At 70.7% G+C, this 51269-nt stretch carries 43 protein-coding genes (1 of these 43 cut by a window edge); 17 read left to right on the top strand and 26 right to left on the bottom strand.

What is annotated here, in order from left to right; all coding sequences use genetic code 11:
- Positions 1–392: 392 nt before the first annotated feature.
- The 3 genes from ABT078_RS04630 to thyX form a co-directional block, all read right to left on the bottom strand.
- On the bottom strand, positions 393–2078 hold the full coding sequence (locus tag ABT078_RS04630) for a ribonuclease J (protein WP_351223707.1): 1686 nt from the start codon (positions 2076–2078) through the stop codon (positions 393–395).
- A 127-nt stretch (positions 2079–2205) separates the two neighbouring features.
- A complete protein-coding gene (dapA, locus tag ABT078_RS04625) occupies positions 2206–3105 on the bottom strand; it encodes a 4-hydroxy-tetrahydrodipicolinate synthase (RefSeq protein ID WP_351223705.1) in 900 nt (299 codons plus the stop codon).
- A 189-nt stretch (positions 3106–3294) separates the two neighbouring features.
- Positions 3295–4032, bottom strand: coding sequence for an FAD-dependent thymidylate synthase (gene thyX / locus ABT078_RS04620; RefSeq protein WP_351223703.1), 738 nt, complete (start codon positions 4030–4032; stop codon positions 3295–3297).
- 247 nt (positions 4033–4279) lie between these two features.
- On the opposite strand from thyX, the gene ABT078_RS04615 reads away from it, so the two are divergent.
- Both ABT078_RS04615 and ABT078_RS04610 read left to right on the top strand, forming a co-directional pair.
- A complete protein-coding gene (locus ABT078_RS04615; RefSeq protein ID WP_351223701.1) occupies positions 4280–4549 on the top strand; it encodes a hypothetical protein in 270 nt (89 codons plus the stop codon).
- A gap of 126 nt (positions 4550–4675) precedes the next feature.
- Positions 4676–5233, top strand: a complete 558-nt coding sequence (locus tag ABT078_RS04610; RefSeq protein ID WP_351223699.1) for an SCO5741 family PH domain-containing membrane protein — start codon at positions 4676–4678, stop codon at positions 5231–5233.
- Here the strand turns inward: ABT078_RS04610 and ABT078_RS04605 are convergent.
- The 6 genes from ABT078_RS04605 to eccD form a co-directional block, all read right to left on the bottom strand.
- Positions 5223–5675 carry a tetratricopeptide repeat protein gene (locus ABT078_RS04605; protein ID WP_351223697.1) on the bottom strand — a complete coding sequence of 151 codons (453 nt, stop codon included), beginning with the start codon at positions 5673–5675 and terminating at the stop codon, positions 5223–5225. The genes ABT078_RS04610 and ABT078_RS04605 overlap by 11 nt on opposite strands.
- An 11-nt stretch (positions 5676–5686) precedes the next feature.
- Positions 5687–6445, bottom strand: a complete 759-nt coding sequence (gene dapB / locus ABT078_RS04600; protein WP_351223695.1) for a 4-hydroxy-tetrahydrodipicolinate reductase — start codon at positions 6443–6445, stop codon at positions 5687–5689.
- Between the two features lie 14 nt (positions 6446–6459).
- Complete coding sequence (locus ABT078_RS04595; RefSeq protein ID WP_351223693.1) at positions 6460–7839, bottom strand: M16 family metallopeptidase; 1380 nt, start codon at positions 7837–7839, stop codon at positions 6460–6462.
- The gene (locus ABT078_RS04590) at positions 7836–10055 is read right to left on the bottom strand and encodes a polyribonucleotide nucleotidyltransferase (RefSeq protein ID WP_351223691.1); all 2220 of its coding nucleotides are present in this window, start codon (positions 10053–10055) and stop codon (positions 7836–7838) included. Before ABT078_RS04590 ends, ABT078_RS04595 begins: the two co-directional genes overlap by 4 nt.
- A gap of 301 nt (positions 10056–10356) precedes the next feature.
- Positions 10357–10644 carry a 30S ribosomal protein S15 gene (rpsO, locus tag ABT078_RS04585; RefSeq protein ID WP_168437547.1) on the bottom strand — a complete coding sequence of 96 codons (288 nt, stop codon included), beginning with the start codon at positions 10642–10644 and terminating at the stop codon, positions 10357–10359.
- Between the two features lie 194 nt (positions 10645–10838).
- A complete protein-coding gene (eccD, locus tag ABT078_RS04580; RefSeq protein ID WP_351223688.1) occupies positions 10839–12308 on the bottom strand; it encodes a type VII secretion integral membrane protein EccD in 1470 nt (489 codons plus the stop codon).
- 217 nt (positions 12309–12525) lie between these two features.
- Between eccD and eccCa the strand changes: the two genes are divergently transcribed.
- From eccCa to ABT078_RS04560, 4 genes are all read left to right on the top strand, one after another.
- Positions 12526–16479 (top strand): type VII secretion protein EccCa, encoded by a 3954-nt coding sequence (eccCa, locus tag ABT078_RS04575; RefSeq protein WP_351223686.1) that lies wholly within the window; start codon positions 12526–12528, stop codon positions 16477–16479.
- A gap of 332 nt (positions 16480–16811) precedes the next feature.
- Entirely contained in the window at positions 16812–17249 is a 438-nt protein-coding gene (locus ABT078_RS04570; RefSeq protein WP_351223684.1) for a hypothetical protein, read from the top strand.
- A gap of 3 nt (positions 17250–17252) precedes the next feature.
- Entirely contained in the window at positions 17253–18566 is a 1314-nt protein-coding gene (locus ABT078_RS04565) for a YrhB domain-containing protein (RefSeq protein WP_351223683.1), read from the top strand.
- Positions 18567–18651: 85 nt separating this feature from the next.
- Positions 18652–18897 carry a DUF397 domain-containing protein gene (locus ABT078_RS04560; protein WP_351223682.1) on the top strand — a complete coding sequence of 82 codons (246 nt, stop codon included), beginning with the start codon at positions 18652–18654 and terminating at the stop codon, positions 18895–18897.
- Positions 18898–18963: 66 nt separating this feature from the next.
- On the opposite strand, the gene ABT078_RS04555 is transcribed toward ABT078_RS04560, so the two are convergent.
- The 4 genes from ABT078_RS04555 to eccB form a co-directional block, all read right to left on the bottom strand.
- Positions 18964–19257: a WXG100 family type VII secretion target gene (locus ABT078_RS04555; RefSeq protein WP_351223681.1), complete on the bottom strand. Its 294-nt coding sequence runs from the start codon at positions 19255–19257 to the stop codon at positions 18964–18966.
- Positions 19258–19300: 43 nt separating this feature from the next.
- A complete protein-coding gene (locus ABT078_RS04550; protein ID WP_351223679.1) occupies positions 19301–19636 on the bottom strand; it encodes a WXG100 family type VII secretion target in 336 nt (111 codons plus the stop codon).
- Positions 19637–19779: 143 nt separating this feature from the next.
- Positions 19780–20982 (bottom strand): type VII secretion-associated serine protease mycosin, encoded by a 1203-nt coding sequence (gene mycP / locus ABT078_RS04545; RefSeq protein WP_502981159.1) that lies wholly within the window; start codon positions 20980–20982, stop codon positions 19780–19782.
- A 59-nt stretch (positions 20983–21041) separates the two neighbouring features.
- Complete coding sequence (gene eccB, locus ABT078_RS04540) at positions 21042–22577, bottom strand: type VII secretion protein EccB (RefSeq protein WP_351223675.1); 1536 nt, start codon at positions 22575–22577, stop codon at positions 21042–21044.
- A gap of 190 nt (positions 22578–22767) precedes the next feature.
- Between eccB and eccE the strand changes: the two genes are divergently transcribed.
- The 8 genes from eccE (at position 22768) to ABT078_RS04500 (ending at position 34393) form a co-directional block, all read left to right on the top strand.
- Positions 22768–24123 (top strand): type VII secretion protein EccE, encoded by a 1356-nt coding sequence (gene eccE, locus ABT078_RS04535; protein ID WP_351223673.1) that lies wholly within the window; start codon positions 22768–22770, stop codon positions 24121–24123.
- Positions 24123–24986, top strand: coding sequence for a hypothetical protein (locus ABT078_RS04530; RefSeq protein WP_502981157.1), 864 nt, complete (start codon positions 24123–24125; stop codon positions 24984–24986). Before eccE ends, ABT078_RS04530 begins: the two co-directional genes overlap by 1 nt.
- A 280-nt stretch (positions 24987–25266) precedes the next feature.
- Positions 25267–28422 (top strand): SCO5717 family growth-regulating ATPase, encoded by a 3156-nt coding sequence (locus tag ABT078_RS04525; RefSeq protein ID WP_351223669.1) that lies wholly within the window; start codon positions 25267–25269, stop codon positions 28420–28422.
- Positions 28423–28630: 208 nt separating this feature from the next.
- On the top strand, positions 28631–30472 hold the full coding sequence (locus ABT078_RS04520) for an ABC transporter substrate-binding protein (protein WP_351223667.1): 1842 nt from the start codon (positions 28631–28633) through the stop codon (positions 30470–30472).
- A 3-nt stretch (positions 30473–30475) separates the two neighbouring features.
- Complete coding sequence (locus ABT078_RS04515; RefSeq protein ID WP_351223665.1) at positions 30476–31543, top strand: ABC transporter permease; 1068 nt, start codon at positions 30476–30478, stop codon at positions 31541–31543.
- Complete coding sequence (locus ABT078_RS04510) at positions 31540–32427, top strand: ABC transporter permease (RefSeq protein WP_351223663.1); 888 nt, start codon at positions 31540–31542, stop codon at positions 32425–32427. The genes ABT078_RS04515 and ABT078_RS04510 overlap by 4 nt, the downstream gene beginning before the upstream one ends.
- The gene (locus ABT078_RS04505) at positions 32424–33395 is read left to right on the top strand and encodes an ABC transporter ATP-binding protein (protein ID WP_351223661.1); all 972 of its coding nucleotides are present in this window, start codon (positions 32424–32426) and stop codon (positions 33393–33395) included. Before ABT078_RS04510 ends, ABT078_RS04505 begins: the two co-directional genes overlap by 4 nt.
- Positions 33396–33415: 20 nt before the next feature.
- Complete coding sequence (locus ABT078_RS04500; RefSeq protein WP_351223659.1) at positions 33416–34393, top strand: oligopeptide/dipeptide ABC transporter ATP-binding protein; 978 nt, start codon at positions 33416–33418, stop codon at positions 34391–34393.
- A gap of 435 nt (positions 34394–34828) precedes the next feature.
- Here the strand turns inward: ABT078_RS04500 and ABT078_RS04495 are convergent, their stop codons facing one another.
- The 8 genes from ABT078_RS04495 to rimP form a co-directional block, all read right to left on the bottom strand.
- Positions 34829–35779 (bottom strand): bifunctional riboflavin kinase/FAD synthetase, encoded by a 951-nt coding sequence (locus tag ABT078_RS04495; protein WP_351223657.1) that lies wholly within the window; start codon positions 35777–35779, stop codon positions 34829–34831.
- Positions 35780–36154: 375 nt separating this feature from the next.
- A complete protein-coding gene (gene truB, locus ABT078_RS04490) occupies positions 36155–37057 on the bottom strand; it encodes a tRNA pseudouridine(55) synthase TruB (protein WP_351223655.1) in 903 nt (300 codons plus the stop codon).
- On the bottom strand, positions 37054–37506 hold the full coding sequence (rbfA, locus tag ABT078_RS04485) for a 30S ribosome-binding factor RbfA (RefSeq protein ID WP_351223653.1): 453 nt from the start codon (positions 37504–37506) through the stop codon (positions 37054–37056). Before rbfA ends, truB begins: the two co-directional genes overlap by 4 nt.
- A gap of 58 nt (positions 37507–37564) precedes the next feature.
- Positions 37565–37858 (bottom strand): DUF503 domain-containing protein, encoded by a 294-nt coding sequence (locus ABT078_RS04480; protein ID WP_351223651.1) that lies wholly within the window; start codon positions 37856–37858, stop codon positions 37565–37567.
- A gap of 139 nt (positions 37859–37997) precedes the next feature.
- A complete protein-coding gene (gene infB / locus ABT078_RS04475; RefSeq protein ID WP_351223649.1) occupies positions 37998–41075 on the bottom strand; it encodes a translation initiation factor IF-2 in 3078 nt (1025 codons plus the stop codon).
- A 150-nt stretch (positions 41076–41225) separates the two neighbouring features.
- On the bottom strand, positions 41226–41504 hold the full coding sequence (locus tag ABT078_RS04470; RefSeq protein WP_351223770.1) for a YlxR family protein: 279 nt from the start codon (positions 41502–41504) through the stop codon (positions 41226–41228).
- Positions 41505–41728: 224 nt separating this feature from the next.
- Positions 41729–42736 carry a transcription termination factor NusA gene (gene nusA, locus ABT078_RS04465; RefSeq protein ID WP_351223647.1) on the bottom strand — a complete coding sequence of 336 codons (1008 nt, stop codon included), beginning with the start codon at positions 42734–42736 and terminating at the stop codon, positions 41729–41731.
- Between the two features lie 2 nt (positions 42737–42738).
- Positions 42739–43251, bottom strand: coding sequence for a ribosome maturation factor RimP (gene rimP, locus ABT078_RS04460; protein WP_351223645.1), 513 nt, complete (start codon positions 43249–43251; stop codon positions 42739–42741).
- A 164-nt stretch (positions 43252–43415) separates the two neighbouring features.
- Here rimP and ABT078_RS04455 point away from each other — a divergent pair, with 164 nt between their 5' ends.
- From ABT078_RS04455 to ABT078_RS04445, 3 genes are read left to right on the top strand one after another with little or no spacing between them, the layout of a single operon-like run.
- On the top strand, positions 43416–43976 hold the full coding sequence (locus ABT078_RS04455) for a hypothetical protein (RefSeq protein WP_351223644.1): 561 nt from the start codon (positions 43416–43418) through the stop codon (positions 43974–43976).
- Complete coding sequence (locus ABT078_RS04450; protein ID WP_351223642.1) at positions 43973–44398, top strand: DUF4439 domain-containing protein; 426 nt, start codon at positions 43973–43975, stop codon at positions 44396–44398. Before ABT078_RS04455 ends, ABT078_RS04450 begins: the two co-directional genes overlap by 4 nt.
- A 17-nt stretch (positions 44399–44415) precedes the next feature.
- Positions 44416–45288 carry an aminoglycoside phosphotransferase family protein gene (locus ABT078_RS04445; protein WP_351223640.1) on the top strand — a complete coding sequence of 291 codons (873 nt, stop codon included), beginning with the start codon at positions 44416–44418 and terminating at the stop codon, positions 45286–45288.
- A gap of 712 nt (positions 45289–46000) precedes the next feature.
- Here the strand turns inward: ABT078_RS04445 and ABT078_RS04440 are convergent.
- The 5 genes from ABT078_RS04440 to ABT078_RS04420 all read right to left on the bottom strand — a co-directional run.
- The gene (locus ABT078_RS04440; protein WP_351223638.1) at positions 46001–47701 is read right to left on the bottom strand and encodes a proline--tRNA ligase; all 1701 of its coding nucleotides are present in this window, start codon (positions 47699–47701) and stop codon (positions 46001–46003) included.
- A 104-nt stretch (positions 47702–47805) separates the two neighbouring features.
- Entirely contained in the window at positions 47806–48345 is a 540-nt protein-coding gene (locus ABT078_RS04435; protein WP_351223636.1) for a GNAT family N-acetyltransferase, read from the bottom strand.
- Between the two features lie 30 nt (positions 48346–48375).
- A complete protein-coding gene (locus ABT078_RS04430) occupies positions 48376–49221 on the bottom strand; it encodes a GNAT family N-acetyltransferase (protein ID WP_351223634.1) in 846 nt (281 codons plus the stop codon).
- A gap of 152 nt (positions 49222–49373) precedes the next feature.
- Positions 49374–50528 (bottom strand): flavodoxin-dependent (E)-4-hydroxy-3-methylbut-2-enyl-diphosphate synthase, encoded by a 1155-nt coding sequence (gene ispG, locus ABT078_RS04425; protein ID WP_351223632.1) that lies wholly within the window; start codon positions 50526–50528, stop codon positions 49374–49376.
- A gap of 164 nt (positions 50529–50692) precedes the next feature.
- On the bottom strand, positions 50693–51269 hold the 3' portion of the coding sequence (locus tag ABT078_RS04420; RefSeq protein ID WP_351223630.1) for a M50 family metallopeptidase. The gene runs 725 nt beyond the window's last position; only the last 577 of its 1302 coding nucleotides appear in the window; its start codon lies off the right edge, out of view; its stop codon occupies positions 50693–50695.

Here is a 51269-nt window from a genome sequence, read left to right as displayed (position 1 = left end):
GCTGTTGAGTTCTCAAGGAACGGACGCTTCCTTCGTACTCACCCGCAGAACATTCTCTGGGGCTTTCCTCCGGGCGCTTCCCTTCGGTGTTTCCAACCTTACCAGATTCATTTTCCGTTCCGTTCCCGGTTCGGATTCTGTTTCCAGTGGCCGTTGGAGGGCCTTTTGCCTTTCGACTGCCTTTCGGCTTTCCCGACTTTATCAGAGATTCTGAGTCGGAATTCCCGCCCCTCGAGTGGTCCATCCGAGCGCACAAGTGCGCCCCGGCCTTCCCCTCAGGCGGAGCCGTAAACGTACTGGAGCGGGGCGCCCGATGCAAATCGGGGCGCCCCGCTCCAAGATCACTCCACCGGGTGTCAGTTCCGGTGCCAGGTCCGGCTGCAGACCTGGTGTCAGACCTCGACCACGACCGGGAGGATCATCGGGCGCCGGCGGTAGCTGTCCGAGACCCACTTGCCGACCGACCGCCGGATGAGTTGCTGCAGCTGGTGCGGCTCGGAGACACCGTCCGCCGCCGACTTGTGGATGGCTTCCTCGATCTTCGGGATCACCGCGTCGAACGCGCCGTCCTCGATGCCGGAGCCCCGTGCGTGGATGTTGGGGCCGCCGACCACCTTGCCGGTCGTGGAGTCGACCACGACGAAGACCGAGATGATGCCCTCGTCGCCCAGAATCCGACGGTCCTTCAGCGAGGCCTCGGTGACGTCGCCGACCGAGAGGCCGTCGACGTACACGTATCCCGCCTGCACCTTGCCGGTGATCTTGGCCTTGCCGTCGACCAGGTCGACCACCACGCCGTCCTCGGCGATGACGATGCGGTCCTTGGGGACTCCCGTCAGCGCGCCGAGCTCGGCGTTGGCGCGGAGGTGGCGCCATTCGCCGTGGACCGGCATGAGGTTCTTCGGCTTGCAGATGTTGTAGAAGTACAGCAGCTCGCCGGCCGAGGCGTGGCCCGAGACGTGGACCTTGGCGTTGCCCTTGTGGACGACGTTCGCACCCCAACGGGTGAGTCCGTTGATCACCCGGTAGACGGCGTTCTCGTTACCCGGAATGAGTGACGAGGCCAGGATGACGGTGTCGCCCTGGACGATGCGGATCTGGTGGTCGCGGTTGGCCATGCGGGACAGGGCCGCCATCGGCTCGCCCTGGGAACCCGTGCAGACCAGCACGACCTCGTGGTCCGGGAGGTCGTCCAGCGACTTGACGTCCACGACCAGGCCGGCCGGGACCTTGAGGTACCCGAGATCACGGGCGATGCCCATGTTCCTGACCATCGAGCGGCCGACGAAGGCGACCCTGCGGCCGTACTCGTGTGCCGCGTCGAGGATCTGTTGGATGCGGTGCACGTGGCTGGCGAAGCTGGCCACGATGATGCGCTTCTGGGCGCCCGCGAAAACGCCGCGCAGCACGTTCGAGATGTCACGCTCGGCCGGGACGAAGCCGGGGACCTCGGCGTTGGTCGAGTCGACCAGCAGGAGGTCGATGCCCTCCTCGCTCAGACGCGCGAAGGCGTGCAGGTCCGTGAGGCGGCCGTCCATGGGGAGCTGGTCCATCTTGAAGTCGCCCGTGTGGACGGCCATGCCCGCGGGAGTGCGGATGGCGACGGCGAGGGCATCCGGGATGGAGTGGTTGACCGCGATGAACTCGCAGTCGAAGGGGCCGATGCGCTCGCGATTGCCCTCGCTGACCTCGAGGGTGTACGGGCGGATGCGGTGCTCCTGGAGCTTCGCCTCGATCAGGGCGAGGGTCAGCTTGGAGCCGATCAGCGGGATGTCCGGCTTCAGGCGGAGCAGGTACGGGACACCGCCGATGTGGTCCTCGTGGCCGTGCGTGAGGACGATGCCCTCGATGTCGTCGAGGCGGTCCTTGATCGTGGTGAAGTCCGGCAGGATCAGGTCGACGCCGGGCTGTTCCTCCTCGGGGAAGAGGACGCCGCAGTCGACGATCAGGAGCCGGCCGTCGTACTCGAAGACGGTCATGTTCCGGCCGATCTCGCCGAGACCGCCGAGCGGGGTGACTCGCAGGCCACTCTTGGGGAGCTTCGGCGGTGTGCCGAGTTCAGGATGCGGATGACTCAAAAGACTCTCCTCACCACACGCGCCACGTACCGCTTGGGCACGTGGCGCGCATGACATTCGTGCACTTGCTGTTGTCGTTGTTGTGGTGCGTATTCACTTGGGTCGTATTCAGTTGTGAAGTCTGTGGCTACAGCTGTACCCCGCCGGCGGCGAGATCGATCTTGAGCTGGGCAGTTTCGGCCTCGGTGAGCTCGACGAGCGGGAGGCGCAGCGGGCCTGCCGGCAGACCCTGGAGCGCGAGCGCGGCCTTGGTGGTGATCACGCCCTGGGTCCGGAACATGCCCGTGAACACCGGGAGCAGCTTCTGGTGGATCTCGGTGGCCTTCTGGACGTCGCCCGAGGTGTACGCGTCGACGAGGGCGCGCAGCTCCGGTGTGACGACGTGGCCGACCACGGAGACGAAGCCGATGGCGCCGACCGAGAGGAGCGGGAGGTTGAGCATGTCGTCGCCCGAGTACCAGGCGAGGCCGCTGCGGGCGATGGCCCAGCTGGCCCGGCCGAGGTCGCCCTTGGCGTCCTTGTTGGCCACGATCCGCGGATGGTCGGCGAGACGGACGATGGTCTCGGTGTCGATCGGAACGCCGCTGCGGCCCGGGATGTCGTACAGCATCACCGGGAGGCCCGTCGCGTCGGCGATGGCCGAGAAGTGGCGGTACAGGCCCTCCTGCGGGGGCTTGTTGTAGTACGGCGTCACGGCGAGCAGGCCGTGTGCGCCGGCGCGCTCGGCGGCGCGGGCGAGCTCGATGCTGTGGTGGGTGTCGTTGGTTCCGATTCCGGCGACGACATGGGCACGGTCGCCCACGGCGTCGAGGACGGCTCGTACCAGCTGGTCCTTCTCCGCGTCGCTGGTGGTCGGGGACTCGCCGGTGGTGCCGTTGATGATCAGGCCGTCGTTGCCTGCGTCCACCAGGTGGGTGGCGAGCCGCTGCGCGCCGTCGAGGTCGAGTGCGCCGTCCGCCGTGAACGGCGTGACCATGGCGGTGAGGACCCGCCCGAAGGGGGTCTGCGGAGTGGAGATCGGAGCCATGGGTAACACGCTACTCGCTGCTCAGCGCGTAGGGTCCCCTTGGGGGACGTGACGTATGCCGTGGTCAGTGGAGCCCGGCACTGCCTGCTCGGGGGTTCAAGCAGTGCCGGGTCCGTTTGATCAGCCTAGATGAACTTCTCGAAACGCCGCAATACGGACACCGAGTAAGGCTGACCGTACATCTGTGCTCTACGGGGCCACACGGCCGTTGGCATTGAAGGCCGCATAGGTGAGCGGCATGAGCTTGGCCCAGTGCTCCTCCATCTTCTCGCCCACCATCTCGATCTCCCGCTGCGGGAAGGACGGGACCTTCGCCTGCTCGTGCTGGGTGCGCAGGCCGAGGAAGTGCATCAGCGAGCGTGCGTTGCACGTCGCGTACATCGACGAGTAGAGGCCGACGGGGAGGACCGCGCGGGCGACCTCGCGCGCCACACCCGCTGCGAGCATCTCCTGGTACGACTCGTACGACTGGCGGTACGAGTCCGCCATCACGCGGCCGGTGAGCTCCTGCTGGGCCTGGGTGCCCTCGACGAAGACGTACTTTCCGGGGCGGCCCTCCTGCACGAGCCTGCGGGACTCGGCCGGGACGTAGAAGACGGGCTGCAGCTCCCGGTAGCGACCGGACTCCTCGTTGTACGACCAGCCGACGCGGTGGCGCATGAACTCACGGAAGACGAAGATCGGGGCGCTGATGAAGAACGTCATCGAGTTGTGCTCGAAGGGGCTGCCGTGGCGGTCCCGCATCAGATAGTTGATGAGCCCTTTCGAGCGCACCGGGTCCTTGGAGATCTCCTCCAGGGACTGCTCGCCCGCAGTGGAGACTCTGGCCGCCCACAGCACATCGGAATCGCCGGCGGTGTGCTTCACCAGCTCGACGGTGACATCGCTGCGGAAGCCGGGCTTGTAGTCGGCGGGGATCTCGGTCACCGGCGGGGGTCCTTCCAGTTGCGTCGCTCGGGCGGCGCCCACTCTACGGCTCACCACTGACAACGCCGGGAGGCGCAGGACCCGACTCCTCCGGTCGCCGGGCGCGACGGGACCGACGGGGCCTTCCTGTGATTCTTGGGTCAATTCACTGGAATCAGGCACCTCCCGGACGTTCTGCGCGTCTGTACCTGTGGCAGCGACCGGACACATGGCGCGCGCACGACTCACCAGGCTCCAGGAGGCCCTCATGTCCCTCACCCAGCAACCGCTGGGCGGTACCACCCCCAGGCGAGAGGCCGTTCCGTTCGCATTCGTCGCCGAGGCCGATCGCTTCCGCAGCAACGTCACTCCGCCACCCAGGGAGCGCCCGAGCTGGTCGCAGCTGGCCGGACGTGCGCTGATCGGCCTGACCGTCGTGGCCGGCCTGGTCGGATCGCTGCTTCTCGGAATGCCGGCGCTGGAGTCACCGAAGGCGCCTTCGCATGCTCAGCAGGCCGAGGCGTCCGACGGCCGCTGACTCCTCCCGAACTGCCCCGGCGGACAGGGCAGGCGCCTCCATGGGCCCCCTGGGGTGGTCCGTCCGTGGCCGCCTCGGTAGCCTCACCAGGCACAGCCCTTCGTGCTTGATGAGTGAGGTTCAGCCGTGCCCCTGCCCTTCCTGACGGCCGACCGCGCCTTCGACGCCCCGGCGGACGACGATGTCGCGCTGCCGTTCGACGACCATGACCAGTGGCGGCGGCCTTACCGCCCGGGTCCCTGGCGCGTGGCGGCCTCGGCGCTGGTACTGCTTCTGGCGTCGTTCGTGCTGATCGCCGCGGTGATCATCGCCTTCGCCGGTGCCTTGCAGGGCGCGGGGCTGTGCTTCGGGCTCGCCTCGCTGATGATCGCGGCGGCACTGCGGCTGCTGCGCATCGGCGCCTGGGTGAGCAGGCACGGTCTGCGGAGCGTGGGCTTCGTCTCGACCAGCACCGTGGCCTGGGAGGAGATCACGGGGCTGCGCACGGTGCAGCAGCCGGTGCGCTGGCTGGGACTGCCGCGGACCGTGCAGGGTCAAGCGCTCGTGCTCGTACGCGAAGAGCGTGATCCGCTGACGCTGCTCACGGACCACAACGCGGACTTCCTGGCGCGGGTCGAGGCGTTCGACCGTGCGGCTGACACCGTCGAGGCGTGGGGCGCGGAGTACGGCCCGGTCAGGCCCTGACCGGCTTTCCGTCGTGCAGCGCGATCGCGCGCTGCATCGCCCGGCGGGCGCGCGGGGTGTCGCGGGCGTCGTGGTAGGCCACGGCCAGCCGGAACCAGCAGCGCCAGTCGTCGGGTGAGTCCTCGGTCTCCGCGCGGCGCTTGGCGAACACGGCGTCGGCGGAGTCGCGGTCGATACGGCCGCCCGGGGTGCGGACCAGCTCGTCGACCGGCAGTCCGCCCTCCGCGTCCAGCTTCGCGGCCAGTGCGTTGGCCTTCTTGACGAACTGGGTGTTCTTCCAGAGGAACCAGACACCGATCACCGGCAGGATCAGCACCGCGGCACCGAACGCGACGGTGAGCGCGGTGCCCTGCTGGATCAGCATCACGCCCCTGCTGCCGACCAGGACGAAGTAGACGACCAGGACGGCAGCCGTGACGAAGTACGAGATTCTCGCGCGCATGGTAGCCGGTCTCAGCCGAGGTCGAGGAAGTGCTCGAGGCCGAAGGTGAGCCCGGGCGTGGTCACCACGCGGCGCACACCGAGCAGGATGCCCGGCATGAAGCTGCTGTGGTGCAGGGAGTCGTGGCGGATGGTGAGGGTCTCGCCCTCGCCCCCGAGCAGGACCTCCTGGTGGGCCAGCAGACCGCGCAGCCGCACGGCGTGCACCGGCACCCCGTCGACGTCAGCGCCGCGCGCACCGTCCAGGGCCGTGACGGTCGCGTCGGGCTGCGGGGCGCAGCCCGCCTCGGCGCGGGCGGCGGCGATCAGCTGGGCGGTGCGCGTGGCAGTGCCGGAGGGGGCGTCCGCCTTGTTCGGGTGGTGCAGCTCGACGACCTCGACCGACTCGAAGTAGCGCGCGGCCTGGGCCGCGAACTTCATCGTGAGCACGGCGCCGATGGAGAAGTTGGGCGCGATGAGCACGCCCGTCGAAGGGGTGGGGGAAGCATCGAGCGAGGTGCGCAGATGCGCGAGGCGCTCGTCCGTCCAGCCGGTGGTGCCCACGACGGCGTGGATGCCGTGACGCACGCAGAAGTCGAGGTTGCCCATCACCGAGGCGGGTGTGGTCAGTTCGACCGCGACCTGGGCGCCGTTCTCGGCGAGGGTCTCCAGCTTGTCGCCCCGGCCGAGCGCGGCGACGAGTTCCATGTCCTCGGCGGCCTCGACGGCTCGTACCGCCTCGGAGCCGATACGGCCCTGGGCGCCGAGGACGGCCACGCGCAGCTTGCTCATGTTGCGTTCGCTCTCTACGAGACGGATTCGTGCAGGCGGTCCGCCTGCTTGTCCTTCAGCGGGCCGATCACCGACAGCGATGGGCGCTGTCCCAGTACGTCACGGGCGACCGCCCGTACGTCGTCGGGGGTGACCGCGGCTATGCTCGCCAGCATGTCGTCGACCGACATCTGGGAGCCCCAGCACAGCTCGCTCTTGCCGATGCGGTTCATCAGCGCGCCGGTGTCCTCGAGGCCGAGGACGGTCGAGCCGGAGAGCTGGCCGACGGCCCGGTCGATCTCGTCGTCCGGCAGGCCCTCGTTCGCGACCCGGTCGAGCTCCCCACGGCAGATCTTCAGCACGTCGTGGACCTGGCTGGGCCGGCAGCCGGCGTAGACGCCGAAGAGCCCGCAGTCGGCGAAGCCCGACGTGTACGAGTACACGCTGTAGGCGAGCCCGCGCTTCTCCCGTACCTCCTGGAAGAGGCGGGAGGACATGCCGCCGCCGAGGGCCGTGTTCAGTACACCGAGGGCCCACCGACGGTCGTCGGTTCGGGCCAGGCCGGGCATGCCGAGGACCACATGGGCCTGCTCGGTCCTGCGGCCCAGCACCTCGACCCGTCCCGCGGTGCTGATGGTCCGCCGGCCGTCGCGCGGGGCGACCGGTGCGGCGTCCGTGCGGGACAGGGCGCCGGCCTTGTCGAAGGCCTTGCGCACCTGGCGTACGACGGTGGCGTGGTCGATGTTGCCCGCGGCCGCGACGACGAGGTGCGTCGGGTCGTAGTGCTTCTTGTAGAAGCGTGCGATCTGCGAGCGGTTCAGCGCGTTGATGGTGTCGACGGTGCCGAGGACCGGCCGGCCGAGCGGGGTGTCGCCGAACATGGTGCGCGCGAAGAGGTCGTGGACGACATCGCCCGGGTCGTCCTCGGTCATCGCGATCTCTTCGAGGATGACGCCGCGCTCGGCGTCGACGTCCCCGTCCAGGATCAGCGAGCCGGTGAGCATGTCGCAGACGACGTCGATCGCCAGCGGCAGATCGGTGTCGAGCACCCGTGCGTAGTAGCAGGTGTACTCCTTCGCCGTGAAGGCGTTCATCTCGCCGCCGACCGCGTCGATGGCGGAGGAGATGTCGAGGGCGGAGCGCTTGTGCGTGCCCTTGAAGAGGAGGTGCTCCAGGTAGTGCGTGGCGCCGTTGAGCGAGGGGGTCTCGTCGCGGGAGCCGACGTGCGCCCAGATGCCGAAGGTGGCGGAACGCACGGACGGCAGGGTCTCGGTGACGATGCGCAGCCCCCCGGGGAGGGTGGTCTTACGGACCGTGCCGATGCCGTGCTCGCCCTGGAGAAGCGTTTGGGTACGGGCGACGGCCCGCGCCTCCGAGGAGGTGCGGGCCGTCGTCCTGGAACTACGGGACGTCACTTGTCGGTGTCGTCCTTCGCCTCGTCGGCAGCGTCCTCGTCCGCGATCACGGGGATGAGGGACAGCTTGCCGCGCTGGTCGATCTCGGCGATCTCGACCTGCACCTTGGCCCCGACACCGAGCACATCCTCGACGTTCTCCACGCGCTTGCCGCCGGCGAGCTTGCGGATCTGCGAGATGTGCAGCAGGCCGTCCTTGCCGGGGAGCAGGGAGACGAACGCACCGAAGGTCGTCGTCTTCACGACGGTGCCCAGGTAGCGCTCGCCGACCTCCGGCATGGTCGGGTTGGCGATGCCGTTGATCGTGGCTCGGGCGGCCTCGGCGGCCGGGCCGTCGGCGGCACCGATGTAGATGGTGCCGTCGTCCTCGATCGTGATCTCGGCGCCGGTGTCCTCCTGGATCTGGTTGATCATCTTGCCCTTGGGGCCGATGACCTCGCCGATCTTGTCCACGGGGATCTTGACGGTGATGATCCGCGGGGCGTTCGGGGACATCTCGTCCGGGGTGTCGATCGCTTCCATCATCACGTCGAGGATGTGGAGGCGGGCGTCGCGGGCCTGCTTGAGGGCCGCGGCCAGGACGGAGGCCGGGATGCCGTCCAGCTTGGTGTCGAGCTGGAGGGCGGTGACGAACTCCTTCGTACCGGCGACCTTGAAGTCCATGTCACCGAAGGCGTCCTCCGCACCGAGGATGTCGGTGAGGGCGACGTAGTGCGTCTTGCCGTCGATCTCCTGGGAGATCAGACCCATGGCGATACCGGCGACGGGGGCCTTGAGCGGCACACCGGCGTTCAGCAGCGACATGGTGGAGGCGCAGACGGAGCCCATGGACGTCGAGCCGTTGGAGCCGAGGGCCTCGGACACCTGGCGGATCGCGTACGGGAATTCCTCGCGGGTCGGCAGGACCGGCACGATGGCACGCTCGGCGAGGGCGCCGTGGCCGATCTCGCGGCGCTTCGGGGAGCCGACGCGACCGGTCTCACCGACGGAGTACGGCGGGAAGTTGTAGTTGTGCATGTAGCGCTTGCGGGTCACCGGGGAGAGGGTGTCCAGCTGCTGCTCCATGCGGAGCATGTTGAGGGTGGTGACGCCCAGGATCTGGGTCTCGCCACGCTCGAACAGAGCGGATCCGTGCACGCGCGGGATCGCCTCGACCTCGGCGGCGAGCGTACGGATGTCCGTGACGCCACGACCGTCGATGCGCGTCTTCTCCTTGATGACGCGCTCACGGACCAGGGACTTGGTCAGCGAGCGGTACGCGGCGGAGATCTCCTTCTCGCGGCCCTCGAACTGCGGGAGCAGCTTCTCGGCGGCGAGACCCTTGACGCGGTCCAGCTCGGCCTCGCGGTCCTGCTTGCCGGCGATGGTCAGCGCCTGCGAGAGCTCGTCCTTGACCGCGGCGGTGAGCGCCTCCAGGACGTCGTCCTGGTACTCCAGGAAGACAGGGAACTCGCCGGTCGGCTTGGCGGCCTTGGCCGCGAGGTCCGACTGGGCCTTGCAGAGGACCTTGATGAAGGGCTTCGCGGCCTCGAGACCCGCGGCGACGACCTCCTCGGTCGGGGCCTCGGCACCTCCCTTGACGAGCTCGATGGTCTTCTCGGTGGCCTCGGCCTCCACCATCATGATCGCGACGTCGCCGTCCTCCAGGACGCGGCCCGCGACCACCATGTCGAAGACGGCGTCCTCGAGCTCGGTGTGGGTCGGGAAGGCCACCCACTGACCGTTGATCAGCGCGACACGGGTGCCGCCGATCGGGCCGGAGAAGGGCAGGCCGGCCAGCTGCGTGGAGCAGGAGGCGGCGTTGATCGCGACCACGTCGTACAGGTGGTCGGGGTTGAGCGCCATGATCGTCTCGACGATCTGGATCTCGTTGCGCAGGCCCTTCTTGAAGGACGGGCGCAGCGGGCGGTCGATCAGGCGACACGTGAGGACCGCGTCCTCGGACGGACGGCCCTCACGGCGGAAGAACGAACCGGGGATCTTGCCCGCGGCGTACATCCGCTCCTCGACGTCGACCGTCAGGGGGAAGAAGTCCAGCTGGTCCTTGGGGTTCTTGGACGCGGTGGTGGCCGACAGCACCATGGTGTCGTCGTCCAGGTACGCCACGGCGGAGCCGGCGGCCTGCTTGGCCAGGCGGCCCGTCTCGAAGCGGATGGTGCGGGTGCCGAAGGAGCCGTTGTCGATCACGGCTTCGGCGTAGTGGGTCTCGTTCTCCACCAGCGATATCTCCTCGTCTGCGTCCCCTCGCCCGTGTGGCGTGGGGGACGGTGGCGGAGAAGCGCGCCTTGCGTGCGGGCCGGTCTTCGATCGAAGCACCCGGATGTGTTCCGGGGGCCACTACCGAGGACCGGCGGCGGAGGGGCGCTCCTCCTCTTCGGTATTGCGTTTTCGGATGCTGCTTCGGTACTGCGTTTTTGCGTTGTGCTGTGAGACCAGATTACTGAGGTTTCCCTCAGGACCGCATGTACAGCAAAGGGAGCGGCCCCCTCAGAGTGGGAACCGCTCCCTTCACGGCGTCTTACTTCGCGCCCGCCGCACCGCGACGGATGCCGAGGCGGTCGACCAGCGCACGGAAGCGCTGGATGTCCTTCTTGGCCAGGTACTGCAGCAGACGGCGGCGCTGGCCCACCAGGATCAGCAGACCACGGCGGGAGTGGTGGTCGTGCTTGTGGGTCTTGAGGTGCTCGGTCAGGTCCGAGATGCGGCGGGAGAGCATGGCGACCTGGACCTCGGGGGAGCCGGTGTCGCCCTCCTTGGTGCCGAACTCGGCCATGATCTGCTTCTTCGTAGCGGCGTCGAGAGACACTCGGTACTCCTCTTCGGTGTTCGATGCGCCTGCGAGTGCCCCTGGTCTTGATCTCAGGGGAGCTTCCGTTACTCGGAGGCGAAGGCGCGATGGGCGCTGCTCCCAGATGGGTCCGGGGGCGCGTACACAAACGGCCGTCGATAAGCTTACACGCTGTGCTCACCGGCCCGAACCGGCAGCCCTGACCGGGTGTCCTAGCTGGTCAGCGACCTGGCCGCGTCGAAAACGTCCAGGACGGCCAGGCAGAGCGGGACGAGGGAGAGGAGCACCGCGCCCTCGGTGAGGTCGAGCAGCCGGCCCCAGAAGGGTGAGAGGCCCTTCTTCGGGATGACCAGCCCGATGGCGGTGAACAGCGCGGCTCCGGCGGCCACGGCCGCGGTGAGCCAGATCGTACGGATGTCGAGGCCGCCCCGGTCCCCGAAGATCAGCAGGTCCTTGACCAGGCCGGCCGGCGGGTTCAGGGAGAGGCCGAGGACGAGCAGGGCGATCGCGGCGATGCCCGCGACCAGCACGCAGGCGACCTGCGAGGTGTAGCGGAAGAGGCGGGCCCGCAGCAGCATGGCCAGACCCGCGGCCAGGGCCAGGAACTGGCCCCAGACGTTGCCGGCGAAACCGAGGACGGCCGCGGAGCCGACCACGACCGCGGCGCAGCCGCCGACGAGGCCGAGCAGCATCTCGTGGCCGCGGCGGGCCTGCAGTGCGATGCGCTCCGCATCGACGGGCCGGGCCTGCGGCGTCTCGTGCGGCTCGGCGTGGAAGTCGTCGTCGGTCGCGCTGCGTGGCGAGGCGTATCCGATGGGCAGCCGGGCGAAGCGGGCCGAGAGGCCGGGCAGGAAGGCGACCAGGGCGATCGCCGCGGGGGCGCACACCGCGGCGGTCGCGGTCGCCGACGCCTCGGCGAGGATCGCGGCGAAGGTGGCGAGGGTGCCGACGGTGGCCAGGAAGGTTGCGGCGACGAACGGCGCGTCGCCGCTCGGGGTGAGGACGACCAGGGCGACCGAGGCGACCAGCACCGTCACGCAGCCGAGCAGGAACTGCAGCCTCCCGGGTCCGTGGCCGGCCGCGGGGCCGACGATCCCCGAGCCGGCGATGAGCAGCAGCGGGAGCGCGCCGAGGCCGAGGGCGACGGCGCTCGCCCGGTCGGAGTAGACCCGGGCCCGTACGCCGGCGAAGGCGGTCAGCAGCACACCGGCGGCGCCCGCGACGACGCCGGGCAGGCTGTGCATGTCGTGACGGAGCGGGTCGGCGAACCAGAGCACGAAGCCCATCAGGACGAGCAGCAGCACTCCGCCGACGAGTCCGGCGCCCCGCAGCAGGTCGTCGCTCCACAGATGGCGGTCGCGGGTGACGGCCGCGGCGACGGCGTCGGAGACGTCGTCGAAGACCGCGGGTGGCAGCGACTGGGCGAACGGGCGGAGGCTGAGCACCTCCCCGTCGAGCACCTGCTGGGCGGCGAGGGTGCGCGCGCCGTCGAGGACGGTGCCGTCACGGCGGACCAGGTGGTACCCGGTGGGAGTTCCCGCGGACTGCGTCTGGCCGGTGAGCCGCAGGATCTCCGGGTAGACGTCGGCGACGGCGATGTCCTCCGGGAGGGCGACGTCGATCCGGCTGTCGGGCGCCACGACAGTGACGCGGCAGAAGCCGGTCGCTGCGGTCGTACTCACGTGTCTGGACCCCCTGAATGGCGTTGGCGCACGGGCTGATTCGCGGTTGCGCACGATGCGCGGACACCCTACCGGGACGTGCTGTCACCGCCTGCAAGTAGGATCACCGTCGCGCGGAGGGAAGTCCGCGAAGCAAAGGCAGTCACGGGGGCGCCGGTGCGGATTCCGGCATCGTCAGACCTCCGGCTTCCGTCCGTACCGAGGAATCGATGAACCGGTGAGCCAGATCGTCGTCAAACGCCCGCCGCGCTCCCTTCCACCCGAAGTACCCAGCGAGGAGCTGACGCTGGAGTCCCCGCCGGAGCTGCCGCGGGGTCAGCAGGAGTCCATGCTGATGCAGCTTCTGCCGATGCTCGGCATGGGCTCTTCGGTGGTGTTCTTCTTCATGCCGAACGCCCATCCGTTCATGCGGATCATGGGTGTGCTGATGCTGGTGTCGACGGTCGCGATGGCGATCGCCCAACTCGTCAGATTCCGCAAGGGTACGCAGGGGCAAATTGCCGATGTCCGCCGCGACTACCTCAAATACCTCTCGCAGACGCGGCGTACGGTCCGCAGGACCGCGCGGGCGCAGCGCGACGCGCAGTTGTATCTGCACCCCGCCCCCGAGCAGTTGTGGTCCGTGGTGGCCGAGGGCTCGCGGGTGTGGGAACGGCGGATCGGCGACAGGGACTTCGGGCAGGTACGCATCGGGCTCGGTGCGCAGCAGCTGTCGACGCCGCTCATCGCGCCCGACACGGCGCCGGTGGACGAGCTGGAGCCGCTGTGCGCGGGGGCCATGCAGCAGTTCCTGGCGGTGCACGGGTCGCTGGACGGACTGCCGATGGCCGTGTCGATGCGGGCGTTCTACCACGTGACGGTGTCCGGTGAGCCGGAGTCGGCGCAGTCGACGGCCCGTGCGCTGGTGTCGCAGCTGGTGACACTGCACTCCCCCGAGGACCTGATGGTCGCGGTGGTCGCGGCGCCCGGCGCGGTGGCGCGCTGGGACTGGACGAAGTGGCTGCCGCACACCCAGGTGCCGGGGCAGGTCGACGGGGCCGGTACGAAGCGGCTGTTCGGCGACGACCTGGGCGAGCTGGAGCAGTTGCTGCGCAGCAGGCTGGACGGGCGGCCGCGGTTCGGCCGGGACAGCCGGCCGGTCCTGGACCAGCCGCACATCGTCGTCGTGCTCGACGGCGGGATGGTGCCGCCGGACTCGCTGTTCGCGGCCGCCGAGGGAGTGCAGGGCGTCACGGTCGTCGAGGTCGTCCCGGGTGAGCTGGACGAGCCGCGGGGCGGGCTCTCGATCGTCGTACGGCCCGGCCGGCTGCGGCTGGAGTCGGGCGCCGGGTACACGTACGAGGGCGTGCCGGACGGGATCTCGCTGCCCGCCGCCGAGGCGCTGGCGCGGCAGCTGGCGCCGCTGCGGATGGGCGGGGGCGACGACGACGAACCGCTGCTCGCCAACCTGGACTTCACAGATCTCCTGAACCTGGGCGACGCGGCGTCGGTGGATGTCACGCGCACGTGGCGGCCGCGCTCGACGGCGGAGCGGCTGCGGGTGCCGATCGGTGTCGGCGAGGACGGCCGGCCGGTGATGCTCGACCTCAAGGAGGCCGCGCAGGAGGGCATGGGCCCGCACGGGCTGTGCGTGGGCGCGACCGGTTCCGGCAAGTCGGAGCTGCTGCGCACGCTGGTGCTCGGTCTTGCGGTGACGCACTCGTCCGAGACGCTGAACTTCGTGCTCGCGGACTTCAAGGGCGGTGCGACCTTCGCGGGCATGTCGCAGATGCCGCACGTGGCCGCGGTCATCACCAACCTCGCGGACGACCTGACGCTGGTCGACCGCATGGGCGACGCGATCCGCGGTGAGCTCCAGCGCCGTCAGGAACTGCTGCGCTCGGCGGGCAACTACGCCAACATCCACGACTACGAGAAGGCGCGCGCGGCCGGTGCCCCGCTGGAGCCGCTGGCCTCGCTGGTCCTGGTCATCGACGAGTTCAGCGAGCTGCTGACCGCCAAGCCGGACTTCATCGACATGTTCATCCAGATCGGCCGGATCGGCCGTTCGCTGGGTGTGCATCTGCTGCTCGCCTCACAGCGCCTGGAGGAGGGCAAGCTGCGCGGACTGGACACGTATCTCTCGTACCGGATCGGTCTGCGGACGTTCTCGGCGGCCGAGTCGCGCACGGCGATCGGTGTGCCCGACGCATACCACCTGCCGTCGGTGCCGGGCTCGGGCTATCTGAAGTTCGGCACGGACGAGATGACCCGCTTCAAGGCGGCGTACGTGTCCGGTACGTACCGCACGGGTGGGCCGCAGCTCTCGGCCGACCAGCTGCCGATCGAGCGGCGGCCCGCGGTCTTCACCGCGGCGCCGGTCCCGGTCGTGTACGCGGCTCCCGATCCGGCGTATCTCGCAGCCTCGCGCGACAGCGAGGACGACGCGCTCGCGGACACCGTGCTCGATGTGATCGTGCGCCGTCTGGAGGGGCAGGGCGTGCCCGCACACCAGGTGTGGCTGCCGCCGCTGGACCAGGCACCGCCGCTCGACCAGCTGCTGCCGGGTCTCGCGCAGACGGCGGACCGCGGGCTGACGGCGTCCGAGTACACGCGCCCCGGCGGTCTGGTCGTGCCCCTCGGTCTCATCGACAAGCCGTTCGAGCAGCGGCGCGAGGTGCTGTACCGGGACTTCTCGGGGGCGGCGGGCCACATGATGGTGGTCGGCGGTCCGCAGTCCGGCAAGTCGACGATGATGCGCACGCTGATCTCGTCGTTCGCGCTCACCCACACCCCGCACGAAGTGCAGTTCTATGCACTGGACTTCGGCGGTGGCGGTCTCGCCTCGCTCGCGGACCTGCCGCACGTGGGCGGGGTCTCGTCCCGGCTGGACCCGGAACGGGTGCGGCGTACGGTCGCGGAGGTCGCGGGCGTGCTGAACCGGCGCGAGGAGTTCTTCCGCTCGCACGGCATCGACTCCGTCGCCACGTACCGGCGCAAGCGGGCGGCGGGTGAACTGCCCGGCGAGGCCTGGGGAGATGTCTTCCTGGTCATCGACGGCTGGGGCGGCTTCAAGAACGACTACGACATGCTGGAGCCGGTCGTCGCGGACATCGCGGCGCGCGGTCTCGGCTACGGCATCCATGTCGTCGTCACCGCCGCGCGCTACATGGAGGTGCGCGCGGCGCTCAAGGACCAGATGCTCGGCCGACTCGAGCTGCGTCTCGGTGACGTCATGGACTCCGAGTTCGACCGCAAGGTGGCGGCGAACGTGCCGGCGGGCGTGCCGGGCCGTGGCCAGGTGCCGGAGAAGCTGCACTTCATGGGGGCGCTGCCGCGGATCGACGGTTCGAGCAGCTCGGTCGATCTCGCGGACGGCACGGCGGCGTTCGTGCAGGCCGTGAAGGGCAGCTGGTCGGGCGCGGCAGCCCCGGGCGTGCGGCTGCTGCCGCGCATGCTGCGCGCGGACCAGCTGCCGAAGGGCTTCGAGCACCCGCAGCACGGCATCGCGATCGGCATCGACGAGACGGACCTGGAGCCGGTGTTCGTCGACTTCGATTCCGACCCGTTCTTCATGGTCTTCGGCGAGAGCGAGTCCGGTAGGACGGGTCTGCTGCGGCTCATCGCCAAGCAGATCTCCGAGCGGTACACGCCGGAGCAGGCCCGGATCGTCGTGGGCGACTACCGGCGCACGATGCTGGAGGCGGTGCCGTCGTCGCATCTGCTGGAGTACGCGCCGACGGCGTCGGCCATGCAGATGCACATGGACGCGATCAACACCGTGATGACGAAGCGCGCCCCGAAGCCCGACATCACTCCCCAGCAGCTGCGCGACCGGAGCTGGTGGAGCGGCCCGCAGCTGTTCGTCCTCATCGACGACTACGAGCTCGTCGCGACCAACGCGGGCAACCCGATGCAGGCGCTCGTGGAGAACCTTCCGTTCGCGCGTGATGTCGGCATCCGCTTCATCGTTGCGCGGAGCGCGGCGGGCGCCTCCCGTGCGCTCTACGAACCCTTCATGCAGCGCATGAAGGAGCTGGGCGCCCAGGGCGTGATCCTCTCCGGCGACCCGGGCGAGGGCGACATCCTGGGCCACGTCCGCGCCCGCCCGATGCCTCCGGGCCGCGGCACCTTCGTTTCGCGCAAACGGGGGACGCCGCTGGTGCAGCTGGGCTGGCTGGCGGACCGCTAGGGGCACGGCGGGTGTCGTCGACGTCGCGCGCGGCCACCACGCCCTCGGCATCGACGACGTGCCGCCCCGGCCCTGTACTCGCGGTCCTTCACCATGATGCCTGCCGGCCTGCCGGCTGCCGGCGTTCGTCGGTGCGAAGGGCCGCGGCACGGCGCGGGCAGGGCTGCGGGTGGCGGCGGAGGAAGGGCTGCGCACGGCGGCGGAGGAAGAGCTGGAGCCGGGTGCCGGACGTTTCCGGGCGGGCGATCCACGCGGACTCGGTCCGGCCGGCCCGAACGGGCCCAGGAGTTCCATAAACGCCGTGGCCATCCGCCGCCCGTACGGCACCGGGCATGTCTTCCATGCGGGGAACACCCCTCACCGTGGGGTGTTCCCGGACGGCCGGACGGGCCGGCTCGCCACGCTGGAACACGGTACAACGCGCATTTCCCCCCTCCTCTACCGATAGATTCGGCGTCGGAATCAGCCATGCTCTCAAGAACGACGCCGTCGAAGCCGCTCGGGCTTTCCTCGCCGAGCCGTATACCGACGAGCCATGGACGATCGTCGTGCAGCCGGAGCCGAGCCAGGAGCACCCGATCGCCCGGCAGGTCCGGTTCGACTCGAAGGAGCATCTCGTCGCCGGGGAATTCGGCAAGGCCCCGTTCACGCGTGTGGTGGTGCTGATGCCGAAGGACGGATCGCCTGTGCACTTCCCGCCCTCGCACATACCGGTGGCCGACCGCCTCGATCTGCCCACGCGCGGCGAGTGGCCGCCCGACAAGACCTGAACCATGAACATCACCCCCCAGCACCTCGCACTCGACTGGCTCAACGCCACCTACCGCGGCCTCGTCGAGCTCGCCGTTCCCGACCCCGTCGCCGAGGACGCGGGCACCTGGCTGTTCGCCTGCCGGACGGTCGAGCAGCCCGGACATCCGCGTACGCCGATGCTGGCCGCTTCCCTCGTCGTGCCCAAGGACGGCGGGGTGCCCTTCCATCCGGCCGCCAACGATCCGCGGGGGGACACCGCCGCCTACGCGAAGGCGCCGTCACCGCGTGAGGCGGCCACGCAGGCCCGGCGGCTGAACTCCCGTGGGTGTGTGGTCTCCGTCGCCGCCGCGCTGGCCGGCGGGCCGTCCACACCGCTGCCCTGGCAGCCCGCACACGAGGCACCGGGCTGGTGGGAGCTGATGCTCAAACGGTACTTCCCGGAGGCCGAGCAGTTGCGTTGCGCGACGTGGGACCAGGTCATCGCGCAGGCGCGTGAGCCCGGTCCCGGGACACAGGGCGTCGTCTGGGTGCGCAGGGCCGTCGGAGGTGTCGAGGCGAGCGGGCATCTGCTGTACGCGCACAACAACAACGGGAACGTGGTGTTCCTCGACGGGATGACGGGCGGTCTCGCCCGGCTGGACACGGCCGGCGTGACGGAGCTGGTCTTCGCACGGCTGGCACCCGAGGCGCTCGCGGCACCCGCCGTGGCGCCGGATCCGTACCGGGGAGCGGCGGACGACTTCGGCGCGGCCGTCGAGAAGGCGCAGGACTGGCTGCGGCGCGCGTACCACGAGCCGGTGCGGCTGGTGAATCCGAGTCCCGCCGACGAGATGGAGCGTGGCTGGCTCTTCGCCTGCAACACGGAGGCGTTCCTCAACACCGGCGACTGGCGGCACGGCATGCTCGATGCCGCCCTGGTCGTACCGAAGGCGGCGCTACAGCCCTTCGGTCTGCCGAACGCGTCCCCGTGGGCCTGGCTCGAGGCCTGGAACCGTGGCGGGGAGCCCGGCAACGGCTCGCTCGTCCCGCCGCCAGAGCCCGGGTACGCGGCCTGGTTCGGGCCCACGCTGGGTGAGCTCGGACAGCCCGTCATCTCGGTCTCCGAGCACGGCGAATGGGGCTCGCTGCTCGACGAGCTGTCGGCCATGCCGGTGGGTGCGCGTGCGCTGATCTGGGCGCGGCGCACAGACCGGAGAAGACGGGAGTCCGTGGGGCTGCTGCTCACCGGCCTCCGGTCGGAGCAGGGCATCGGCGTGGTGGACAGTTCGGCGGCGCCGGTCACCGACCTCGGCGAGGTGGCGGCGGCGCGCTTTCACCTGATCCGGTACCGGTGATCACCGCTCACCCGCACGGCAGGGCCCAGTAGGGTGAACTGGTAGCTCGCTCGCACGACCGGATTGACCCGAAGGGGCCGCACCCATGACCGACGCAGCTGACAAGGAACGCCAGAAGGAAGAGCTGTACGCGCTCGACATCTCGGACGTCGAGTGGCACGGTGCGCCCGGGACGAGTCCGGACGAGGAGCGGGTGGAGATCGCCTATCTGCCCGGTGGGGCGGTGGCCATGCGATCGTCGCTCGACCCGGAGACGGTGCTGCGGTACACGGAGGCCGAGTGGCGTGCGTTCGTCCTGGGGGCGCGCGACGGGGAGTTCGATCTGACGTAGGTGTCGTCGTACGCGAAGGGGGGTGCCGGCCGGCATCCCCCTTCGCTTGCCAGCGAACGCGGCTCGTCAGTGCATCATGCGGAAGCGGGCGGCGTTGCCGCGGTCCGTGTCCTGGTAACCGATGACGGACTCGTCCAGCAGACGGGCGATGGTGGCCAGCTCCTGGTTCATGCCGGCGAGGTCGGTGGCGAGCTGCTTCTGGATGGCCCCGTAGGCCTCCTTGGTCTGACCGTCCCAGGTCTGCGCGACCTGGTTGACGTGCCGGAGGAGGGTCTCGAGCTGCTCGTTGAGGTACGTGGAGGTGGCGCGGACGTCGCTGGCCGCCTGGGTCACTGTGTCGTAATTGACGGCAGTGGTCATTGCTTTGCTCCTTGGTGACGAAGTTCAGGCGAGGCGCGAGGCGTCAGATGCTCAGGATGGCGCTCTGTCCACCGTTGCCGCCCTCGGCGGCGGTGAAGGAGCGGATACGGCGCTGCTCCTCCTCGTCGAACCCGTCGGCACTCATCTTGATGAGGTTCTCGAGGTTCTCCAGGTCCTGCTGCACACCCCGCAGACGCCGGTTCAGATTCGCCTGCGTCGCGTCGTACGCCTTCATGGCCGCGCCCTGCCAGCCCGCCTGGATGCGGTCGACCACGCCGTTGAGCGAGGTGATGCGGGCGTTGATCTCGCTCTGGAGCGTCTGGACCTTCCCCGCAAGGGAGACAAGCTCACTAGTGGTTACGTTCAGGTCTTTCGACACCTCGTGCCCCTTCTTCTCCGTGTGCAGCTGACGGGAAGCCCTTGATGCCGCCCCCGTGCCAGGTCACTCGCGTGATCCCGTTCGTTCACTCTAGTCACTCGATATGACAGTTCCAACTGCAAAGCCCCGTAGGGAGACTTGGCTCATCGGCCCCGCCTGCGGCGGCTGTCCCGCACCACCGTCGCGCTGCCCGCGACCACCGCGACCAGCACCCCGCCGATGCCGAGCGCGTACGTCGCGTACCGCTCGTCGCGCTCCTGCGGGGTCTCCGAGAGCGCGAGATGAGCCGGTTCGGGGGCCGGCGGCTTCGGCGGACCCGGGTCCGGGGCCGGGGCCTCCGGCGGGCCCGCGTCGCCGTCCAGTGCGCGTACGGGGTCGACGACGCCCCAGCCGATGAAGTTGTCACGGCCGTTGACGGCGCGCTCTGCCGTCTGCTCGATCTGGGCGACGACCTGGTGCGCCTTCCACTTCGGGTACTTGGCGCGCAGCAGGGCCGCGACCCCGGCGACGTACGGGGCGGAGAAGCTCGTGCCGTTGTCGACGCACTGGCCGCCGCCGGGGACGGTGGAGACGATGTCGACACCGGGCGCCGCGACCCCCACGAACTCACCGGCCTGCGAGAAGGCGGCACGTTCGTTGTTGCGGTCGGACGAGGCGACGGCGAGTACGCCGTCGAAGGCGGCCGGGTAGGTGTTCTTCAGCTTTCCGTCCATGCCGTCGTTCCCGGCGGAGGCGACGACGACGATGTCCTGCGCGATCGCGCGTGCGACCGCCAGGCCGAGGTCCGACTGCGGGCCCAGCGCCTGCGTCGTGTCCTGCGAGATGTTGATGACGTCGGCCTTCTCGGCGATGGCGTGGTCGATCGCGTCCGCCATCGTGTTGGACTTGCCGCTGTTCTTCTCGTCGTTCTGGCGGATCGGGATGATCGTGGCCTCGGGGGCGAGCCCGACGAAGCCGGTGCCCTTGCGGTGGCGGGCGGCGATGATTCCCGCGACCTTGGTGCCGTGGCCGACCTCGTCGACCGTGCCGTCGGTCTTTCCCCGGTTGCTGTCCCGGTCGTCCTTGCCGGGCTTGAGGAAGTCCCTGCCGGCCGAGGCGTCGACGGCCGGCCTGAGCTGTGGGTTGACGTCGTCGACTCCGGTGTCGATGACGGCGACACGGACGCCCTTGCCCTTGGTGTCCTGCCACAGTTCGTCGAGGAGCACCCGCTGGAGCGACCACGGAATGCTCGCGATCTGCTTCTTCATCGGGAACGTGCACTCGCCGCTGCCGTCGAGGCCGACGGCAGCGCCCGGGCCGGGTCGCGCGGGGGGTTCCGCCGCGTGCGCGGCCGGGGCCACGGCCATCAGGACGGTGAGGGCGGCGGCCGGCAGAGCGGCCGTACGGTACGTCACTGGCGCATCCCTCACGAACCCTGCGGCCGGCGCGCGCTGTTGGTGTCCAGGCGCGGGCCCTTGGACAGGAACTCCGACCAGGTGATCGGTACGAGCGTGGGGACGACCTGCTCGTAACCGAGGCGGATCTGTGCCTGGCTGGGCTCGGGCCGGCCGTCCTGCTGCTTCTTCCGGCCGCCGGTGCCGATGTCGGAGCGGGCGGCGTCACTGTCGCCGTTCGACTGGACCGCGTACCGCAGACCGGTGTCCGTCACGAGGAACAGCGAGCCGTCGGGGCTGGTCTGTCTGCCCTGGACCTGGGTGTAGAGCAGGCCGCTGCCCGGAGTGACGTACGTACTGGTGCCGCCCGCGGTGATGTCGGCCGGGTATTTGGTGCCGGCCCAGGTGGACAGGGTCGTGCGTCCCTTGTCGTCGACCTTGCGCAGGACGCTGCAGACCGTGTCCCGCGCGTCGGCCCCGCCCGCGGAGTTGACCTGCTCGGACCGCTTCGACGGCCAGCGCAGCTCCGCGCCGAAGGCCTCGGACTCGGGCTCGAACGAGGCCGCGTCCACGGTCGTCGCCTTGCCGTCCATGTCGAGGGAGGCGGTCTGCGGGGAGTTGATGAGCAGCCAGGCCGTGAAGTCCGAGACCGGCCGGACCTTCCCTGGCAGCACGACGTAGTGCTGCGGGCCGGAGCCCGTCTGCGCCTGGAGGACCATTCCGACGCGGTCCTCGGTCTCGGTGAGGCCGCCGCCGACACCCGCGCTCGTGCCGGCCGCTCCGGGGATCTCGGGGAACTCGACAGGGCTGCCGTCGTGGAGCGTGGCCAGCCAGTCGTCGGTGACCGCCTGGGGCTCCCGGCTGCCGACGAGGGCGCGAGTGAGGACGGCGGCGTCCGAATCCTCGCCGCGCACCAGGTACTTGGTGCCACCCGCGTCAACGAGATAGCGGTCGCCGTTCTGGCCCTTGACGTAGAGCACCTGCCCGCCGGTGAGCCGCTGCTCGCCGTCGGTCCTGGGCAGATCGCGCTCGGCGAGGACGAACGTCGCCTTCTGCACGCTGGCGCCCTTTCCGCCGCCCGGCTGTTCGCAGACGGCCCAGCGCTTGGGCTTGGCCGCCTCCGCGTCGTCGGGCAGGCGGTCGGGGGCGTACGGAATGCCGAGGATCGGCCCGCGCGGAGGGTTGCCGGCGTCGAGTACGTCATCGCTGACCTGGATGACCGCGAACTCCTGCGGGTTGAGCAGGAGACGGGCGGAGGCAAGGTTGAGCACGGGGTGCAGCAGCTTCTTCTTGCCGGTGGAGAGCACCACGTAACGGGTCGTGGACTCCTTGCCGACGATCACCTTGGCGCCCGGCTTGTCCCAGCCCTTGGGCGCCTTGGGCTTGAACATGCCGAAGGCACCGAAGCCGGCCACGATGAGTGCGCCGACGACGAGGCTCGGGACGACGGCGCGCAACGGGCGCGGCGCCCCCTCCTCCGTACCCGTGGGTGAGGGTTGGAGGAATGCGGCCACCGTGCGCTTCTTCGCAAAGGTGTACGCGTTGAGCTCATCCCGCCGTGATGCCATGAGTCCCCATTGGTCGAAAAGCCACGGTCCTCACCGCGGGCCGGGAGCGAGCGCTCCCCGGAACCCGGTTGCCGGACCGGCCCCCTACTATGCCTGTTGATCGAGGGGGCTTGCGGGGCGGGTAGGGTGATGCCGCCGCCAATGCCCTGGCAGGCCAGGGTGATCGGGACGAATTGGGGGTTTCTCCATCATGGCTTCCGCGACGCGCACGCGGGCGGCCGCGGCCGCGCCGTCCACCGTGTCCCCCTCCGCTCCGGCCCCCGGTACGCCCCGGCGATCACGGTCCGCCGCATCGTCGGCAGGGGATCGGGGCACGGCCGCGCCGCGCCTCAAGGCCCGTGCCGGGCAGTTCGGTTCGTTCCGATTGCAACAGCTCGTACTGATCGAGTGCGCGGCCGCGCTGCTCCTCGTCGCCTGGGTGACCGAGCCGCTGCTGCTCGTGCCGGCCGGCGTGGTGGCCGCGCTGCTGGTGCTGCTGGCCGTGCTCCGCAGGCACCGGCGCTCGCTGCCCGAGTGGCTCTCGACGGTGATGGCCCTGCGCGCACGGACGCGCAGAGCCGCCTCGCTGGTCCTGCCGCCGGACACCGAGCCCGGGCTCGCGCCCGTCGTCGAGTGCGACCCGGCGCTGCACACCTATTCGTACAGCGACCGCGACCGGCGCCCGGTCGGAATGATCGGTGACGGCACGTTCCTGACGGCTGTCCTGCAGGTCGAGTCGGACGCGACGGCACTGCGCCCGGACCGCGGCGCACAGCCGCTGCCCGTGCGTCTCGTACGGGACGTGCTCGACGTCGACGGGATACGGCTGGAGTCGGCGCAGGTCGTGCAGCACACCCAGCCCGCCCCGGCACCGCATCTGCCGCAGCAGTCGGTGGCCGCACGCAACTACGCGCCGCTGCAGGCGCAGACGGGTGCGCCTGCTCTCCGTATCACCTGGATCGCGCTCAAGCTCGACCCCGAGCTCTGCCCCGAGGCGGTCGAGGCGCGCGGCGGTGGACTCGCGGGTGCCCAGAAGTGCGTGGTGCGTGCGGCCGACCAGCTGGCGAGCCGGCTGGTCGGGGCCGGGTTCGGCGCGACCGTGCTGACCGAGCAGGAGCTCATCGGGGCCGTCGCGACCTCCACCTGCGCCAACCCGATGGCGACAGCGCAGGCGAGCCGGGCCGATGTGCCGGGGCGGCGCACCGAGGAGACGTCGCGGACCTGGCGCTGCGACGACCGCAGGCACACGACGTACTGGGTCGGGCGATGGCCGCAGCTGCGCGGAGGCGGCGCCCCGGGAGGCGCGTCGATGCCTCAGCTCGTCGCGCTGCTCACGTCGCTGCCCGCCCTCGCCACGACCTTCAGCCTGACGCTGGGGCGCGGCGACCGGCAGGAGGTGACGGTGACCGGGCATGTGCGGATCACCGGACGGAGCGACGAGGAGCTGGTGAGCGCCCGTCATGAACTGGAGCGTGCGGCGCGCGGGGTGAAGACCGGACTGGTCCGGCTGGACCGTGAGCAGCTGCCGGGACTGCTGGCCTCGCTGCCCCTGGGGGGTGCACGCTGATGTCCGTGCCGACTTCTGTACCGCCTGGCTCTGTGCCGCGGCCTTCCGGGACACCGGCTGCCGGGGTGGCGTTCCCCGCGGTGCAGCCGTCGTCCTCGGTGTCGCCTGCCGGGCCGTCCGTACGGAGCGGGCGCGGTGCCCAGCCCACCGGACGCGGCGGCAGGCCGAGGATCGGCTTCGGGCTCATCGGGCCGCGCCGCGACCGGCACGCCGTCGCTCTGGAGCAACTGGACGCGCTGGCCCTGCCGGTCGGCGACGACGGCGTGGTGATCGGTGTGGACGCCGAGGGCCGCCCCGCGGTGCTCGGCATCAACCGGCCGACGCCGTACGAGGTCACCCTGATCGGCGGGCTGTGGACGGCACAGGTCATGGCGCTGCGCGCGGCCGCGACGGGTGCACGGATCACCGTCGAGACGGGCCGGGCCCCGGCCTGGGCGAGCCTCGCCCAGGCGGCCGGCGGCGGACAGCCCTGCATCACCCTGCACGACGTGGGCCGGGTGCCGCCGCAGGGTCCGTCCGCGGGCAGCCCCGTCGTGGTCGTGCGCGACTGCGGAATGCGGCCGCCGCGCGGACGGGTGGTGTCGGGCCCCTGGCAGTCGGTGGTGACGCTGCTGCCGTATCTCAGCCCGGTGGCACCGAGGCTGATGGAGAAGTCGGCCCTGATCGGCATCCAGCGGGTGTCTCCGGACGAGGCCGCCCAGATCGGCCGCATCATGAGTCTGCCGCGGGGCGAGACGGAGGCGCTCTCCACTCTTGCCGATGGTGTGACGTTGTGGTGTACGGCGCGTGATCGTCAGTTCGTCATGACGCAGGCGACGGACGCCGAGACCGGGCTCCTGGGCGCCGCACGCCGGATGGACTGACCCGGGTCCGTGCGGATTTGACCGGTTCGACCTTCATGTTTAGCCGCATTGGGGTCACTACGCGGCCACTTGAGGGCAGGACGTGACGCACGGGACAGTCGGCGGCGATCGGTCCGCTCTGCCGTACTGACAGTGTTGACGATTAGGCTGGGAGTGGGCGCGACGAGGACCTGCGGGCAGGTGCGTCGCGTCACACGGGGGAGAGCCGGGCGGGTCGGACCGACGGTGACGGTCGCCCCCACCCACGACGGCACAAGGGTGCTCGACCACAGGAGGCAAAGTGAACGGCGATCGGGACGAGATCCGCGAGGGCTGGAACACGCCCGTCGACGATCAGTCCGACGCGGAGCCCGCAGAGATGACGGGTGAGTTCACCATCGACTACACGCCGCCGGCCTGGTACACGCAGAATGCGTCGGGGGACACCGGTGGCCAGGGAGCGACGCCTGCGCCGCCGTCCGGAGCACCGATAGCCGTGCCCGGGCTGCCCGCGGGAAGCGGCTTCGAGCCCAACTGGGCGTCTGCGCCTCCTGCTCCTGCGCCTGCCGCGCCGGTTCCCGTTGCTCCGGCTCCGGTACCTCCCGTCGCCCCGGCTGCTCCCGTCGCCCCGGTTGCTCCGGTCGTCGCGTCCGCGGACCCGGGGCCCTATGAGTCGCAGCCGTTCGGCGGCGGGGACCTGGAGAGCGGGGCAACAATGCGCTTCTCCCCCGCCGCGCTGAAGCGCGAGATCGCGGAGCGCGAAGCCGCTGCCGAGGCGCCCGCCGAGGCGGCGGGGGAGACACCGGGCGAGGCACCGGTCGAGGACGACGTCCCGGCCGCGGATGCCGACGCACCGTCTGCCGAGACCGGCGACGCCGGGGCCACGGACCCGGTGGACCCGGTGGATGCCGTGCACGGCGCGGACGTCACGGACGGCGGGCAGGACGTTGCGCCCGAGGACGCGATCGACACCCAGGACGGCGACGGAGACGGCGAGGCGGAGTCCTCCCCCGAGGACGCAGTACGGGACACGACTGAGGACGCCGCCGTCGAACCGGCCGACTCCGTCCCGACGGACGCGCCCGCCGATATGCCGTCGGACTCCGTTCCGCAGGACACCCCGCCCGCCCCGGCCGCGGCCCAGCCCTGGGCTCCCCCGCCGGTGGCGCAGGGCACCGGCCTGCCGCCGCTGCCCCCGGCGTTCCAGCCGGCCGCCCCGGCGGCCGCGCCGCAGTGGCCCGTACCGGCGACTGGGCCGGCGGACAGGCCGGCCCTGCCGGCTCCGGCGGCCGACGCCGGTCCTCAGCACGGCGCAACCCCCAACCTGCCCGCACAGCAACATGGGTACGGCTTCCCGCAACCCGGACAGCCCGGTCCCGCGGCCCAGGCAAGCCCCAACCTGCCCGCACAGCAAGGTGGGTACGGCTTCCCGCAACCCGGACAGCCGGGGCCGGCCCCCACCCCTCCCGCGCCCAACGCGGCACCGCAGCAAGGTGGGTACGGCTTCCCCCAGCCCGTCCAGCCCGGTCCCGCGGCCCCGGCAACCCCCAACCTGCCCGCACAGCAGGGCGGGTACGGCTTCCCGCAACCCGGACAGCCGGGGCCGGCCCCCACCCCTCCCGCGCCCAACGCGGCACCGCAGCAAGGTGGGTACGGCTTCCCCCAGCCCGTCCAGCCCGGTCCCGCGGCCCCGGCAACCCCCAACCTGCCCGCACAGCAGGGCGGGTACGGCTTCCCGCAACCCGGACAGCCGGGACAGCCCGCACCGACGGCGCCGCACCCGCCCGCACAGCACCATGGGTACGGCTTCCCCCAGCCCGGACAGCCCGGCCCCGGCGCCCCCGCAACCCCCAACCTGCCCGCACAGCAGGGCGGGTACGGCTTCCCGCAACCCGGACAGCCCGGGGCTCCCGCGCCGCTGCCGCCTGCCGCGCCCGCCCACGCGCCGCAGTTCCCGGTTCAGCATGGCCAGGGACAGGCCTCCGGACAGCCTCAGGCTCAGCCGCAGCCGCCCGCCGCTCCGGTCGACCCGCGCACCGGGGCCGCGTGGCCGACCCCGATGACGCACGACCAGCGCGAGCGTTCCGTACCGGGCGCCCCGCTCGGATACACCGCGGCCGTCGAGCTGTCCTCCGACCGTCTTCTGCGCAACAACAAGCAGAAGGCCAGGTCGAGCCGTAACCCCTCCGGTGCGGCCGCCCGCTTCAAGATCGGCGGAAAGAAGGAGGAGCAGGAGAGGCAGCGCAAGCTCGACCTCATCCGCACCCCGGTGCTTTCCTGCTACCGGATCGCGGTCATCAGCCTCAAGGGCGGTGTCGGCAAGACCACGACGACCACCGCGCTCGGCGCGACCCTCGCCACCGAGCGGCAGGACAAGATCCTGGCGATCGACGCCAACCCGGACGCCGGCACGCTCGGCCGCCGTGTGCGCCGGGAGACCGGGGCCACCATCCGCGACCTGGTCCAGGCGATCCCGTATCTGAACTCGTACATGGACATCCGTCGCTTCACGTCGCAGGCGCCCTCCGGTCTGGAGATCATCGCCAACGACGTGGACCCGGCCGTCTCCACGACGTTCAACGACGAGGACTACCGGCGTGCGATCGACGTGCTGGGCAAGCAGTACCCGATCATCCTCACCGACTCCGGCACCGGTCTGCTCTACAGCGCGATGCGCGGGGTGCTGGACCTCGCCGACCAGCTGATCATCATCTCCACCCCGTCCGTCGACGGCGCGAGCAGCGCGAGCACCACGCTCGACTGGCTCTCGGCGCACGGGTACGCGGAGCTGGTGCAGCGCTCGATCACCGTGATCTCGGGTGTCCGGGAGACCGGCAAGATGATCAAGGTCGAGGACATCGTGCAGCACTTCGAGACGCGCTGCCGCGGCGTCGTGGTCGTGCCGTTCGACGAGCATCTGTCCGCGGGCGCCGAGGTCGACCTGGACATGATGCGCCCGAAGACCCGCGAGGCGTACTTCAACCTGTCGGCGATGGTCGCCGAGGACTTCGTGAGGGCACAGCAGGCACAGGGCTTGTGGACGTCGGTGGGCCACGGCCACCAACCGCCGCACTTGGCACCGCCGATGCCGGGCCAGCCCATGCCCGGCCAGCCCATGCCCGGCCAGCCCATGCCGGGGCAGCCGTACGCCCCGAACCCCCAGCAGCCGCCCTACGGCGGACAGCCGCCCTACGGCGGACAGCAGCCGTACGGCGGCCAGCAGCCCTACCCGCCGCAGCCGGGCATGCAGCAGGCCTGGCAGCAGTCGCTGCCCTCCCATGCCCAGTCGGCGGCGAGCCCGGCCGGTCCTCCCCCGCCGCAGCCCGGCGATCCGGGTCAGCCGCAGCCCGGCCAGCCGGGGCAGCCCGGTCTGCAGGGTCCCGTCCCGCCCGCCGGACATCCCCACCAGCAGCCCCCGCAGCAGCCTCCACAGGCGCCGCCAGCCCCTCAGCAGTAGGGCAGCAAGGGTATAGACCAATGAGGGCCCGCCCCGTGATCCACGGTGCGGGCCCCTCCGCATTCCCGCAGCCCACAAGGGGTTTGACGCTTCGCCAAGGGCATCGTTGACACGTCTAGACCGCGCTGATAGACCTTCGCTTCACCAGTGGGCGCCCCAAGATCCACGTGCCTTCTCCGAGCGAGCAACGACGCGAGGTCAACGTCTCATGGTCACTAACGCTCCATCACGAAACGCACGGCAACACCCGTTCATCCGACTGCTCCTCGCCTCCGGGGTCGCCGCCTCCGTACTGGTGGTCGCCCCCCAGCAGGCGCAGGCGGACGACGACGCCAAGGACGGCGGCAAGAACGTCCTCACCGTCGCCGTCTCGCAGAGCGTGGACTCCCTGAGCCCGTTCCTCGCGCAGCGGCTTCTCTCCACCAGCCTTCACCGGCTGATGTACGACTACCTCACGAACTACGACGCCAAGGACGCGAGCACGGTCCCCGGCTTCGCCACCGAGTGGAAGTCGTCGCCGGACAAGCTGACGTGGACGTACACCATCCGCAAGGACTCCAAGTGGTCCGACGGCAAGCAGGCCACGGCCGAGGACGCCGCCTGGACGTTCAACAAGATGATGACCGACGAGAACGCCGCCACCGCCAACGGCAGCTTCACGGCCAACTTCAAGACGGTCACCGCCCCGGACCCCGAAACCCTGGTCATAGAGCTGAAGCAGCCGCAGGCCACGATGACGGCCCTCGACGTCCCGATCGTGCCGAAGCACGTCTGGGAGAAGGTCGACGACTTCTCGAAGTTCAACAACGACAAGCAGTTCCCCGTCGTCGGCAACGGGCCGTACATCCTCACCGACTTCAAGGTCGACCAGTACGTCAAGCTCAAGCCGAACAAGGACTTCTGGCGCGGGGCGCCGAAGTTCGACGAGCTGGTCTTCAAGTACTACAAGGACGGTGACGCGGCGGTCGCCGCGCTGCAGAAGGGCGAGGTGTCCTTCGTCTCCGGACTCACCCCGGCTCAGGCCGCCTCGCTCAAGTCGGCGAAGAACATCAAGGTCAATGACGCGCCAGGGCGCCGCTTCTTCGCCCTCGCCACCAACCCGGGCGCGCAGTCGAAGGACGGCAAGAAGTTCGGCACCGGACACCGGGCCCTCCTCGATCCGGCCGTCCGCAAGGCACTCTTCCACGCCGTCGACCGCAAGACGATCATCGACAAGGTCTTCCAGGGCCATGCCGTGGAGGGCGAGGGATACATCCCGCCGCGCTTCGGCTCGTACTTCTGGAAGCCGACCCCGGAGCAGAAGATCGGATACGACCCCGCGAAGGCCGCGGCACTGCTCGACCAGGCCGGATACAAGAAGAACGGCAGCGGAAAGCGTGCGGGCAAGGACGGCAAGCCGCTGGACTTCCGGATCCTCTGCCACGCCACCGACCCGAACGACAAGGCGATCGGCAAGTACCTCCAGGAGTGGTGGGGCGAGCTCGGCATCGGGCTGAAGGTCGACTGCCTCGACAACGTCTCCGACCCCTGGGTCGCGGGCGACTACGACCTGGCGTTCGACGGCTGGTCCGTCAACCCCGACCCGGACTTCGTCCTGTCCATCCACACCTGCGCCGCGCTGCCCGCCACGCCCAAGGACACCGGCGCCACGGACAACTTCATCTGCGACAAGACGTTCGACGAGCTGTATGCGAAGCAGGCCGTGGAGTACGACGCTGCCAAGCGCGCCGAACTGGTCAAGCAGATGGAATCCCGGCTGTACGACACCGGGTACATGAATGTCATGGCGTATCCGAACGCCGTGGAGGCGTACCGTACGGACCAGATCAAGTCCATCAAGACCATGCCGGAGGCCGCCGGCAACATCTACGGCCAGGACGGCTACTGGAGCTGGTGGTCCGCCGAGCCCGCCGGTGACAGCGGATCGTCCGACAGCGGCTCCTCCGCCGTCGCCGTGGGGATCGGTATCGGTGCGATCGTCGTTCTCGCCGCCGCGCTGGGCCTCTTCGTCAGCCGGCGTCGCCGGGCCAGCGCGGAAGACCGTGAATAGTCCATGAGCAGCACCGCAAGCACCACCACCACGACCGCCGCCGTGGCGCGGGCCCCCGGATCCCCCGAGGCCCGCGCCGCGCGCGGCGGCACCCGAATCGCCTATATGAGGTACGTGGCGGGCAAGCTGGGCGGCGCGGCCGTGTCGCTGGTGGCCGTCCTCGTCACCAGCTTCTTCCTCTTCAGGATCATCCCGGGCGACCCGGTCAAGGCCATGACCCACGGCATGCCGACCAGCGCCGAACAACTGGCGACCCTGCGCCGCCAGTTCGGTCTCGACCTGCCGCTGTGGCAGCAGTTCACGGACTACTGCGCGCATGCGCTGACCGGCGATCTCGGGACGTCGTACCAGTTCCGCGCCCCCGTCGGTGAGCTCATCGCGCAGAAGGTTCCCGCGACACTGCTGCTGACCGGTGTCGCCGTGGTGATCTACTCGGCGCTCGGCCTGTGGCTCGGTACGCGCTCCGCCTGGCGGCACGGCGGGCTCGGCGACAAGCTCAACACGGGCGTGGCGCTGACCCTGTGGTCGGTGCCGTCCTTCTGGCTCGGACTGCTGCTGATCATCGTGTTCTCGGTGGGCGTCGGCCCGGTGCCGGGGATGTTCCCGACCGGCGGTATGGAGTCCGGCAGCGAGACGGGCATCGCCTACGTGTTCGACGTGGCGCACCACATGGTGCTGCCGGTGCTCACTCTGGTCGCGGTGGGGTATGCGCAGACGCTGCTCGTGATGCGCTCCTCGCTGCTCGACGAGATGGGCAGCGACTATCTGACGACGGCACGGGCGAAGGGGCTTCGGGACGACGACGTACGCCGCCGGCATGCCGTGCCCAATGCCCTGCTCCCGACCGTGACCATGGTGTTCATCAACCTGGGGCATGTGGCGGCCGGTTCGATCCTCGTCGAGACGGTGTTCTCCTGGCCGGGCCTCGGCGGCCTGTTCTACCAGGCGCTGAGCGTCCCCGATCTGCCGCTCGTCCAGGGGCTGTTCGTGGTGTTCGCGGGAGCGATGATCGTGATGAATCTGCTCGCCGATCTGCTGTATCCCCTGCTCGACCCGAGGGTGGGCCGATGACCAGCGCACTCGTATGGGAGCGCCGCCGTGGTTCGGTGGCCCGCTTCTGGCGCCAGTACCGTACGCACCGGGCGGGTGTCGCCGGGCTCGCCGGGCTCGCGCTCCTCGCCCTGATCGCGCTGACCGCGCCGCTGCTGGTCGGCAGCGACGTCCAGAGCGTCACCGACGCCCCCGGCACGGCACTGGAGTCGCCGAGCTCCGCGTTCCCGCTCGGGACCGACCAGTTCGGGCGCTCGCTGCTCGGGCTGCTGGTCTGGGGGGCGCGGATCTCGCTCACCGTGGGACTGCTCGCCGCGGCCCTGTCGGTGGCCATCGGCACCCTGGTCGGCATCTTTGCGGGGCACTACGGCGGCTGGTTCTCGACGGTCGTCATGCGCATCACCGACTGGTTCCTGGTGATGCCGACGCTCGTGCTGGCGATCGTCCTGGCGACGGTGATGTCGCGCAGCGTGTGGACGGTGATCCTGGCGATCGGAGTCACGTCCTGGCCGACGACGGCACGGCTCGTCCGCGCGCAGACGATCGCGGTCGAGTCCCGCCCGTACATCGAACGCGCGAAGGCGCTCGGCGGCGGGCACGGGCACGTCATGGCCCGCCATGTGCTGCCGAACGTGATGCCGCTGGTGCTCGCCCAGACGACTCTCGGCATCTCCAGCGCGATCCTGACCGAGGCGACGCTCGCGTTCCTCGGGCTCGGCGACCCGACAGTCGTTTCGTGGGGCGGCATGCTCCAGGACGCGCGGGAGGCCGGGGCCGTGTCCTCGGGCCACTGGTGGTACCTGGCCCCGCCCGGAATCGCGGTCGCACTGGTCGCGCTGGCGTTCACGCTGTGCGGACGGGCCGTCGAATCCGTGCTCAACCCGAAGCTGGGGGTGGGGCGTTGAGTCTCCTCGAGATCAAGGACCTGAAGGTCACGTACGGGACGGGGGCGGCAGCCGTGCCCGCCGTACGAGGCGTCGACCTGGCCGTGGAGGCGGGGCAGAAGCTCGGCCTCGCCGGGGAGTCTGGGTGCGGGAAGTCCACGCTGGCGCTGGCGCTGCTGCGGCTGCTGCCCGCGTCGGCCCGGCTGACCGGGGAGATCCTGCTGGACGGCGAGGACGTCCTGGCCATGAAGTGGGGCCGGCTGCGGGCCGTGCGGTGGGCCGGCGCGTCGATCGTGTTCCAGGGCGCCATGCACTCGCTCAATGCTGTGCAGCGGATCGGCGATCAGATCGCCGAGCCCCTGCTCGTCCACCGGCAGGCGACTCCGGGCGCGGCACGAAGGCGCGTGGGCGAACTGCTGGAGCATGTCGGGCTGCCGGCCGCGCGCGCGGAGGCATATCCGCACGAGCTGTCCGGTGGCCAGCGACAGCGCGTGATGATCGCCATGGCGCTCGCCTGCGGCCCGCGGCTGATCGTCGCCGACGAGCCGACCACCGCGCTCGATGTGATGATCCAGGCGCAGATCCTGCGGCTCATCGAGCAGCTGGTGGCCTCGGAGGACATCAGCCTGCTGATGATCAGCCACGATCTGGCGGTGCTCGCGGACACGTGCGACCGGCTCGCGGTGATGTACGCGGGGCGGGTCGTGGAGGAGGGCCCGGCGCGGGAGGTGTACGACGCGGCGCAGCACCCGTACGGGCGGGCCCTGTCGGCGGCGTTCCCGCGGATCGGCGACCCGGCGTCGCGTCGGGCACCCCAGGGGCTGCCGGGTGACCCGCCGGACCCGGCGTCACTGCCGGGCGGCTGCGCGTTCCATCCCCGCTGCCCGGTGGCACTGGAGGTGTGTGCCGAGGACGACCAGCAGCTGCGCGAGGCGGGGGCTGGACGGCGGGCGGCGTGCGTGCACGTCGGGGCAGGGGTGCAGGCATGACGAACGTCGAGGAGTCCTCCATGACCACAGCCCCCCTGATGTCGGCGGCCGGCCTGCAGGTGGTGTTCCCCGGCCGCCGGGGCTCGGCGGCCGCGCGCGCCGTGGACGGGGTCGATCTGGACATCGGCGCCGGCGAGATCGTCGCGCTCGTCGGCGAGTCCGGCTGCGGCAAGACGTCGCTCGCGCGGACGCTGCTCGGGCTGGTCGAGCCGACGGCGGGCCGGGTGACGTTCGGCGGTGCGCCGCTGTCGTACGGGTCGCGCGCGCTGAAGGCCTACCGCAAGCGGGTCCAGCTCGTGCTGCAGGACCCCAGCGGCTCGCTCAACCCACGGCACACGGTGTACGACGCGGTGGCGGAGGGGCTGCGGATCCACGGGTACGACGGGGACGAGCGGGCGGCCGTCGCCGAGGCTCTCTCCCGCGCGGGACTCCGGCCGCCTGAGCGCTTCTTCCTGCGCTATCCGCACGAACTGTCCGGCGGCCAGCGACAGCGCGTCGTCATCGCGGGCGCGCTGGTCCTGGAGCCCGAACTGATCGTCGCCGACGAACCGGTGGCCTCGCTGGACGCGTCCGTACGGGGCGAGATCCTGGCCCTGCTGCTGAGGCTGCGGGACGAGCTGGGCCTCTCGGCGCTGGTGGTGACCCACGATCTGGGCCTGGCCTGGAACATCGCGGACCGGGTCGCCGTGATGTACCTGGGCCGGATCGTGGAGACGGGCACGGTGGAGTCGGTCCTGACGAACCCGCAGCACCCGTACACGCAGGCGCTGCTGTCGGTGCTCCCCGAGTCGGCCGAGCCGCCGGTGGTCCTCACCGGGGAACCCCCGGACCCCTCCCGCATCCCCTCCGGCTGCCGCTTCCACGCCCGCTGCCACGTCCTCGCCTCGGGCGAGGCGGACGCCGCGGGCGTGGCTCCCCGCTGCCGTACGGAGGACCTCCCGGTCCTTCCGGGCACGGGCACGAGCGCGGTGGCCTGTCACTGGGCGGCAGCACGCTGAGTCGCCCCGGGCCGCGTTCCGTCCGCAGCCCGGTGGGTGGTGTGTGCCGACCCCCCTCCATGGCCCTTCAGGCCTGGGAGGAAACGACCGCCCACAGGCCGCCGGCGGGACGGCCGCTCACCGGGCTCAGCCACCGGGGCCGGCCCCGAGGGGGACGCGTAGGAGTCGTGTTCTGGACGTCAAGGCGACCGCAGCTCGCGTGGAGCGCGGTGAGGACCGACAGTCCAGGACACGAGCCCCGGAGCGGACCTCGACGGCAACCGATCCGACACGGCGCGACCCCACACACCCAGGTCCGTCCGTGGGTCCCCACACCGCAGGGCGCAGGGGGAGCTCGAGGAGGGACACCCCGGACGCCGACCGGCCACCGGGCCGCCCCGTCCGGGGGCACCCCGCCCAGCCGCAGCGCCGAGCAGCCGCGGAGGTCCGGGGGCGCTACGCGTCGTACGCCGCCGTGAGTTCGCGCGCCCGCTTCACGTCCGCCGCAATCGCGTCCAGCAGCGCCTCGATGGACTGGAACTTCTCCATGCCGCGGACGTAGGCGAGGAAGTCCACGGCCACGTGGAGCCCGTACAGGTCGAGGCCGACGCGGTCGATCGCGTACGCCTCGACCGTGCGCTCAGTGCCGTCGAACTGCGGGTTCGTGCCGACCGAGATGGCCGCGGGCATGCGCTCGCCATCGGCCGTGAGCCAGCCGGCGTACACACCGTCCGCGGGGATCGCGGTGTGCGGGAGCGTCTCGACGTTCGCCGTCGGGTAGCCCAGCTCGCGGCCGCGCTGGGCGCCGCGGACGACGACGCCCTCGACGCGGTGGGGGCGGCCGAGGATCTCGGCGGCGCCTTCGACGTCGCCCTCGGCGACGAGTCGGCGGGTCAGCGTCGACGAGAAGGGCTCGCCGCCGCCCGCTTCGCCGCGCACGTACAGGTCGACGACCTCGACCTCGTAGTCGTACGTACGTCCCAGCTCGGTCAGGAAGTCGACGTTCCCCGCCGCCTTGTGGCCGAAGCGGAAGTTCGGGCCCTCGATCACGGCGCGCGCGTGGAGCTTGTCGACGAGTACCTTCACGATGAAGTCCGCCGGCGAGAGCTTGGAGAACTCCGAGGTGAAGGGGAGGATCAGCAGCGCGTCCACGCCGAGCTCCGCCATCAGCTCGGCGCGCCGGTGGTGCGGGGCGAGCAGCGGCGGATGGCTGCCGGGGCGGACGACCTCGCTCGGGTGCGGGTCGAAGGTCACCACGACCGATGGCACGCCGAACTCACGTGCACGCTCCACGGCCCGCCCGATGATCAACTGGTGGCCCCGGTGCACACCGTCGTAGGAACCGATGGTGACGACGCTGCGCCCCCAGTCCTGGGGAATGTCCTCCAAGCCACGCCAGCGTTGCACTGTGACCGCTCCTCGCCCGAAGCCGGTCCGAACCCGAACCGAACCTGTGTACGTGATTACCGATTGCGCAGGTCTAAGACTGCCATGCCTGCCGCCGTCGGTTGGACTCGGCACCTCGCTGTCCGGTCCTCGGCCCCGTCGCGCACCCGCGCCGACGGTCGTGCGCAGCGAACGCGCCCCCCGGTGCTCCCCCGGTCACTCCGAGCGCCCGCCCTCCGGGGTGAATCCGTGCGGCGCCTTGGACAGACCCCTTCGGAGGGGGATCGTGGAGCGGGCAGCGGCCGTGCCCGCTCCACGGTGGAGGCACTGGAGCCCCGGTAGTCCCCGGAGAGAGCGGGCTCGGCACGCGCGTCAGGCGAAGCCGCCGGGCGAAGCTCAGGCGAAGATCGCGAGGCTCTTCGCCTTGCCCTTGTGCTGTTCCACGAGGGCCAGGAACCGGTCGTCCGGCCCGAAGACCGCCACCGGTCCCTCTGCCCCGTACGCCGGCATGTCGAGCCGTACGCCGTTGGTCAGCAGCCGGGCCCGCTTCTCGTCGACGTTCCAGCGCGGGAACGCCGCCGCGGCGGCCTCACCGATCGGCATGACCGTCAGTTCCTCCTGGAGCTGGTCCAGCGTCCTCGCGACATCGAGCTTGTACGGGCCCACACGAGTGCGGCGCAGCGCGGTCAGATGACCGCCGACGCCGAGCCCGGCGCCCAGGTCTCGGGCGAGGGCACGGATGTACGTGCCCGAGGAGCAGACGACCGAGACGACGAGGTCGACGACGGGGGTGCCGTCGTCCGCCACGGCCTCGCGGATGTCGTACACCTGGAAGGACGAGACGGTCACCGGCCGGGCGGGGATCTCGAAGTCCTCGCCGCCGCGCACGCGCGCGTACGACCGCTTGCCGTCGATCTTGATGGCGCTGACCTTGGACGGGACCTGCATGATGTCGCCGGTCAGCTCGGCGACGCCCGCGTAGACGGCGTCGCGGCCGACCCCGCTGGCGTCGGTGGACGAGGTGATCTCGCCCTCGGCGTCGTCCGTGACCGTGTTCTGGCCGAGCCGGATCGTACCGAGGTACTCCTTCTCGGTCAGCGCGAGGTGGCCGAGGAGCTTGGTGGCCTTCTCGACACCGAGGACCAGGACACCCGTGGCCATCGGGTCGAGGGTGCCGGCGTGACCGACGCGGCGCGTCCTGGCGATACCGCGCATCTTGGCGACGACGTCGTGCGAAGTGAAGCCGGACGGCTTGTCGACGATGACAAGTCCGTCCGGCGTCCTGTTGTGCTGTGTCATTCGGAGGCTGCGTCCCCGTCCTCGTCCTCGTCCTCCGGCTTGCGGTACGGATCGGCTTCGCCGGCGTACGTCTTGCCCGTGGAGGCCTCACGGACCTCCGCGTCCTTGGCGCGCGCCTTGTCGAGCAGATCGTCGATCGTGCGCGCGTTGTCGGGGAGGGCGTCCGGGACGAAGCTCAGGGTCGGCGTGAAGCGGACCCCGGTCTGCCGGCCGACCTCGGAGCGGAGGACGCCCTTGGCGGACTCCAGCGCCGCGGCGGACGCGGCACGCTCCTCGTCGTCCCCGTAGACCGTGTAGAAGACCGTGGCCTCCCGCAGGTCGCCGGTGACACGGGCGTCCGTGATCGTGACGAAGCCCAGCCGCGGATCCTTGATTCGCCGGTCCAGGGTCTCCGCGACCACGACCTGGATGCGATCGGCCAGCTTGCGGGCCCGCGCGTTGTCGGCCACCGGTCCTTCTCCTCTTTATTGCCGGGGTCCGGGGTTGTCCCCCGGGAAATGCAGTCTGCTAATCGTCGTCGCTGTGCAGCCGCCGTCGAACGGACAGCAGCTCCACTTCGGGTCGGCCGGCGACAAGGCGCTCGCACCGGTCCAGTACGTCTGTGAGGTGTCCCGGATCCCCGGACACCGCCGCGAGGCCGATCTCGACCCTGCGGTGAAGGTTCTGCCCGCCCACCTCGGCCACCGCCACCGCGTACTTGCGCTGGAGCTCGGCCACGATCGGGCGGACTACGGAGCGTTTCTCCTTCAGCGAGTGGACGTCGCCGAGGAGCAGATCGAAGGACAGCGTCCCCACAAACATGTATGTCCGGATGTCCCGCCGGTACGGGTTTGGGTATGTCCTGCCCGCTCTTGGCAGGGACATCAAGAACCGTACACGCAACGGCCGGGGCCGATCGACGGGATTACGTCCCGTCGACCGGCCCCGAACACCGCGTGCGTCAGCCGCGCGGCTTCTCGCGCATCTCGTACGTCGCGATGACGTCGTCGACCTTGATGTCGTTGAAGTTTCCGAGGTTGATACCACCCTCGAAGCCTTCGCGGATCTCGGTGACGTCGTCCTTGAAGCGTCGCAGACCCTCGATGTTGAGGTTCTCCGCGATGACCTTGCCGTCGCGGATGAGGCGGGCCTTGGTGTTCCGCTTGACCTCGCCGGAGCGGATGAGGACACCCGCGATGTTGCCCAGCTTGGACGAGCGGAAGACCTCGCGGATCTCCGCCGTACCGAGCTCGACCTCTTCGTACTCCGGCTTGAGCATGCCCTTGAGGGCCGCCTCGATCTCCTCGATCGCCTGGTAGATGACCGAGTAGTAGCGGACGTCCACACCCTCGCGCTCGGCCATCTGCGTGGCACGCCCGGCGGCGCGCACGTTGAAGCCGATCACGATGGCGTCGGAGCCGGTCGCCAGGTCGATGTCCGACTCGGTGACCGCACCGACACCGCGGTGCAGCACCCGGATGTCGACCTCTTCGCCGACGTCGAGCTGGAGCAGCGAGGACTCGAGAGCCTCCACCGAACCGGACGCGTCGCCCTTGATGATGAGGTTGAGCTGCTGGATCTCGCCCGCCTTGAGCACCTTGTCGAGGTCCTCGAGGGACACCCGGCGGGTGCGCTTGGCGAACGCGGCGTTGCGCTCACGGGCGGCACGCTTCTCGGCGATCTGGCGGGCCGTACGGTCCTCGTCGACAACCAGGAAGTTGTCGCCGGCGCCCGGGACGTTGGTGAGACCCAGGACCAGGACGGGAGTCGACGGAGTCGCCTCATCGACGTTGTTGCCCTTGTCGTCGAGCATCGCGCGGACTCGGCCGTACGCGTCGCCGACGACCATCGTGTCACCGATGCGGAGCGTGCCTCGCTGGACCAGGACGGTCGAGACGGCACCGCGGCCGCGGTCGAGGTGGGACTCGATCGCGATGCCCTGCGCGTCCTGCTCCGGGTTGGCACGGAGGTCCAGGGCGGCGTCCGCCGTCAGGACCACGGCCTCCAGCAGCTTGTCGATGTTCAGACCCTGCTTGGCGGAGATGTCGACGAACATGGTGTCGCCGCCGTACTCCTCGGCCACCAGGCCGAACTCGGTCAGCTGACCGCGCACCTTCGTCGGGTCCGCACCCTCGACGTCGATCTTGTTGACCGCGACCACGATCGGCACGTCGGCCGCCTTGGCGTGGTTCAGCGCCTCGATCGTCTGGGGCATCACACCGTCGTTGGCCGCCACCACGAGGATCGCGATGTCGGTCGACTTGGCACCACGGGCACGCATGGCGGTGAATGCCTCGTGACCCGGGGTGTCGATGAAGGTGATGCGACGCTCTTCGTCGTTGACCTCGGTGGAGACCTGGTACGCACCGATGTGCTGCGTGATACCGCCGGCCTCGCCCGCGACGACGTTCGTCTTGCGGATCGCGTCCAGCAGTCGGGTCTTGCCGTGGTCGACGTGACCCATGACGGTCACCACCGGCGGACGCGCGACCAGGAGTTCCTCGCCGCCCTCGTCCTCACCGAACTCGATGTCGAAGGACTCGAGCAGCTCGCGGTCCTCCTCCTCGGGGCTGACGATCTGAACGGTGTAGTTCATCTCGTCGGCGAGGAGCTGCAGCGTCGCGTCGGACACGGACTGCGTGGCCGTGACCATCTCGCCGAGGTTCAACATCACGGCGACGAGCGACGCCGGGTTGGCGTTGATCTTCTCCGCGAAGTCGGTGAGGGACGCACCGCGCGACAGGCGAACGGCCTCGCCGTTGCCGCGAGGCAGCATCACGCCGCCGACCGACGGGGCCTGCATGGCCTCGTACTCCTGGCGCCTCTGCCGCTTCGACTTGCGGCCACGACGGGCCGGACCGCCGGGACGACCGAAGGCGCCCTGCGTGCCACCACGGCCGCCGGGACCACCCGGACGTCCGCCGAAGCCGGGACGGCCACCGCCGCCACCGAAGCCGCCACCGCCGCCACCGGGGCCACCGCCACCGGGACGACCGGCGAAGCCGCCACCGCCACCACCGGGACGACCGCCGCCGCCGGGACCCGCGGGACGACCCGCGAAGCCACCGCCGGGACGACCGGCACCGCCGGGACGACCGGCGCCACCGGGACCGCGGCCACCGCCACCGGGGCCGCCGCCGGGACGCGGGCCCGCAGCGGGACGCTGCGGCATCATGCCCGGGTTCGGACGGTTGCCACCGGGACCCGCGGGGCCACCGGCGGAGCGGGGCGCCTGCGGACGCGGCATGCCGCCCGGAGTCGGACGGGACCCGCCGGGACCGGCCTGCGGACGGGGACCGCCCTGACCGGCGCCCTGCGGACGCGGACCACCCGGGGCACCGGGGCCACCGTGGCCCCCGGCAGGTCGGGGAGCGCCGCCCGGACGGGGCGCCTGCGGGCGCGCCATGCCGGTGGAGCCACCAGAGGTGAACGGGTTGTTGCCCGGACGCGGACCCGCGGGACGGGCACCGCCCGAACGCGGGGACTGACGCTCGCCACCGGGGCGCGGGGCACCGGGGCGGGCACCGCCACGCTCGCCCTGGCCCGGACGGGCAGCAGGACGCGGGCCGGGAGTGGCACCGGGCCGGGGACCGGCGGCCGGAGCCGACGGAGGCGCGGTGAACTCGGGCGCGGCCGGAGCGGCCGGGGCCGGCTTCGGGGCGGCCGCGGGCTTGGGACCCGGGGTCGGCCGCGGGCCGGGGGCCGGGGCCGAGGCCGTGGGCACACTCTTGGAAGCCTCGGCGACCACCGGCTTGGGGGCCGGGGCACCGGGCTTGGGGGTAGCGGGACGCGCCGCCTGCGCCGGGGAGGGCGCGGCGGGCCTCGCGGGCGCCGTCTTGCGCGGCGCCGCGGGCTTTCCTGCAGCACGGCCGGAGCCGCTGCCCTGCTGGAAAGCATCAGTCAATTTGCGTACAACCGGCGCCTCGATCGTCGAGGACGCCGAACGGACGAATTCACCGAGTTCTTGGAGCTTGGCCATGACGACCTTGCTCTCCACACCGAACTCCTTGGCGAGTTCGTATACCCGGACCTTAGCCACTTCGCTCCTTTTAGGTCCGGGTTACCGCCGGACCGTCGCTACTTCATGGGCGTACTCATCGCGTACTCATCGAGTGCTCATCGCAATCTCGACCTACTTCCAACTCGCGAGGTACCTGACCGCACGGCGGTTTCCGTGCCGTACTTCTTCTTACGGTGCTGCCTGCTCGACATACCGGCGAACTTCCGCGACATCGAGCGGTCCCTGGACCTTCAAGGCCCTCGGGAACGCCCGGCGGCGGACCGCCAGGTCGAGACAGACCGAGGCGGGGTGCACATACGCACCCCGGCCGGGCAGCGTACCGCGCTGATCGGGGACGCATGCACCCTCGACCGCCACGATGCGCAGCAGATCGCTCTTGGCCGCTCGCTCCCGGCATCCCACGCAGGTTCGCTCAGGGCATGCGCGGACGTGCGTCCGGCCAGACACGCTCAAGTCTACCTCCCCGCACCGACCTCACCCCTTTGGGGCAAAAATCGAACAGTTGATGGCTCAAAACCCGTGGCGATCTCCCCGTGTCCGAACGGGTACCCGCCGTGGCCTATTCCCGGGGATCCAGGGGTCGGCGGGGCGTCCCCCGTACGAGCACAGCCCGGCGCCCGGGGGTCGTCGCCCGGCCCCCTGCCCGTCGGCGGGATGCCGACGAAAGAGTGTCAGTCCTGCTCAGGGCCCGGCTCCGGCGCCTGCTCCGTGTCCGGGCGGATGTCGATACGCCAACCGGTGAGCCGGGCGGCCAGACGAGCGTTCTGCCCTTCCTTGCCGATCGCCAGCGACAGCTGGTAATCGGGCACCGTCACCCGGGCGGAGCGGGCGCCCAGGTCGACGATCTCGACCTTCGAGACCCGGGCCGGGGAGAGTGCGTTGGCGACCATCTCGGCCGGGTCGTCCGACCAGTCGACGATGTCGATCTTCTCGCCCAGCAGCTCGGCCATGACATTGCGCACACGTCCGCCCATCGGACCGATGCAGGCGCCCTTGGCGTTGAGCCCGCTGCGCGTCGACCGCACGGCGATCTTGGTGCGGTGGCCGGCCTCACGGGCGATCGCCGCGATCTCGACCGATCCGTCGGCGATCTCGGGGACCTCCAGGGCGAAGAGCTTCTTCACCAGATTGGGGTGGGTCCTCGACAGGGTGACGGACGGACCGCGCACGCCCTTGGCCACCCGGACGACGTACGTCCGCAGGCGCAGGCCGTGCGTGTAGTCCTCACCGGGAACCTGCTCCTGCACCGGCAGGATGGCCTCCAGCTTGTCGTCCAGACGGACCAGGACGTTTTTGGGGTCCTTGCCCTGCTGGACCTGACCGGCGACGACATCACCCTCGCGGCGGGCGTACTCGCCGAAGGTCACGTCGTTCTCGGCGTCCCGCAGCCGCTGCTGGATGACCTGGCGGGCCGTCGAGGCGGCGATGCGGCCGAAGTCGTGCGGGGTGTCGTCGAACTCGCGGGGCTCCTGACCCTCCTCGAGCTCGGACGGATCCTCCTTCGCCCACACGGTCACATGCCCGGTCTGACGGTTGAGCTCGACCCGTGCGTGACGGCGGCTGTCCGGGGTGCGGTGGTACGCGATGAGGAGGGCCGACTCGATCGCGTCGACCAGCAGGTCGAAGGCAATCTCCTTCTCCTGTGCCAAGCCCCTCAGGAGCTTCACGTCGATGTCCACGGCTACGCCTCCTCTTCCTTCTTGTCCTTACGGCTGAACTCGATCTCCACGCGCGCCTTGACGATCTCGCCGAAGGCGATCCGTCGGACGGTGGGCTTACGGCCCTTCACGCCCGGCACCTCCAGGTCGAGGCCGTCGTCGTCCAGGTCGAGGATCCGCGCGACCAGCTCGCCGGCCGGCTCCCCCTCCGGGGTGGTCAGCTGGAACCTGGCGAGCCGGCCCTTGGCGCGTACGTAGTGGCGGGGCTCCTTGAGCGGGCGCTCGGCACCCGGCGAGGTCACTTCGAGCTGGTACTCGCCCTCGCCCATGGCGTCGGTCTCGTCGAGCTTGTCGGAGATGACACGGCTCAGCTCGGCGCACGCGTCGAGATCGACGCCCTCTTCCGAATCCACGACGACTCTCAGCACGCGGCGGCGGCCGGCCCGGGACAGCTCGATCTCTTCCAGATCCAGGTCCACGGCGCTGACGAGCGGTTCGAGCAGTCCGCGCAGCCTCTCGCTCTGGGTGGTGCTCATCCGGGTGACTCCTCGGCCGCGTGTGCTGTTGTGGGTTTCGTCGTGTGTCAGCACAAAGGGTATCCGGTCCCGGGGGGTGTTGCCGTCCACGCAGGGCTGACCCGCAGGTACGCTCGCCTGCGGTGATCACACCGAAGACAGGTACCCGGCCCGAGGAGAGACGCGTGGAGCGCACCGGGACGACGCGCAGACGGGCGCTCATGGTGACGGGAGCGGTGGCGGCGAGCGCGATGGCGGCCTCCGCCACGCTGGCCGGCTGCTCGTCGGAGGCGCCCGCCGAGCGGCGGGGCACGGCACCGGGACCCGTCTCGGCGGAGACGACGCTGCGGCGCCGCAGCACGGCGGCCAGCCGTGCGCTGCTCACGCGGTACGACGCGGTTCTGCTCGCCCACCCGGGCCTGGCGGCGCGGTTGACGCCGCTGCGGGACGAGGTGGCGCGACATGTGGAGGCGCTGGCGCCGACGGAGCCGAAGGCAGGGGCGTCGGCTGCCGCGAGCGCCACCCCGAGCCCTTCCGCCTCCGCGTCCGCGTCCACCCCTGCGCAGCCGGTACCGGCCGATGCCGACACGGCCGTACGGGAACTCGTCGCGGCCGAACGCAGCACCGCCGACAAGCACACCGTCGCCCTCGTCCACGCGCCGCCCGAGTACGCGCGGCTGCTGGCGTCCGTCGCCGCGGCCGGTGCCGTACACACCTACCTGCTGACGAAAGGGGCCCCGTCGTGAGCACCCTGGCCGCGGCGCAGGCCGCACTCGCCGCGGAGCATGCCGCCGTGTACGGGTACGGGGTCGTCGGCGGCCGGGCCGGCCAGGCCCGTCGGACCGAGGCGGCGGAGGCGTTCGCGGCTCACCGGGCCCGGCGTGACGCGCTGGAGCGGACGGTGCGCGACCTGGGCGGGGTGCCCGCCGTGGCGGTCGCCGCGTACGCGCTGCCGTTCGCGGTGCCGGACGCGTCAGCGGCGGTGCGGCTCGCCGCGGTGCTCGAGGACCGGATCGCGGGCGTCTACTCCGATCTCGTCCGCGCCGCCGAGGGGCCGCTGCGGCGGGACGCCGCGGGGGCGCTGCGCGAGGCGGCGGTACGGGCCGCGCGGTGGCGCGGCAGCGGCGTAGCCTTTCCGGGGCTCGCCGAGCGGGCGACAAGGCTGTGAAGGGGAACAACGCACGTATGGGTTTCGAACCGCCCCTGCGTCTGGTGCGGGCGCTCGGCGACAGCGACTGGCTCGGACAGCTGCCCAAGCTCCTGGAGGAGGCGGTCGCCCGGCACGGACTGGACGTCGAACGGGTGGCGGTCCCCGGCGGGCGGAGCAGCCTGGTCGTCCTCGTACGGCGCCAGGACGGTGCACCGGCGGCGCTGAAGCTCGTCCCGCCGTCGGCCGCGGCCGAGGCGGAGCATGCCGCTCTGGCGCACTGGAACGGCTCCGGTGCGGTGCGGGTGCTGGACGCGTCCGAGGGGGCGCTGGTGCTGGAGCGGCTGCATCCGGAGGTGTCGGTGCGGTCGTTGCCGGAGTCCAAAGCGCTGCTGGAAGCGGCGGGGACGGTGCGGCGGCTGTGGGTCGCGCCGCCTGCGGGCCACGCCTTCGAGTCGGTGGCCGCGCGTACGGGCCGGCAGGCCGCCGCGATGTCGTCGCCGGCGGAGGGGGTGCCTGCGGCGCTGGTGGCCGCGGCGACGTCGGCGCGGGAGGAGCTGGTCGCCGCCTCCCCCGAAGACCTCCTGCTCCACGGCAACTTCCGCCAGAGCAAAGTTCTCGGAGGTGACCGTGCGCCGTGGCTGGCGGTCGGGCCGGAGCCGGTCGTCGGCGAACGCGCGTACGACCTGGCCCGGCTGGTCCGCGACCGCGTCGAGGACCTCGTCGCGACGACCTCGGGCGCCTCGGCGGCCCGTCGCCGCGTCAACCGTCTCGCGGACTCGCTGGACGTGGACCCCGAGCGGCTGCGGGGCTGGACGATCTTCCGCGCGGTGGAGTCGGGGGCGCGGGCGATGGCCGCGGGCCGCGTCCAGGAGGCTGAGCTGACGCTGGAGTTCGCGGCCTGGCTCTGAGCCCGTGGGCTGCCGCCCCGAGCCCACCGCAAACCCCCCGGACAGGGCCATCTCGCACCACGGGGCTGTGCGTTCCGGTACTACAGGTACGGGGTGCCCGAGCCCGTGGACTGCCGCCCCGAGCCCCCGCAACTCCCCCGGACAGGGCCATCTCGCACCACGGGGCTGTGCGTTCCGGTACTACGGGTACGGGGTGCCCGAGCCCGTGGACTCGACCTCGCACCACAGGGCTGTGGGCTCCCGTACTACGTCCGAGCCCGTGGACTGCCGCCCCCGAGCCCCCACAGCCACCCCCGGACAGGGCGACCTCGCACCACGGGGCTGTGGGTTCCTCGCCCCGAATGGGGCGGCCCGGTGGCCGGTCGGCGTCCGGGGTGTCCCTCCTCGATCTCCGCTACGCCCTGCGGTGTGGGACCCCCGGACGGACTTGGGTGTGTGGGGTCGCCCGGTGCCGGATCGGTTGCCGTCGAGCTCCGCTCCGGGGCTCGTGTCCTGGACCTGTCGGTCCTCACCGCGCTCCGCGCGAGCTGCCGGCGCCTTGACGTCCAGAACACGACCCCTGCGCGTCCCCCTCGGGGGCCGGCGCCCCGGCGGCTCAGCCCGGTGGACGGGTGGCCACACACCACCCACCGGGCCGGGACGGCAGAAGCATCCCCGCCGGATCGGAGACCGCGAGCCCGGAGGGGGACGCCCCTCCGGGACCAGCGCCCCGTCAGCCCAGGAGGCGGGCGATCGCTTCCGCGACCGGGAGCTCCTCGCGGGCACCCGTGCGGCGGTCCTTCAGTTCGACGACGCCCTCGGCCGAGCGGCGGCCGGCGACCAGGATCTGCGGGACACCGATGAGTTCCGCGTCGGTGAACTTGACGCCCGGGGAGACGCCCGCCCGGTCGTCCACCAGGACGCGCACACCCGCTGCGCCCAGCTGCTCGGCGACGTCGAGCGCCAGCTCGGTCTGGAGCGCCTTGCCCGCGGCGACGACGTGCACGTCCGCCGGGGCGATCTCGCGCGGCCAGCACAGGCCCTGCTCGTCCGCGTGCTGCTCGGCCAGGGCCGCGACCGCGCGCGAGACGCCGATGCCGTACGAGCCCATGGTCACCCGGACGGGCTTGCCGTTCTGGCCGAGCACGTCGAGCTGGAAGGCGTCCGCGTACTTGCGGCCGAGCTGGAAGATGTGACCGATCTCGATCGCGCGGTCCAGCTTCAGCCCGGTGCCGCAGGACGGGCACGGGTCGCCGTCCTCGACCACGACGACGTCGAGGTGGTCGTCGACCTGGAAGTCACGGCCGCAGACGACGTTCTTCGCGTGCGTGTCCGGCTTGTTCGCACCGGTGATCCACGCCGTGCCCGGCGCGATGCGGGGGTCGGCGATGTAGCGGACCTTCTCCAGGCCCTGCGGGCCGACGTAGCCACGGACCAGGTCCGGGCGGCCCTCGAAGTCCTCCGCGGTGACCAGCTCGACCACGGCGGGCGCGAGGTGGTCGGTGAGCTTGCCGAGATCGACCTCGCGGTTCCCGGGGACACCGACCGCGACGATCTCGCCGTCGACCTTCACCAGGAGGTTCTTCAGCGTCGCGGAGGCCGGGACGCCGAGGTGCTCGGCGAGCGTCTCGATGGTCGGGGTGTCGGGGGTGTCGAGCTCCTCGACGGGACCGTGCGCAGAGGCGTCGGCGGGCGACGCGGCCTTGAAGGTCACGGCCTCGGTGTTCGCGGCGTAGTCGCAGGACGGGCAGTACACGAAGGTGTCCTCGCCCGCGGGGGCCGGCGCGAGGAACTCCTCGGACGCCGAGCCGCCCATCGCGCCGGAGACGGCGGAGACGATGCGGTGCTCCAGGCCCAGGCGCTGGAAGATCTTGATGTACGCCTCGCGGTGCAGCCGGTACGACTCGGCCAGGCCCTCGTCCGTCGTGTCGAAGGAGTACGAGTCCTTCATCTGGAACTCACGGCCGCGCAGGATGCCCGAGCGCGGACGCGCCTCGTCGCGGTACTTCGTCTGGATCTGGTAGAGGATCACCGGCAGGTCCTTGTAGGACGTGCACTGGTCCTTGACGAGCAGGGTGAAGATCTCCTCGTGGGTCGGGCCCAGCAGGTAGTCCGCGCCCTTGCGGTCCTGGAGGCGGAAGAGCTCGGCGCCGTACTCGTTCCAGCGCCCGGTCGCCTCGTACGGCTCCTTGGGCAGGAGGGCCGGAAGCAGCACTTCCTGTGCGCCGATGGCGTCCATCTCCTCGCGCACGACACGGGCGACGTTCTCCAGGACCCGCATGCCCAGCGGCAGCCAGCTCCAGATCCCGGCGGCGTTGCGGCGCACGTATCCGGCGCGGACCAGGAGCTTGTGGCTGAGCGTCTCCGCATCCGCCGGGTCGTCGCGCAATGTCTTGACCATCAGACGGGACATGCGCTGGACCTGGGCTGCCATGGGTTTTCTCCTGCGTACAAGAAAGGGTGGTGTGCAGGAGGTTAGCCGGGCGGTCCCGGAGGCGGAAATCAGTTCCGGCGCGGCAGCGGCAGCGGCGCCCCTGCTCAGCTCCGTCGCAGCGGCAGTGGCGCCCCCATCACCGCATACGGCTTCGGTGCGCTGGGGAACAGGACGTGGCGGGCCAGGTCCTCGTAGCCGAGGACGCGGTAGAGCCCGCGGGCCGGGCTCTCGACGTCGATGGCGGAGAGGATCGAGCGGGGCTGGGGGGCGCCGTCCGTGATGGTGGTGATCAGGGTGCGGCCGATGCCCCGGCCCTGGTACGCGGGGTGGACGTGGAGCTCGGTGATGACGAAGGAGTCGTCGAGCCAGTCGTCGGCACCGCGGCTGCGCAGGTAGGGCTCGACGACGGTGGACCACCAGTGGGTGCGGTCGTTGGGCATGCCGTAGACGAAGCCGACGAGCCGGCCCTCGGGGGTCGTCGCGCCGAGGGCGCAGGCGCCGGGGTAGAGCAGGTGGCGGAGCACGATATGGCGGCGGATCGCGATCTCGTCCTCGCTGAGCCCGAAGGCGAGGGCCTGCACGGCGAGCGCGTCGTCCACGCGCGCCGCCAGGTCGACGGGTCCGACCACGACATCGTGTTCCATGCCGGGCACCCTACTTGGCCCCGGAACTGGTCAGAACAGCACGCTCATGAAGGCGCCCACCTCGCGGAACCCGACGCGGCGGTACGCCGCACGAGCGGCCGTGTTGTAGTCGTTGACGTACAGGCTGACGACGGGTGCCACATCGGCGAGCGCGTAGCGCAGCACCGCGGCCATGCCGGTCTCGGAGAGCCCGCGGCCACGGAACTCGGGGTCGACCCAGACGCCCTGGATCTGGCAGGCCTGCGCGGTCGCCGCGCCGATCTCGGCCTTGAAGACGACCTTGCCGTCGTCGATACGGGCGAAGGCGCGCCCGGTGCCGACCAGTTCGGCGACGCGTGCCTGGTAGAGCAGTCCGCCGTCGCCGGCGAGCGGGGAGACCCCGACCTCCTCCGTGAACATGGCCACGCACGCGGGCATGATCACATCCACCTCGTTCTTGCCGATGCGGCGGACGTACGGGTCGGGCGCGATGTCCGCCGGCAGGGACTCGGTGACCATCAGGGGCTGGTGGGCACGGACCTCGCGGGCCGGTCCCCAGCTGGGCTCGAGGAGCCGCCACAGCAGGCCGGTGGACTCGGCTGGGCCGACGATGGACGAACAGCGGCGACCGGTCCTGCGGGCGCGCTCGGCGAAGGCGCGGACGGCCTCGGGCGGTGCGCAGATGGGGACGAGATTGGCGCCGGAGTAGCAGAGCGAGCGGAGCCGCCCGTCCTCGTACCAGCCCCACATCTCACCGCCGAGGCGCCAGGGGTCGAGCCCGGCGACCTGCACGCGGGACGTGACGAACGCGTTGGCGACGGGCTCGCTCTCGAGGACGGCGAGCGCTGCGCCGAGGTCGCCGGGGTCGAGGACCCGGGTGGTCGTCTGCGTCAACACGAGGGCCGCTCCCACACTCCTTCGGCACCGTTCCGGGCCTGGTCCGCTGGTCTCCGCACTGTACCCGGAGATGCCGAGTCGCACCGCACGCGCAAGGGGGACCGGGCCCCTGGTGGGGCCCGGTCCCGGCGGTGCTCTGCGTGCGCGGTGGATCAGCTGACGGAGACCTCGGGCTCGCCCGATGCGATCCCGTCCTTCTCCATCTGCTCGGCGATCTTCATGGCCTCTTCGATGAGGGTCTCGACGATCTTCGACTCGGGCACGGTCTTGATGACCTCGCCCTTGACGAAGATCTGGCCCTTGCCGTTGCCGGACGCGACGCCGAGGTCGGCCTCACGGGCCTCGCCCGGACCGTTGACGACGCAGCCCATGACGGCCACGCGCAGCGGGACCTCCATGCCCTCCAGGCCCGCGGTGACCTGGTCGGCGAGCTTGTAGACGTCGACCTGGGCGCGGCCGCAGGACGGGCAGGAGACGATCTCCAGGCGGCGCTGGCGGAGGTTCAGCGACTCCAGGATCTGGATGCCGACCTTGACCTCCTCGGCCGGCGGCGCGGACAGCGAGACGCGGATCGTGTCGCCGATGCCCTCGCTCAGCAGCGCGCCGAAGGCGACGGCGGACTTGATCGTGCCTTGGAACGCCGGGCCGGCCTCGGTGACGCCGAGGTGCAGCGGGTAGTCGCACTGGGCGGCCAGCTGGCGGTAGGCGTTGACCATGACGACCGGGTCGTTGTGCTTGACCGAGATCTTGATGTCGCGGAACCCGTGCTCCTCGAAGAGCGACGCCTCCCACAGCGCGGACTCGACGAGCGCCTCGGGGGTGGCCTTGCCGTACTTCTTCAGCAGCCGGGCGTCGAGCGAGCCCGCGTTGACGCCGATACGGATCGGGGTGCCCGCGTCCTTGGCGGCCCGCGCGATCTCCTTGACCTTGTCGTCGAACTGCTTGATGTTGCCCGGGTTGACCCGGACCGCCGCACAGCCCGCGTCGATGGCGGCGAACACGTACTTCGGCTGGAAGTGGATGTCCGCGATCACCGGGATCTGGGACTTCCTGGCGATCGTGGCGAGCGCGTCGGCGTCGTCCTGCGTCGGGCAGGCGACGCGGACGATCTGGCAGCCGGACGCCGTCAGCTCGGCGATCTGCTGCAGTGTCGCGCCGATGTCGGAGGTCCGCGTCGTCGTCATCGACTGCACGGACACGGGAGCGTCTCCGCCGACGGCGACCGAGCCGACCTGGATCTTTCGGCTGACCCGGCGGTCGGCGAGCTTGGTCGGAACGGACGGGATACCGAGAGAAATCGCGGTCATCTGCTGTGCAACCCCAAGGTGTGGATCGAGGTCCCGATGTCGGCGGGCTCCAGGCTCTGAGATTACGCCACGGGCCTCTGCCCGAGCACATCGCGCCCGTCGTGGCTCCCGAAGAACGAGTGGCCGGGCGTCAAGCATGCCCGGCCACTCCGAACGGCTCGTTGCTAGGAGATTTTCACCGGGTTGACGATGTCGGCGACAAGGACGAGCAGGGTGAAGGCGATGAAGATCCCCGCCACCACATAGGCGACCGGCATCAGCTTCGCCACGTCGAACGGTCCCGGGTCGGGTCGGCGGAACAGCCTGGCGACATGGCGGCGTACCGACTCCCACAGCGCCCCCGCGATGTGGCCGCCGTCGAGCGGCAGCAGCGGAAGCATGTTGAACAGGAAGAGGGAGAGGTTGAAGCCCGCGAGCAGCATCAGGAACGTGGCGACGATGTTCTGGGTCGGTACGTCCAGGTTGAGCACCTCGCCGCTGATGCGCGCGGCACCGACCACGCCGACGGGCGAGTCGTCCTTGCGTTCGCCGTCGCCGAAGGCCGCGTCCCACAGATCGGGGACCTTGGCGGGGAGCGAGATGATCGACTCGGCGCCGGCCTCGATCATGTCGCCCATGCGGTCCACCGACTGGCCGAAGCTCTGCGGCACGATCTCGGTCCTGGCGGCGAAGCCCAGGTAGCCGGCCTTGACGAAGCCTTCGGGCACGACCTCCCCGTCGGCGTCCTTCTCGACCACCACG

The organism is Streptomyces sp. NPDC002133, from assembly GCF_040296405.1.
Lineage (GTDB): Bacteria > Actinomycetota > Actinomycetes > Streptomycetales > Streptomycetaceae > Streptomyces.
This window is presented reverse-complemented; position numbering and strand designations above follow the sequence as displayed.

Bases quoted from the DNA above. Each gene is read 5' to 3' on its own strand.
- dapA (WP_351223705.1), bottom strand. From the start codon at position 3,105: ATGGCTCCGATCTCCACTCCGCAGACCCCCTTCGGGCGGGTCCTCACC.
- ABT078_RS04615 (WP_351223701.1), top strand. From the start codon at position 4,280: ATGTCCCTCACCCAGCAACCGCTGGGCGGTACCACCCCCAGGCGAGAG.
- ABT078_RS04605 (WP_351223697.1), bottom strand. From the start codon at position 5,675: ATGCGCGCGAGAATCTCGTACTTCGTCACGGCTGCCGTCCTGGTCGTC.
- dapB (WP_351223695.1), bottom strand. From the start codon at position 6,445: ATGAGCAAGCTGCGCGTGGCCGTCCTCGGCGCCCAGGGCCGTATCGGC.
- ABT078_RS04570 (WP_351223684.1), top strand. From the start codon at position 16,812: ATGTCTTCCATGCGGGGAACACCCCTCACCGTGGGGTGTTCCCGGACG.
- ABT078_RS04565 (WP_351223683.1), top strand. From the start codon at position 17,253: ATGAACATCACCCCCCAGCACCTCGCACTCGACTGGCTCAACGCCACC.
- ABT078_RS04560 (WP_351223682.1), top strand. From the start codon at position 18,652: ATGACCGACGCAGCTGACAAGGAACGCCAGAAGGAAGAGCTGTACGCG.
- ABT078_RS04555 (WP_351223681.1), bottom strand. From the start codon at position 19,257: ATGACCACTGCCGTCAATTACGACACAGTGACCCAGGCGGCCAGCGAC.
- mycP (WP_502981159.1), bottom strand. From the start codon at position 20,982: ATGGCCGTGGCCCCGGCCGCGCACGCGGCGGAACCCCCCGCGCGACCC.
- eccB (WP_351223675.1), bottom strand. From the start codon at position 22,577: ATGGCATCACGGCGGGATGAGCTCAACGCGTACACCTTTGCGAAGAAG.
- eccE (WP_351223673.1), top strand. From the start codon at position 22,768: ATGGCTTCCGCGACGCGCACGCGGGCGGCCGCGGCCGCGCCGTCCACC.
- ABT078_RS04530 (WP_502981157.1), top strand. From the start codon at position 24,123: ATGTCCGTGCCGACTTCTGTACCGCCTGGCTCTGTGCCGCGGCCTTCC.
- ABT078_RS04520 (WP_351223667.1), top strand. From the start codon at position 28,631: ATGGTCACTAACGCTCCATCACGAAACGCACGGCAACACCCGTTCATC.
- ABT078_RS04515 (WP_351223665.1), top strand. From the start codon at position 30,476: ATGAGCAGCACCGCAAGCACCACCACCACGACCGCCGCCGTGGCGCGG.
- ABT078_RS04510 (WP_351223663.1), top strand. From the start codon at position 31,540: ATGACCAGCGCACTCGTATGGGAGCGCCGCCGTGGTTCGGTGGCCCGC.
- ABT078_RS04500 (WP_351223659.1), top strand. From the start codon at position 33,416: ATGACCACAGCCCCCCTGATGTCGGCGGCCGGCCTGCAGGTGGTGTTC.
- truB (WP_351223655.1), bottom strand. From the start codon at position 37,057: ATGACACAGCACAACAGGACGCCGGACGGACTTGTCATCGTCGACAAG.
- ABT078_RS04480 (WP_351223651.1), bottom strand. From the start codon at position 37,858: ATGTTTGTGGGGACGCTGTCCTTCGATCTGCTCCTCGGCGACGTCCAC.
- rimP (WP_351223645.1), bottom strand. From the start codon at position 43,251: ATGAGCACCACCCAGAGCGAGAGGCTGCGCGGACTGCTCGAACCGCTC.
- ABT078_RS04445 (WP_351223640.1), top strand. From the start codon at position 44,416: ATGGGTTTCGAACCGCCCCTGCGTCTGGTGCGGGCGCTCGGCGACAGC.
- ABT078_RS04440 (WP_351223638.1), bottom strand. From the start codon at position 47,701: ATGGCAGCCCAGGTCCAGCGCATGTCCCGTCTGATGGTCAAGACATTG.
- ABT078_RS04435 (WP_351223636.1), bottom strand. From the start codon at position 48,345: ATGGAACACGATGTCGTGGTCGGACCCGTCGACCTGGCGGCGCGCGTG.
- ispG (WP_351223632.1), bottom strand. From the start codon at position 50,528: ATGACCGCGATTTCTCTCGGTATCCCGTCCGTTCCGACCAAGCTCGCC.